The following is a 42,961-nucleotide window of genomic DNA, read 5'->3' on the forward strand; positions in this document are numbered from 1 at the left end:
GTGAATTGAGTGAACTTGAAGAGCCTAATGAGCTGTTAAGGTTTGTGGCAAGTCCTTTATTAGTATTCGAAAGCGGTAAGCCAGCATCGTTTATGCTTTTGTTTTTGATGCCTTCGGTACTTGTATCTAATGTTTGTGGTTGAGCTGTTCTACCGCTTACCTTAGTCTCCGGTGCATCTACCTTTGCTGTAGTCGTTTGTTTTGTTGGTTCAGGTAAAAAAACGATAGCTTCAAGTTTTTTTAAAAAGGAAGCGATGATCTGAACTGGTTCAACTTTGGCGATCACAATGTCAGAAGACAATTTATTTGTGGGAACCTGAGTTTCATTTACTGGCGCCCCAATAACGATTTCGAGTTTGCTCTGTATTGGGGTGAGTAATAAAATAGGTCGCCCTTGCTGAAAGGTTATTTTTGCTAAGAATTCTCCTTGATTCAGCTGAGGTCCAGAATCTTGTGCTACAACAGTGCCATTAGCAAATTGAAACTCTTTGTTAATAATTGTGACGTTCGGTAATGGGTAACCTTGAGTTCGAGCCGCAAGAGCCGAAAGCTGTGCCTGAGATATGCCATTTTGTTGCGCCAAATTGATAACAGCCTCTGGAACTTTCAACGCAATAGGCGTGGCTAGAGCAAGCAGTTGGTTGATGGGATTTTGAGTCGCTGCGGTTGTTGGTTGCGTGTTTTGCGTAATAGGCGTGACTAGAAAAGTATTCGCTGTCAATAATATTTGCCGCTGCTGAGCGTTAACAAGCTTTAAATTATATTCTGTACCGTTTAGAATAATACTATCTCCTTCAGGCGAGGTTTGCACCTGAGCTGGAATAGGGCGCGGAGAAGCATTGAGAGCATCAGCTTGAGCCATCGCAGTATGTAACTGCGGGGTTCGACTGTTAACAAGTGGAATCGACTCCATTTATAGACCTTATATAGTTTATTCGGCGATACATTCGTTTTGTAAAATTAACAATTGACCAATTTTTTTTGCCAAGTATGCTTATGCGCCTTGTGACAACGGAACTGTCATACTGGATAGTATGCCACTAAGACGAATTATCTTTATATCGTCATTTTTGTATTGTCACTTTAGCGAAAACTTGCTGCCTAAGCTGTACATTTATATTAAGAGAGCGATATGAAGTTAAAATGGATGGGATTATCTTTGGGGTTATTGCTGTTGCCTAAAGTGCAAGCGGCTGAAGTACCCGCATCAGATACCATTCCGCAGGAAACCCCTGCTAAGGTACAAATCACCTATGATGATCCCCGCGACCCGTTCGAAGGCTTTAACCGTGCGATGTGGGATTTTAACTATCTCTATTTAGATAGATATTTATATCGTCCTGTTGCCCATGGTTACAACGATTACGTTCCTATGCCTGCTAAAACGGGCATCAATAATTTTGTACAGAATTTAGAAGAACCGAGCAGCTTAGTAAACAACGTGCTGCAGGGAAAGTGGGGCTGGGCGGCGAATGCGGGTGGACGCTTTACGATTAACACAACTGTTGGTCTATTAGGTGTCATTGACGTCGCAGATATGATGGGCATGAGCCGTAAGCAAGATGAGTTTAACGAAGTGCTTGGTTATTATGGCGTACCCAATGGACCTTATTTCATGGCACCGTTTGCGGGTCCTTATGTCGTGCGAGAACTCGCGTCTGATTGGGTTGATGGTCTATACTTTCCCTTGTCTGAGCTAACAATGTGGCAAACCATTGTTAAATGGGGACTTAAAAATCTTCACTCCAGAGCATCTGCGATCGATCAAGAGCGACTCGTTGATAATGCACTCGATCCCTATGCCTTTGTCAAAGATGCGTATTTACAACACATGGACTATAAAGTCTATGATGGGAATGTTCCTCAAAAACAAGATGATGATGAGTTACTCGAACAGTATATGCAGGAGCTAGAGTAACCAATAGGCCGTACTTGACAGCATTTGTCTTTAGTATGCAAGTGTTCGCCTTATCGAATAACGTTATCGGTATGTTCACTTGAGTAATGGCAATGCGATGAATTCTATTCAGGAACTTTTATGGCGTTAAATGGTGTTGCGGTTCTTTTAGTTGAAGATGATCCTGTGTTTAGGCAGATTGTTGCAAGCTTTCTTGATAGTAGAGGCGCGCAAGTTACACAAGCCTGTGATGGTGAAGAAGGATTATCATTTTTCAAATCGCAGCACTTTGATGTTGTTCTTGCAGATTTAAGCATGCCTAAGCTTGGTGGGCTCGATATGCTTAAGGAAATGACAAGGTTAGCGCCACTGGTTCCTTCAGTTGTGATCTCAGGTAATAATGTCATGGCTGACGTTGTTGAAGCCCTAAGGATTGGCGCCAGTGATTATCTCGTTAAGCCAGTATCCGATTTATTCATCATCGAACAAGCCATTAAGCAAAGCCTGCATAATTCCTACATTGATGATACCCAAGCCGCGGATTTTGAAGCCCTATCCCATCAAGAGTTAAGTGATAACCTCGCTTTACTTGAGCAAAGTGTTGCCGCGGCCAAGCAAGTGCAGCAACAATTATTCCCCGCTTCAAACATCAGTTACCCTGCCGCCAAAGTTGACTACAGTTTGTATAAAAACAGTGACATTAGCAGTTACTTTATTGATTCAACAATGGTCGGCACTGATCACTTGATCATGTATATGGCGCATTTATATCCCGAAGATAATCGAGCCGCTTTTGCCTGTGTTCTGCTGAGAAGTTTTGTTAATCAGAAGCTTAAAGATTTTCGAAATGGCCAAAGCCAAAGCATTATTGAACCATTCAATATGATGAGCTATTTGAACGAGCGTCTAGTTAAATCGGGACTCGATATCAAAGCGGATATGATTTATGTCTCCATTGAGCTAACTAAGTACCGTGCTGCTATCGCACAGGCTGGGAAGGGACTGCGTTGTTATCTGCGTAATGACGAGGGATTAAGCCCGCTAGCGCTTTCAGAGAGCCTACAGCTGGGCGTATTAGATTGGGGTAAGCCGAGCATTCAGTTCCGCAGTATTTTACCGCAAGAGCAGTTGTGTATTGCGACCAGTGAGCCTGAACATAAACAGGCTTTGCTTGATAATAAATTTAAGGGGTTGGTTTACGATGCCGCAATGCCGGAAGGTGGCTTCCTACAGTTGAGCCTCTAGTTCGTCTTAAATGAAATCAGTATTCAGTCCAAATTCGACATAAAAAAAACGCCTTACTAATGCTAGTAAGGCGTTTTTGTTTTTACAGTCGCAGAGCTTATTAGCGTTTTATTGCTTCATGCTCAGCGGTAACGGCTATTTCGTCTTCTAAGGCTTCAGCTTCAGTATGATGCTTAGTCTCAGCGCCATGCATCCAATCCACTAACTTATCAGCCATAAAATACAGGATAATGCCTGAGAGAGCTGCTGTGATGGCAATACCAGAGAAAATCGCCATTGCATTGGCTAGTTGTTCTTCTTTTTCTCCGCCATGGCCGATGAATGATCCGACAACACCACCAATCTTGTTGGCGGCTGCAACGAATAGGAACCAAGCACCCATCATCAAAGAGGCAATACGCAGTGGAGCCAGTTTAGTCACCATAGACAGACCGATAGGTGATAAACACAGTTCACCCATAGTATGGAAGAAATAAGCGCCCACTAACCACCACATGCTCGATTTAACTGATGCATCACCGCCCATTTGCATTACAGCGCCTATCATAAATAGGAAACCGATCGCGAGTAAAAACAGACCAAGGGCAAATTTCACTGGCGAGTTAGGCTCATTCTTACCTAAGCGGATCCAGATAGAAGCAATCACAGGGGCAAATAATACGATAAAGATAGCGTTTAATGATTGGAACCAAGTTGTCGGAACTTCAAAGGTACCGACCATACGATCGGTGAACTCGTTTGTAAACAAGTTCATTAAACCGCCCGCTTGTTCAAAACCAGCCCAGAAGATAATAGTAAATAAACCCATTACCATGATGACCTTAATACGGTCACGCTCGACTTTTGTGAGTGGTTCTTTACGTATTTCGCCTTTTTCTTCCGCTTTTTGTTTTTCAAGCTTAGCGGCTGGCACTCTGCCTATATCGCCTAAATACTTCTGTGCAAACAAGAATTGGATAATTAGAGAGAAGATCATACCAACACCAGCACAGAAGAAACCTGCTTGCCAGTTGTTAACAAATACTTCTTGTCCGTTAACGATAGCCGCGTGTCCGAAGCTAGTGTAAGCCCAAGCTACAATAAAGCCTGAAAGTGCAGCACCTAAGTTGATGCCCATGTAGAAAATTGTAAATGCGCCATCACGACGGTGGTCGCCTTCTTCGTATAGATCACCCACCATAGTGGAGATGTTTGGCTTAAATAAACCGTTACCTAAGATAAGAGTGCCTAGGCCGATATAGAACACCGTTGTTTCTAAACCTGGGATCCAGCTATGCGGCGCGGCAAGTAAGAATTGGCCGGCAGCCATTAAAGCACCACCCAAATAAATGGCTTTACGTTGGCCCAAAATGTTATCGGCTAACCAACCGCCGATAAGTGGCGTTAAGTAAACTAAACCTGTGAAGGTACCATAAAGTGATAATGCTTCAGCCTGAGTCCAACCTAGACCATGCCCGCCGTCACTCTGTACTTTATCAACTAAATACAGCACCAAAATGGCGCGCATTGCATAATAACTAAAACGTTCCCAAAGTTCTGTTGTAAACAGCAGGAACAATCCCTTAGGATGCCCAAGCATCGTTCCTTGTGGTTTTGCTACGCTCATGAAGTCTTCCACCTTAAGCTCGTGATTGCCTGTGGGCCCCTGAAACAGGATGATGTCACCACAGAAAAATGGTTGTTGCTCGTCCCCATATCGCCTGCAGGTTTAATCAGCAATCAATTCATACTAATGCATTCATTAATTGTTGAATAACCGCTAGTTACGTATGGGTTATTGTTACGTTTTTATAATAAAAGTAATATTTTTAGCTGTGAAATGAGTATTTTCGCTAAAATCCCACCTTATATACCCCTTAAAAGCAACCAAAGTCAATTTTGGTAAACCAAGTGGTGACATTATCAGCAATATAGTATTACCGTGCTTTTAGATGTGAATTCGCTAATCTAAGTGCGCATTGTATGTATACCGAGCGAGATGTCAGAGAACGGCGAAAAACTGCTTCCATCGACTTAAGCATCTTTGCTATGATTGCCGCCCGTGAATGGACGTCACTTAAAATAGGGTAGTGAGATTAGCGTATGAAGGCATGGTACCTTTTGTATTGTAAGCCTCGTAGTGAAGCGAGAGCACAACAGAACTTAGCACTTCAAAATTTAGAGACGTATTTACCTATGGTCTCTGAAGAGAAATCTCAACGCGGGCGGAAACAAGTCTGTCGTGTACCATTATTCCCTAATTATTTATTCATCAATTTCGACCCAAGCCAAACAAGTGTTAGGCAGGTCCACTCTACTCGTGGTGTGAATCGAATCGTTAATTGTCAAGAAAAAATGACGCCCATTGACGACAGAATTATCCATGCCATTCGCATGAAAGAATTAACGCCTTCCCAAACGGTATTAGCCGAAGTACCAGAGCTAAAAACTGGGGAAAAAATTCGTTTTACTGATGGACCATTTGTTGATTTAGAAGGTATTTTCCAAGAAAAATGCCCGAACAAGCGTTGTCATGTTCTATTCAACATAATGGGACAAATAAAGACAGTTACAGTGCCAGAACAAACTGTTGAGCGGGTTAGTATTTAGTGAGTTGGATCACACTTCATTGTCAGACTTAAGATGAAGTTTTTGTAGGACATTAGCTATTTTAGTGATTATTGCTTTTTGCCTACAATAAATAAAAATCATTGAAAAATCTATAAATCAATGAGTTACAGATTCTCTGAAATAGTTGGTTGGTTTGGTAATAAATTGTTGTTTAAAATTCGAACAAATGCCTTGTGTTTGCTTGTTAATTAACCAGCTAAAACTGAAAGTTTACAGTAGACTTGTAAAACTCAATGTTGTGATAATGTTTTAATAATCTGGTCGCCCATCGTGGAGGCTAGCTAAGTGTTAAATGTGGATATTGAGGCAAAGACGACAATTAGCCTAGTTAAGCTATTTGTTTTTGCTTACCCAAAGTAGAAATTGCTCGGCGTGTTTTCTCACAAGTTTGATGATGTTACTCGCTAGGAATACTAAAGGATTAGAGCCTTGCCATTCTTTATATCAAAGAATGTTATAGCTTTATTGCTTGAAAAATATGAATTTTCGCGACGCGAAGGGCAATATAGAAGCCGCAATCTATGGGCGGTAGCGTGCCTGAAAGGTGAGAAACCGAAGGTTGAGCCCTCGAACGAGAGGTACGGATACCGAACTGGCAGTTATATAGGGATATATTTATCGAATGAATAGTTTCATTCGTTAAGCGAACGCCGAAGGCCTCTGGCCGCCACGCGGATCGGTAGCGTGCCAGAAAGGCATTATGTATTTCAGTTTATGTAAAGACTTCAAGCTGTTTACTGCTCAAACGTAGAACGAATTGTGCTACATCTAAATTCTAAAAAATAAGTTTTGCCCCCCATTTTTATAAACGGAGATATCTGGTGCTACGACAAGTCAATAAAATCATCATACTAGGCATAAGTGCCGCGATTTTGATGGGCGCGCAGGCTAATGCCATTACGCCATCTCCGCAGATGATCGAGCAGTTCAAAGCATTACCTAAGTCTGAACAAGAAAGATTAGCACGCCAATATGGTGTTGACCCTTCAATGATAACTGGGGCCGGTGCTACAGCGACAGTTGTTGAAAATCCTACAGTAGTGACTCCGCGCGCGGCGAAAAATAATGTGGTTGATCAATCGGAGAGCGACCAGTTAAATCAAGCGACTAAATCAGAATCTACGGTTGAGGCAATTGAAGACAAGAAAGAAAATCAACTCAAACGTTTTGGCTACGACCTCTTTGCGGGTTCACCAAGTACATTTGCGCCAGTTAGCGATGTACCTGTACCTGCTGAGTATATGATTGGTCCTGGTGATAGTCTGAATGTTCAGTTGTTCGGTAAAGAAAATAACCAATACACATTAACAGTGGGCCGTGATGGTGCCATTCAGTTTCCTAATTTAGGGCCTATATCGCTGGTTGGTTTGAGTTTTGCTGAGGTGCGCGAATTATTACAGCAAAAGATTAGCCAAAGCATGATCGGCATTGAATCAAATATCACTATGGGCGAATTACGCTCAATCCGCATTTTCGTTGCAGGTGATGCTTTCCAACCAGGCTCTTACACAGTTTCAAGTTTATCGACTATTACTCAAGCCCTATTTATCTCTGGTGGCGTGAACCAAATTGGTAGTTTACGCAACATTCAAATTAAGCGTGCCGGTAAAACAGTAGGCCACTTAGACTTATATGATCTTTTGCTTCGCGGGGATGCCTCTGGGGATATTCGTTTACAATCTGGTGATGTCGTGTTCATTCCATCTTCTGGTGGTTCAGTGAGTGTGATGGGGGAGGTTCGTCGTCCTGCTATTTATGAACTCAAAAATAATGAAACAATGGCCGATGTTATTCGCATGGCGAGTGGTCTAAACCCAGGCGCTTATCCTAAAGCAAGTACGGTTGAGCGTTTCAGTAACGAATCAGTTAAAACCGTAATCAGTGTTGATTTAACCGAAAATGCGGGTTTAAACACCTTAGTTAAAAATGGTGATCTTTTAAATGTAAGATCGGCTTCAAGCCGCATCGATAATGCGATTACTGTCGCTGGTGCTGTCGTTCGACCTGGTAAGTATCAATGGACGAAAGGTCTGACAGTTGCGGATTTACTTCCTTCAATTTGGGGGGATCTCACTATTTCAGCTGATTTAGATTATGCCTTACTAGTACGTGAGATAAATCAGCGCGGCGATATTCAAGTTGAGCGTATTGCCCTCGGACGCGCAATAGGTGACCCTAAATCACACTACAATCCTCAATTGAATCCGCGTGATTCAATCATAGTGTTTGATTATGCAGACCGCGAAGCGTTACTAAAGCCAATAATTCAAAAGCTGAGAGAGCAAAGCCGTTTTGGCGACGCTGCTAAGTTGGTCAGTATTAATGGAAATGTACGTTTTCCTGGCCAATATCCCATCACGATTAATGCTGATGTTAAAGAGCTACTTATCGCTGCCGGTGGTTTAGAGGAAGGCGCTTATACCCTTGCAGCGGAATTAACTCGGCAACAAGTATCAGAGCAAAATGGGGTGTCAGTTGAGCATGTGCAGCTGAGCTTAGACCGCGTAATGCAAAATGATCCATCTGCAAATATTAAGCTACAAAGCCGCGATATTCTAACGGTTCGCACCCTTCCAGATTGGCAAGAGACTCGTTGGGTAACCATTAAAGGGGAAGTCAAGTTCCCCGGTACCTATAGCATTCAACGCGGTGAAAGCTTAAAGGATGTTCTTGCTCGTGCTGGCGGTTTGACGAGCGATGCGGCTCCTCGCAGTGCGGTATTTTTACGTAAATCGGTAAAGGATAAAGAGCAGCTTGAATTATCAAAACTTGCAGATGAATTACGCCGAGAGATAGCTGCGAAAGCGTTGACCAAAGATACCCCAACTATTGGTTATAACGATTCACAGCAGATGCTCAATGAGCTTGAGAATGTCAAAACGGTGGGTCGATTAGTTGTTGATATTAATGCCATAGAATTAGGGATTGATAGCGCAAACCTTATGCTTGAGGATGCCGATGCCTTGTACATTCCACCGACCAATCAAACGATTTCTGTCATGGGCCAAGTGCAACACCCAAGTACACACAGATACAAGCAAGGTATGACTTTCGATCAATATCTGGCTTTATCCGGCGGAGCGCGTAAACGTGCCGATGAATCACGCTCTTATGTACTGAAAGCTGATGGCTCAGTCCAAATGCCTGAATCATCTTTTTGGTTTAATGGCGGTAGTGCGATGGAACCAGGCGATACCATAGTTGTACCACTAGATACTGAATATAAAGATAACCTAACCTTATGGTCACAGATAACGGGCATTATTTATAATACTGCAATTGCTGTATCGGTAATCTCTGGGCTGTAGAACTAAGGAGCTAGGAACGCCGCGTTGCGACTACAGAACGTCACTACGTGACTCACGGATAACGGAATGGGCTGCGCCCTTACGGTAAGCGAATTTCTTGTTGCTTATACCGTTATCTGTAAGCGAAGCGTTCTGTCAACAGTCAACGTTTCCGGTTCCGTCAACCGTGATTGGTTTCAAATTTTTCCAAGGAGAGGATATGAAGTTTCAAAAGCTAGAAGTCTGGCAACTTAGTTACGAATTATCATCTTCTATTTATATAGCAACAAAAGACCTCCGAGATTGGGGCTTCAGAGATCAAATTACTCGGTCAGGACTTTCAGTTCCGTCAAATATTGCGGAGGGGATGGAGCGGTATGGTGCAAAAGAGCAAATACATTTTTTATATATTGCAAAAGCTTCGCTAGCTGAATTGATTACCCAAGCAATGATTGGTAAAGATATTGGTTATTTAGAGCCAAATTATGTTGATGAATTACTAATAAAAACTGAAAGATTATCTGCAATGTTAGCTGGGCTAATCAAATCGATTAAAGATCGAAATTCAGAAAATAAATAAGCGCACGCCGCTTTGCGGCTACAGAACGTCACTACGTGACTCACGGATGTTACTAAGATAACGGAACGTCACTACGTGACTTACGGATAACGGAACGGGCTTCGCCCTTTACGGAAAACAAATTATTTGTTGCTTTTACCGTTATCTGTGAGCGAAGCGTTCCGTCAACGTTCTTAGCTTTGCTTTTACCGTTATCTGTAAGCGAAGCGTTCTGTCAACCGTCAACGGTAACCCGTCAACCGTATTCGAGAACTCACACAACGAGATAAGTTTTAAATGTCCAATGAAATAAACAAGTATAGGCAAGATGCACAGTTTTCAACTATCCAGCGACCCGCAGACGACGAAATTGATCTTCGAGAGCTATTTGCCGTTATCTGGCAAGGCAAATGGCTCATCATAGCCATCACTGCAGTATTTACCATTGGCGCGGTGGTATTTGCCATTAAACAACCTAATATCTACAAATCTGAAGCTTTGCTTGCACCAGCATCCGAAGAGCAAGGTGGTGGACTAAGTGCCTTGGCATCTCAATTTGGCGGCTTAGCTAGCCTTGCAGGAGTTAACCTCCGTGGTAAAGGGGGCGTTGATAAAACCCAAATGGCGATTGAGGTATTAAAATCCCGTCAATTTGCCAGTGATTTTATTAAAAAGCATAATATTCTTGCCGATTTAATGGCGGCAAAAAAGTGGGACCGTGAGAACAATCGCGTTATCTACGATGAAGATGATTATGATGTGAACAATCAAACATGGGTAAGGGATGTCAAGCCACCACGCCAACCTGAGCCTTCCATGCAAGAAGCCTTTAAGGTATTCGAAAAAATATTGGTGGTGACTAAAGATAAAGAGACAAGCTTAGTCACTATTGCAGTTGAACATCGTTCTCCTTTTGTTGCTCAGCAGTGGGTGACATGGCTCGTTCAAGACATTAATAAAGCGATGAAAGAGCGTGATGTAGCAGAAGCCAATCGGAGTAGTGAGTTTTTAAATAAGCAAATCGCCTTAACCAATGTCGCCGATATTAAATCGATTCTTTATAAGTTGGTGGAAGAACAAGCTAAAACGATTATGTTTGCCGAAGTGCGCGATGAATACGTATTTAAAACGCTTGATCCTGCATTAGCGCCAGAAGAAAAGGCTAAACCGAAGCGTGCATTGATTTGCGTATTAGGCACTATGCTCGGCGGTATGTTAGGTGTGATGTTCGTATTGGTAAGATATTTTATGAGAAAAGAGCCTATTGGGACAGTTTTTAGAAAAACAGCTGAAGAACAGTAAAACCTAGGCTTTACAAGTGATGGTGCTTACTTAGAAATAAGAGCAGCTGTCTCAAAATGGATGAAAAGTGTCTTAGCTTGGTTTGGAAGGCTGAGATAAAATGTGTAGTATTTCAATTTCTTTTTTAGAAATTGTTCTAAATAAGGTCTGAAGTAATGACGAAAAAGAAAGTTCTTACGGTTTTTGGTACACGTCCAGAAGCAATAAAAATGGCTCCATTGGTTCATACATTAGCTTCAGATGATCGTTTCGAAGCAAAAGTCTGTGTAACGGCCCAGCATCGTGAAATGTTAGATCAAGTTTTGTCATTATTTGATATCACTCCAGATTATGATTTAAATCTGATGAAGGCTGGGCAGACATTAAATGATATTACAGCTCGTATTTTGCTAGAGCTAAAACCAGTTCTGCAAGAATTTAAACCCGATGTTGTGTTAGTTCATGGTGATACAGCGACTACATTTGCAGCAAGCTTAGCTGCATATTACGAGCAAATTGATGTCGGACATGTTGAAGCAGGTCTGCGAACTGGCAACATATATTCACCATGGCCTGAAGAAGCAAATCGCAAGCTCACTGGTACCTTAACCAAATACCACTTCGCACCTACCGAAACATCTAAACAAAATTTACTTCAAGAAAATTATACTGAAGTAAATATTTTTGTTACTGGTAATACAGTAATTGATGCACTTCTAATGGTAAAAGCCAAGATTGAACAAAATAGCGAACTAAAAAATACTTTAGCTGCACTGTTTCCATTTTTAGATGAAAATAAAAAATTGATTTTAGTCACGGGCCATCGACGTGAAAGTTTTGGTGGTGGTTTTGAACGAATTTGTGAAGCTTTAGCTATCACTGCTAAAGCCAATCCTGATGTTCAAATTCTTTATCCAATGCACCTTAACCCCAATGTCCGTGAGCCAGTCAACCGCATTTTAGGCGGTATCGAAAATATCATTTTGATTGAGCCTCAAGAGTATCTGCCGTTTATTTATCTGATGATGCGCAGCCATATTATTTTAACGGATTCTGGCGGCATTCAAGAAGAAGCACCTTCTTTAGGTAAACCTGTATTAGTTATGCGTGATACTACAGAGCGACCCGAAGCTATAGCTGCTGGGACTGTTAAATTAGTGGGCACAGATGTTGATAAAATCGTATCTGGCCTTTCGGTATTACTCAATGATATCGACGCATATACCGAAATGAGCTTTGCACATAATCCCTATGGTGATGGTCAAGCTTGTCAAAGAATTTTACATAAATTAATTAAATAAATGTTGGAATTAACATGTCTTTCAAAACAATTTCAGTAATTGGTCTTGGTTATATTGGCTTACCTACGGCGGCAATGTTTGCCTCGCGCAAGGTCAACGTAATTGGTGTGGATGTTAATAAACATGCAGTAGATACCATCAACCAAGGAAGAATTCATATCGTTGAACCAGAGCTTGATATGTTGGTGCATGCAGCCGTGACAGAAGGCTATCTCAGAGCTGTTATGATACCGGAGCCTGCCGATGCCTTTTTAATCGCCGTACCAACACCTTTTTTACCTTGCGCCGAAGGCGAAATTCCTGCCCCTGATTTAACCTATATTGAATCTGCTTGCCGTGGTATTGCCCCCGTGCTCAAAAAAGGCGATTTAGTGATTTTAGAATCCACTTCCCCTGTTGGTGCTACAGAGCAAGTAGCCGAGTGGCTTGCGGCTGCTCGACCAGATTTATCTTTCCCACAAACTGTGGCAGATGCTGCGGATATAAATGTAGCTCACTGCCCTGAGCGTGTATTGCCAGGTCATGTAGTGCGTGAACTAGTGCAGAATGATCGTGTAATTGGTGGTATTTCTGCAACCTGCTCTAATCGCTCGGTTGAGCTTTACAAAATATTCGTAGAGGGTGATTGCATTATCACTAACGCCCGCACTGCTGAAATGGCCAAATTGACTGAAAACAGCTCTCGAGATGTCCAAATTGCCTTCGCCAATGAGTTATCAATGATCTGCGATAAACTGGATATCAATGTGTGGGAATTGATTAGTCTTGCTAATCGCCACCCACGTGTAAATATCCTACAGCCTGGGCCTGGTGTAGGCGGTCACTGTATTGCGGTTGATCCTTGGTTTATCGTATCTAAAACACCTGCTGAAGCTCGTCTAACCCACATGGCTCGTGTCGTGAATGATAGCAAACCTGATTGGGTGATAGAAAAGGTAAAAATAGCTATTGCAGACTTTTTACAAGCCAACCCTGAGAAGACTACGAAAGACATTACGATTGCCTGTTATGGTCTTGCATTCAAACCTGATATTGATGACTTAAGAGAAAGTCCTGCCTTACATATTGCTAAACGAATATCCCAAATCCACAACGGAACTGTCATTACTGTCGAACCCAATATTAGTGTACTACCTGAATTCCTTTGTAATTTAGAGTTAGTATCAACTGAGTCAGCTCTTAAATGTGCTGACATACATCTTATGCTGGTGGATCATGCAGAATTTAAAACATTAAATGTTAGTTCAGGCATAATTGTTGATACTAAAGGTATTTGGTAAGTCTTCATTGCTGGAGTAATTCTTGAAGTTTAGATCTGATATTAACGCCCTTAGAGCAATCGCGGTTATTGGTGTATTATGGTTCCACTTTTCACCAATGACATTGTCTGGTGGATTTGTTGGTGTAGATGTCTTTTTTGTAATTTCCGGATATTTAATGACGGCTATTATTATAAAAGGATTAAAAGATAAAAATTTTAGAACATTAAATTTTTACAAAGCCCGATTCAAAAGAATAACTCCAGCACTTTCATTTATGTGCTTGGCATTGATGATTTTTGGTGCTTTAACTCTGCCACCGGTAGATTTAATTACATTATCTAATCACGTTTTGGCAAGTGTTACATTCCTATCTAACCTAATTTATTACCGCGAAGCTGGATATTTTGATGCTGCTTCGCATGATAAATGGCTATTACATACGTGGTCGCTATCAGTAGAGTGGCAATTCTATATTGTTTATCCTTTAGTTCTAAGTTTTCTTTATAAAATATTTAAAGACAAAGGAATTAAGTTTGCCTTGTTTGTAGGCACTCTTTCAAGCTTTATAATAAGTCTCTACGCCTCGTATCATTTGCCTAATGCAGCTTACTACATGCTTCCAACTAGAGCGTGGCAGATGACTATCGGAGGGATTGCGTGTGTTTTTCCTCTAGTATTTAATACTACCTGGAGTCGATATTTACAATCGGTTGGCGTCATGATTATCCTGTTTTCATACGTTTTTATCGATAACTCAATGGCTTGGCCTGGCAGCTATTCTTTGCTTCCCATCATTGGCACATATTTAGTATTAATCTCCAATGTCAATAATAGCTATTTTACAAACAACTTCTTATTTCGTAATATTGGTAAGTGGTCTTACTCTATCTATTTGTGGCATTGGCCGATAGTCGTGTTTGGTTATTATCATTCGTATGAAAGTTGGTGGATAGTCGGTGTTCCGTTATCAATTCTTTGTGGTATAGCTAGCTACTACCTGATTGAGTGCAATGCGGTTAAAACAATTGGACGGTTTTGGGTTTTAATTACTAAGCCGCTTGTGTTATTAGCCCTTGTGCTTATAGTGTCTGCATTTGCTATTCTATCTGATGGATTACCATCTCGGTATCCAGATGCTTTTAATCAAGTAAATAATACATCTATTTCAAGCCCTTATAGAGAAACTTGTCATATAAGCTCATATAAACTCCCTAGCGAATCTTGCGAATATTTTAGTACGAATGTTCGATGGGCAACACTTGGGGATAGTCATGCGGTTGAACTGTCTTATGAACTGGCTAAAAAATTAGAAAAAATCGATGAAGGTGTGAAACATTTCAGTTTCTCTGGATGTTTACCTTCATATGAGAAAAAGGAAACATTTAGTACCTGTACTAAATGGTTAAATGAGTCAGTACAAACAATTTTAGATGATGATAGAATTGAAAATGTTGTTATTATCTTTAGATATTCAGGAGCATTTTTTGGGGATAATATAAATTCATATCCATTAATAGAAGACTATGTTGTATCAGAACGTGTGTTAAATATGGCAGAGTCTATTGATTCAATGATAAGTATTTTGGCCAAAAATAAAAAGCGAGTATTTGTTTTCTACCCAGTCCCTGAATTAGGTATGCCCATTAAAAAAATCGTCAGTAAAGCTTTCTTAAAAATTCAAAAAGTTGATAATATTAATGGAGTAAGTCGTGAATACTATAATTCACGTAATCAGTTTATAATGAGGCGTTTTAATAATGGCAGCTATTTAAGTAATGTGCACTTTTTGAAACCAAGCGCTGTGTTATGTGACGAAGACAATTGTTTTGCTGTAAAAAATTCCAAATCAATGTATTTTGATGCAAATCATTTATCTACTTATGGAGCGCAGGAGTTAGTAAAACTAATAGAAATAATCGAATAAGATTATTTTATTGATAGTTTTAGTTTGAAGTGTTAATAAAAGTAGTATTTATTCTTAATAAATGAACTTACTAATCTTATTTGTACATGAAAATATTTTGCTATTATATAATGAATTCTCAGAGTGTTATTTTTGTACGGTTATTACATTAAACAAAACTGACTTGAAATATGTGCTTAATGAAATAACTAAGATAGCTACTTCAGATATAAGTTGTTAAAAAATGTACCTGAAAATGAATGGCAGTTGACTACAACGGTACTGGGACTCGGTGGTAATAATAAATGGAGATAATCATAAGAAAACTTCGAGCTAATAATTTCGGATTTGTTGAAATTATTAGTCGTATGATCAACTGGGGATGTTTACCTATTGTTGCATTATTTGCCGAACCAGAAATATTTGGCCAAATCGTATTAGTTTACAGTTCTATTATTATAGTGACTACGCTAGGTGGTTTTGGCCAACAGCGTGCAATTTTGATGTATGCTCATTGTGATCATACAGCGTTTTTTTATGCTAACATCCTATCAATAATCGCAGCTATCATAATAGGTTTGTCAACGGTTTTGCTTTTTGATTTAAGTCCAATTATTATGCTTATTGTTTTATTGAATGTACAAATTAATAATCTAGTAAGTAATGCGCGATCAACAAATGATTTCTTCATTTTTTCCGTTCTCAGAGTAGGAATTACATTATCCCGTTTTGTTCTTGTAATGGTCTTCTTATCAATAAAGTTATCAATAACAGTTTATCTTTATGCTGAGTTTTTTTCTGCACTATTGGTGATAGTGATATGGTTCATTGTTAAACCTCTTCCCTTGAATAGAGCATCTTTTAAAACAGATTTTAATAAGATATTTTCACTCTTTAGTTTTGGTTTACCATTGTTTCTACAGAGTGGTGTAGCGCAAATAACTCAATTAGGCGATCGATTTATTGTTTCTTCCAACTTAGGTGAATCTGTATTAGCTAGCTACTTCTTTATATCCATTTTTTGTTCTTCTGTTGCGTTCATTTTTTCTTTTAATGCACAAAAGTATGAGGTAAGAATTTATCGGGCAACTGATATGATTGAAGCGAAAAAAAATACAACAGAGTTTTGTGTTACGTCACTCAAGCTTACTGTAATATTTTACTTTATCAGCCTGTCGTTCTATTTTTTCATTACGTATTTTGGAGGTAAATATGAGTTTGATTTTTTATTGATGACATCACTTTTTATTAACTCATCTTTGTTTGTATTTAGTATTGCTATGAATTATTATTTTTCATACTTAGGTAAAAATAAGTATATAATTTTATTATCGTCCGGTACTGCGATACTTTTTATTGCAATTGTTTATTTTTTAATAAGCAAATTAGGGTTGTACTCTATTGCTATAGCAGGTTTTACTATTAGCTTGATTTACTTTTTGTTATATCTTTTCAGTGTGATAAGATTAAAAGGACTTTTTGATGCATGATAATATTTAAACTTGAAGTGCTTTAAGATGTCAGTTAGTTAGGATTTTATTGTCAGAGGTGATATTCCTCAAACGAGTTTAACTTTGTAATGTATTCAAATGGAAATTTAAGAGCTGGTAGATGATGAAAATAGCAGGTAATCCTATAGTATTGTTTTTCAGCTATTGTTGGGTATTAATTTTAGTGTCTATAATACGTTGCCAGACATTAATACCATATGATTTCGGTTTCGTTTTTATCGCAATTATTCTTCAGTCATTTGTTTTTGTTTCGTTCTCTAGAGGTTTTTTTAATCAGTCATACTGGGTGTTCTCATTGCTTTTTTTTGGAATGGTGCCAATAATTGAGATTGAGTTTAATGTCAGAAGTTATGTCGGAATGCCAGCTTTGACTGATTCAGACATAATGTATGCAGGGATATTTATTTTTGGTTTGAATTTACTTTACGCAATCTCATATGAGGTTTTTAAAAAAAGAGGGCATGTTAACATTATACCAGAGCAAGTATTGGAATTAAAAAAAAATACTGAATACAAAAATAATGTTTTTTTTATATTCAGTATTATTATAGGAGCTATATGTTTTATTGTCGTTTTTGAAGATATGAATAATAATATAGTATCACTGTTCTTTCGTGGCGGCGATTTCCAAGATACCAACGAGGAATGGGGGCCACAAAAACTTATCATACAAAGGTTTATTAGGCCTATACCGATGATTTTGTTTTTAAGCTTTGTGTTATTGTATGGTTATAAGTCTAAAATTAAATTGTTGTTATTATTTGTGGTTGCAGTTGTTGTTGCATTCCCTACTTCTCTACCGCGATTTGTTGCAGCATCTCTGTATATACCAATAATTTTTGTTTTTGTGCCGCGGTTAAAAAAAGGTTTATCATATTTCTATTTTTTGATTCTATCATTGCTTTTCATATTTCCATTACTCAATTCATTTCGTCGTTATAACAGTGATGACGGATTTATATTAATTACAGCAGGTGATTTAAAGTTTTTTGTTGAAGGGCACTTTGACTCCTTTCAGACCTTTGCTCAAGTAATAGCACATGAAATTATAACTTACGGAGAACAGCTTGTTATGGTTTTTTTGTTTTGGGTTCCAAGGAGTATCTGGGGACAAAAACCAGTAAGCTCTGGAGTCGAAATCGGGCAAAGGCTCGGTGCATATTTTACCAATATGAGCGCTAACATATATGCGGAAGGTTGGATAAATTTTGGTTTTTTGGGGGCGGTTTTATTTGCAATTTTATTGGGTTTTATTTCAAGTAAAATTGATTCATATTTTTACCTTCTTTTAAAGTTTAATATCCTTGCGCTCAAGGCCAAGTTAAAATTGCAAATTTTAGCTTATTTTATTTTAAGCGCACTTTTTTTTATTACTCTGCGTGGAGACTTAGTAACAGGAGTCTCAAATACTTTGGGGGTTATTTTTGCATGGTCTTTAGTTTTTTTACTTTCTAGGATTGTAGATAAAAAATTATTCTCAAGCTAACTCTTTTAGCTTATAAATATGTTTTAACTTTTATTTAGTTTGAATCTTCAGGGTTTCGTAGGTTGAGAAGTTATGAAAAAAGTTGTACTATTTTATGTTGAGTTGTCGCATTACAGGTTGCCAATTTTAGATAGACTGGCAAAACACTGTGACTTGACAATTGTATATAGTAAAGGTGCTTTGCCAGACCGTAACTATTCTTTCAAAACAGTTCAAGTTCCGCTTGTGGAAATAGGACCATTCTTTTTATTTAAAATAAAAGGTTTTTTCTGTTTTTTAAAAAGCTTTGATGTTGTTATTGGATTAATGGATCTTCGACTGTTGCAGTTTATGCTTCTTTGTTTTATTAAAAAAAAATACAAATTAGCATTGTGGGGTATTGGTGTTTCAGGTTCATATACTAAAAAATTTAATGCTGAAAATACCCCTTCAAAGTTGAGAACATATATAGCCTCACATGCAGACGCCTTAATTTTTTACTCTTCTGTGCCAGTGGAAAAGTTTTTAGCAAAGAAATTTAATCCCCAAAAAATGTATATAGCACACAATACAATTGATAATATAGTCCCTATGAATTTAGTAAGTAAAAGAGATATAATATTATTCGTTGGTACTTTATATAAGGCAAAAGGTGTTGAGGATTTAATTGAATCCTACTTTCATGCCTACAGAATAAATCCATTAGATTTGCCAAAGCTTGTTATAGTCGGTGGTGGGGAATTATTTCAAGACTTGAAGTCTTATGTGGTAGACATTGGCTTGGAGAATAATATCGAATTGACAGGTCCTATTTATGACGGTGATAAGCTTAAAGCTTATTTTGAACGTGCAATTTTTGCAGTTTCACCACAACAAGCAGGTTTAAGTGTTTTGACTAGCATGAGTTACGGTGTACCGTTTGTAACCTGTAAAGATGCCAACACAGGTGGTGAAATATTAAATATAATAAATGGTTTTAACGGCTATTTGCTAGATAGTACGGATGATTTTGTAGAATTGTTTTCAGAAGCATCATCTAAGCTTGAAGTATTTAAGGCGATGGGTGTGCAGGCATTTGACTATTATAGAGAAAAGAGAAGCCCAGACGTTATGGCGGGCGCATTAATAAAATGTATAGAAGATTTTTAGAATTTATTTGTTTGCATTTTATCAATTTTTAGAATCTTTTTAAGAAGATATAGAACTCCTAATCTCGTTAACATGTTTATTTATATAAATACGTTATCTTTAGTTTTGTGCATTCTAGCTAAGAGCTTCAGAAAAGTCCAACTATCGACTTCTATGTCACTTTCTGTAATTTCTACAATTGTGAGCTTGTTTTTAGTCGGTTAATATTTGGATAGTGGCTGGAAAGTAGTTTATTTTTAGTTTTAAACTACCTATTCCACTGCATGGTTTCTTATTAATAGCTGTCTTGCCTGTATTCCTACTCATGTTAAATGCATCTATGATTTTTAGCGAAGTCAAAAGAGAACAATAACATGAGTAGATACGAGCAAGCATTTCATGTGTTCTGGCGATATCAATTTTATTTATTTTGGACTCCTAGTTATCTGTTTTGGTTATTGAATGGAAATGTCTAAGCAGAGGTTTATAGGTGTAATCAGGTTTATTGCCATCGAATCAGGAGCAAAGTAATAGGGTCAAATGTTTAAGTTAACCACTGATATGTAGTGGTTAATGTCCTTTCCAAGAAATCAATGTTCGAATTTTATGTGGCGTAGAAATTTTTAACCGCCCTGTGAGTTTTCAATAAGTTTCCTTATCTATGAAAAATAAATTTTAGTGAGAACATTTTACAGAGAGTCAACTTTGCCGATTCAATTGGAATTGACGAATAAATCATTCGAAGGCATGCAATACAACAAGATACTTCGGAAGGCAAGAACAAGGTCAGCTAACTCTTAAATATAGGCTCTCTTTTAGGGAGGGCAAAAAGCAATTTTCTTCAGGATGTTGATTTTTACTCGCTAATGGTAGTGTATGAGCAGGTTTTTATAAAAAGTTTTATTTGGCTAATGGTTTATTTTTATTTTTGTTAGTTAACAGTAGACATTGTAAGTTATTTTTTTTAGTATTTATATTTTTTATCTTTTTATTTTATTCAGCTCAACTATGTTTGAGCTGCTTTCAACATATAGTTTTTTTGAGCAGATCTTTTTTATGGCTCCTTGTATGATTTTTAAACAAAGGTTGTTGTAAATTACATGTGTTTTTTCTATGTTATTCCTTTTTTGTTGTTTTTTCCTCACGTGCTGTTCATAAGGCATTGTTTTATTACTTAAATTAAAATTAATATGAAAATTATTCAAATAAACTCAGTTTGTGGCATTGGAAGCACAGGCCGTATTGCAACGGATATCCATGTGGCGATGCAAGCTAAAGGCATTAAAAGTTGCATTATTTATGGCCGTGGTGAGGCAAGATCTTGCGATAGTGCTATAAAAGTCAGCAGTAAACTAGATTTTTACAGTCACGCATTGCAAACACGGATATTTGATAACCACGGTTTTTGCTCCATCAAAGCGACGAAACTAGCAATTAAAAAAATTGATGATTTGCAGCCTGATATTGTACATTTGCATAACATTCACGGTTACTATCTTAATGTTGAGCAACTGTTTGTTTATCTAAAACGGAACCCTCAAATTAAAGTGTTCTGGACGCTACACGATTGCTGGGCGTTTACTGGTCACTGCGCATATTTTGATTTTTGTGGTTGCGAAAAATGGAAAACGGAATGCTTTAGTTGCCCACAAAAAAATTCTTACCCTGTCAGCAATGTGTTAGATAATTCCCAAAATAATTATCAGCGTAAGAAAGTTGCATTTACTGGTGTCAAGGATTTAACCATAGTTACACCATCGCGTTGGTTGGCAGATTTGGTGAAGCAATCTTATTTAAAAGACTATCCTGTACAAGTGGTAAATAATGGTATTGATTTAGCTGTGTTTCACCCTCGCCAGAGCGACTTTAGAGTTATACATAATTTGGTTGATAAATTCCTGATTATAGGCGCTGCTTCAGTGTGGTCGCCGCGTAAAGGGTTTGATGATTTTATTTCCCTCGCTAAAATGCTACCGGTTAACTATCGGTTGGTAATGGTAGGGTTAACGCCAGATAAAATTAAAACACTGCCTAGTAATATCATCGGGATTCACCGCACCGACAACCCCATCGAATTGGCCGAACTTTATTCTGCGGCTGATGTTTTTTTTAATCCAACTTACGAGGATAACTACCCAACTGTTAACCTGGAGGCTATCGCCTGCGGCACGCCCGTGATTACTTATGACACCGGTGGCAGCACTGAATCTGTGAGCGCTGAGCATGGATTTGTGGTTGCTAAAGGTGATGTGGAGGCAGTGTTCGAGGTGGTAAAAAATTTGTCGCTGCAACCATTCGCCATGGGTAAGTTACCTGTAAGTTTCGATAAAGATAACTTTGTAGACGAAATGCTTGCTCTTTATCATCTGTAAATTTCATTAAGGTCTTTTTATGTTTAACGATAAAATTTTGCTTATTACCGGCGGTACAGGTTCTTTTGGTAACGCTGTATTGAATCGTTTCCTCGATACTGATATTGCTGAAATTCGTATTTTCAGTCGGGATGAAAAAAAGCAAGATGATATGCGCAAAAAATACAATCATCCTAAGCTTAAATTTTATATCGGTGATGTGCGAGATTATAACAGTATATTAAATGCTACTCGTGGCGTGGATTTTATTTATCATGCTGCGGCGTTAAAGCAGGTGCCGAGTTGTGAGTTTTACCCAATGGAAGCGGTTAAAACCAATGTGCTTGGCACCGAAAATGTTTTAGAGGCCGCTATTGCTAACCAAGTTAAGCGAGTGGTGTGTTTAAGTACCGATAAAGCGGTTTATCCAATTAATGCCATGGGTATTTCTAAGGCTATGATGGAAAAGGTGATAGTGGCTAAATCTCGTAATGTTGATCCTGCAAAAACAGTGATCAGTGCAACGCGTTACGGTAACGTCATGGCATCACGTGGTTCTGTTATTCCGTTGTTCTTACGTCAAATCATTAATGATCAAGCTATCACAGTCACGGATCCCAATATGACTCGCTTTATGATGACGTTGAATGATGCTGTTGATCTCGTTTTACATGCCTTTGAACATGGTTCGAATGGTGATATTTTTGTGCAAAAAGCCCCCGCTGCTACGATTGATGTTCTTGTAAAAGCATTGCTAAAAATCACTGATAAACCTAATCATCAAGTTAATATCATTGGTACCCGTCATGGTGAGAAGCTCTATGAAGCTTTATGTAGCCGTGAAGAAATGTTTGTCGCTGAAGACCAAGGCGGTTATTACCGAATTCCGTCTGACAATCGCGACCTCAATTACTCTAAGTACAATGAGGAAGGCGAAAAAGATTTGTCTGTTATTGAAGATTACAATTCACACAATACTGAGCGTTTAGATGTGGATGGCATGGTCAAGCTGCTTCATAAGCTGGATTTCATCGCAGATATTGAGGCCGGCAGCCTAGTAGTTCCCGAGGGTGTGTAAATGAAAATTGTTGTCACTGGTGCAAAAGGTTTTATTGGTAAAAACCTCTGTGTCATGCTGCGTGAGCATGGCCATCAAGACATTGTGGAAGTCGATCGTGAAACATCTCGAGAAGAGCTTGCACAGTTTCTCAGCGAAGCTGACTTTGTTTATCATTTAGCTGGTATCAATCGCCCAAAAGATGAAACAGAGTTTCAACAAGGGAATGCAGACTTAACATGCTTTATTACTGAGCAACTGAAACAGTTTGATAAACCAGTGCCCTTGGTTATTAGCTCTTCTACGCAAGCCGAACGTGATAACGCTTATGGGCAAAGTAAGCGTTTAGCAGAGCAAGCGGTTGAACAATATGGTATAAATACAGACGTCTCTTATTATATTTACCGATTTCCGAATGTTTTTGGTAAATGGTGTCGTCCAAACTACAATTCTTTTGTGGCCACTTTTTGTTACAACACGCTTAATGATTTAGATATCAGTATTAATGATCCCTCGGCTCCAGTAACTTTGGTTTACATTGACGATGTTTGTCATAGTTTAGTTTCGCTTCTCGACGGTTCCTCAGGTAGCGGTTTTAAGCGTGTATTGCCAGAGTATCTAACCACAGTGGGTGAGGTTGCCGATCTATTAGGTGCGTTTAAAGATAGTCGTGATAGTTTGATCACTGAAAATGTGGGTTCTGGTTTGTGTAGAGCACTTTATTCCACTTACCTTAGCTATATGTCACCAGCACAATTTAGTTATGCCATTCCTAGCTATGGTGATGAGCGTGGTGTTTTTAGTGAAATGCTAAAAACTAAAGATGCTGGACAATTTTCGTTCTTTACTGCTCACCCTGGTATTACTCGTGGCGGTCATTACCATCATACAAAAAACGAGAAGTTTCTTGTAGTTAAGGGAAAAGCACTCTTCAAATTTGAACATATTGCGACTGGTGAGCGTTATGAGTTGCAAACTGAGAGTCGCTCTCCTCGAATAGTTGAAACGGTTCCTGGTTGGTCACATGACATAACTAATATTGGTGATGAAGAAATGATCGTAATGCTGTGGGCTAATGAGATCTTTGATCGTGAGGCTCCCGATACGTTTGCCAAGCCATTATAATTATTCTAGAGAAAGCAAAATGAAAAAATTAAAAGTCATGTCTGTCGTTGGTACGCGCCCTGAAATTATCCGTTTGTCCCGTGTATTAGCAAAATTGGATGAGCACTGTGAACACATTTTGGTTCATACGGGGCAAAACTACGATTTTGAGCTCAATCAAGTGTTTTTTGACGATTTAGGCGTACGAAAACCGGATTATTTCTTGAATGCGGCAGGTAAGAATGCTGCAGAAACCATCGGGCAAGTGATAATTAAAGTTGATCAAGTTCTTGAAGAGGTGCAACCAGAAGCGATGCTTGTGCTTGGTGATACTAACTCTTGTCTCTCTGCTATTCCTGCAAAACGTCGTAAGGTGCCGATTTTCCATATGGAAGCAGGTAATCGATGCTTTGACCAACGAGTACCTGAAGAGACCAATCGTCGTATTGTCGACCACACGTCCGATATTAATCTTACGTACAGCACTATTGCCCGTGACTATTTGTTAGCTGAAGGTTTACCTGCAGATCGTGTCATTAAAACCGGTAGTCCTATGTTTGAGGTGTTAAATCACTATATGACTCAAATAGATGGATCTGATGTTCTTGCTCGTTTAGGTTTACAGAAAGGTCAATTCTTTGTCGTTAGCGCGCATCGTGAAGAGAATGTCGATTCTCCTAAACAACTAACTAAGTTAGCAGAAACGTTAAATCGGGTTGCTGAGCATTACAATCTGCCTGTCATTGTCTCAACACACCCACGTACTCGTAATCGAATTGAGGTACAAGGGTTAGAGTTTCACCCAAACATTCAATTATTGAAACCACTTGGTTTCCATGATTACAATCACCTGCAAAAAAATGCAAAAGCTGTGCTTTCTGATAGCGGCACTATTAACGAAGAATCTTCAATCATGAATTTCCCTGCGTTAAATTTACGCGAGGCGCATGAGCGACCAGAGGGTATGGAAGAAGCATCGGTTATGATGGTCGGTCTTGCGGTTGAGCGTGTTATGCAAGCTTTGAATATTTTAGAGTCTCAACCTAGTGGTGATGAAAGATTGCTAAGAAGAGTTCAAGATTACAGCATGCCAAATGTTTCAGACAAAGTTGTGCGAATAATTCATTCTTATACCGATTATATTAACCGTGTTGTTTGGAAGATGTATTAATGCGGATTCTGTTTATCAGCCAGTTGTTTGACCCTGAGTACTCAATTAAAGGTTTGGAACTGATGAAACATTGGGTTAATCAGGGGCATGAAGTCGAAGTATTAACAACTTTCCCTAATTACCCTACTGGCAGAGTATTTGATGGTTATAGTGTTAAGTTTAAAAGTACTGAACTGTCCGGTGGCGTTAAGATTACTCGCCTTTGGTCGCATATTTCTCACTCAAAATCAAAACTGTCCAGAGCGACAAGTTATTTAAGCTTTACTTTTATGGCGTTATTCGCTGCTTTGCTTGGTAAAAAAGCAGATCTAGTTTATACCTATCACCCACAGTCTACGACAGGTTTAATTGGTATTGCGATGCGGGTAATACGTGGGACACCTTATATTACTGATGTGCAAGACTTATGGCCTGATGCATTGATTGCAACAGGGATGAATAAGAAAAGCTTTATTGTAAAATTAATTGGTAAGTGGTGCGATGTTATTTACCGGAGTGCATCGCAGGTGATTGTTTTATCTCAAGGTTATAAAGCTGCCTTAATAGATAGGGGCGTTAGACCTGATAAGGTGACTGTCGTTTACAACTGGTGCCCTGAAGAGAAGTTAATTGACAAAGTATTAGTGCAACAATGCCAAATTAATCACTTGACGACAAAGCCCGCCCATATATTTTATGCCGGAAATATGGGAGCCGCTCAGTCATTAAAGACATTGATAGATGCTGTTTCTACTTTTAATCGAGATGACGTTCAGTTGACTTTGATTGGTGGTGGCGTTGAAAAGCATGACCTTCAAAAATATATTCTTGAGCTTAACATTGCCAATGTTGATATTAAAGATTATGTACCTCCTAACAAGATTTTTGCAGTACTGTCAGAAGCAGATATTTTAGTAGTTCATTTACGTGATGCACCATTATTCAAAATAACGATACCGTCTAAAACTCAATCATCCTTAGCGATGGGAAAACCTATATTAATGGCAGTTGGTGGTGAAACTAACGCATTATTAGAGTCTGCAAATGCTGGGGTGACTGCTGAACCAGGCGATGTTAACTCTATCATATTAGCGATCAAAAAGCTGTTATTAAAACGTGAGCAGTGGGGTGATATGGGGAATAATGCGCGTGATTTCTATTTAAAGAATATGTCGATGTCAATTAATTACGCGAAGCTCGATAGTGTGTTAAATATGGCTGTAGAAAAAAAATGATCATAAGAGATGCAACGCAAGAAGATATATCAAAAATAGTGGAAGTTCATATAAATGCCTTCCAAGGTTTTTTCTTGACAACTCTAGGCCGTGGATTTTTAACAAGGCTATATGAAGGTTTTCTATTTAAAAATGATGGGATATTGAGGGTTGCAATTGCTGATGGAGAAGTTATTGGTTTTTCTGCTGGTACTACAACTCCAGAAACTTTTTTTGCTGAGCTTCGGCGTGATAAATGGCTCAGTTTTTTGAGAGCTGCGATACCTGGGCTTATGCTCAATCCTGCTGTAGTTATAAAGAAACTTTATCATGCGCTTTTTTATAAAGGGGATCCTATCGAGTCGCTGGAATCTGCTGCATTGTTAAGCAGTATTGCTGTTGATCCGAGTTGTACTGGAAAATCGATAGGTAAAGTTTTACTAGAAGATTACGAATTCCAAGTTAGCCAAAGAAGTAAGCTTGAATATGTTTACTTAATAACTGATAAGTTTGGCAATGAGAGAGTCGTTAATTTTTATAAGAAGTTACAATATATCCAAGACTCTGAATTCTGCCAGTCAGGCAATAGAGTTATGCTCCGTTTTATTAAGAAAATAATTTAAGAGGCTGTAATGTCTAGAAATTTTTTACCCTTTGCGCTGCCTGAAATAGGTGAAGAAGAAATTAATGAAGTTATTGATTCACTTCGTTCTGGTTGGGTGACTACTGGTCCAAAGGCCAAGCGTTTCGAAGAAGAGTTTACTGATTTTTTGGGGTTAAAAGGGCTTGAATCAATAGCTGTAAACTCTGCTACATCTGGACTTCATCTTGCTCTCGAAGCTGTCGGTGTTGGCACTGGTGATGAAGTAATTGTTCCTACTTATACTTTTACTGCGACTGCAGAAATTGTGCGTTATTTAGGGGCGACACCTATCATGGTTGATGTAGACCCTACGACCTTTAACATGACAAGTAAAAGTTTTGAACAAGCAATCACTGAACGCACAAAAGCTGTTATTCCTGTGCATTTTGCTGGCTTAGCCTGTGATATGGATCCAATTATATCCGTCGCGAAAGAATACGGTATTAAGGTTATTGAGGATGCTGCTCATGCATTACCGACACTCTATAACGGTAAATTGATAGGCACCTTAAGCAGTGATGTTACAGTCTTTAGCTTCTATGCTAATAAAACCATGACAACTGGTGAAGGTGGTATGGTTGTAACTGCAGATCCAGCAATTGCTAAGCGATGCAAGATAATGCGATTACATGGTATTAGTCGTGATGCATTCGATCGCTATACTTCAACGAAGCCAGCATGGTCTTACGAAATTGTTGCGCCTGGTTATAAGTATAATATGCCGGATATTGCAGCGTCTATTGGCATTCATCAACTTAAGAAATTGCCAGCTTTTCAAATTAAGCGTCAAGAAATGGCTAATTTCTATAATGATGCACTTAAAGATTTACCAATTGAATTGCCGGCGTTGCCTTCTGAAAGATGTTCACATGCATGGCATTTATATCCCATTAGATTGAAAGCTGAAGCGAATATTTCACGGGATCTTTTTATTGAAAAAATGTCTGAGAATGGAATAGGCTGTTCAGTACATTTTATACCCTTACATTTACATCCGTATTGGCGTGATACTTATAACTTAACTCCTGAAATGTTCCCTGTAGCACAAGGTATTTTTGAATCTGAGGTTAGTTTACCATTGTACACAAAGATGACTGATGACGATCTAGTACGCGTTGTTTCTGCTGTTAAATTGGTGCTTTCAAATGGCTAAAAGATTGTTTGACGTTGTATGTGCATCACTTGGGATATTTGTACTTATCCCGTTATTTTTGATTATTGCAGTATGGATAAAACTGGACTCTAATGGGCCCGTTTTTTTTCGTCAAGTTAGAGTTGGCCTAAATGGCGTCCCGTTCCGTATTCATAAGTTTCGTACTATGGGGCTAAATTCAGAGTCTGTCGGGCGATTAACCGTCGGTAGCGATCCAAGAGTGACCCGCTCGGGTCAATTTTTACGTAAGTCTAAAATAGATGAATTGCCACAACTTATTGATGTCTTTGTGGGGAATATGAGTTTGGTAGGCCCTAGACCGGAAGTACAAGAGTTTATTGACTGTTACCCAAGTGAGCTTAAACGTGAAGTTCTATCGGTGAGGCCTGGAATTACAGATCTTGCTTCAATCGAAATGGTTGATGAAAATGAAATTTTAGCGAAATATAGTGATTCTAGAAAGGCTTACATTGAACAAATTCTTCCTATTAAACAACAGTATTATGTTAATTATGTGAGAAATAATAGCGTATTAAAAGACATCAAGATTATCTTCAAAACAATTTTCAAAATTGTTCATCGGAAGTGAGTGCAAGCGCTCAAACTCAATTTGAGTTGATGCAAGCTAGAAGTTATAGTAATTTTGCATGTTTTTGGAGATTAAAGTAGGCCTATATGGCCTCTTTATTCTGAAACTAACGCTAGATATTTACCGTTTCCTCGCTACTTTATCTGATTTGGATAACTGCCTCAGGGGGATTTTATTTAGGCAAGTGAAACATGAGTATTCAAAGACATTTTCCCCCGCAGATGATCTCAGTTGATGAAAGAGCCTACTTACTAGTCTTGTAGATTGCAGAGTTCTCGCAGCAGTATCGAATTGCATTGGGCGCATGAGGTTAATGCTATCGCAGGATTGTTTGATTTTGCTTGGTCTAATCGCGTGTTTTACTCTGCCGGTGGGGAACGGTGCTTCTAGATAGCTATGTTTTATCCCACTTGTTAACACTAAGTTTGAATTTTTTTAAAGTTAATGCCGTGAAATGTTGTATCCCTTCTAGATTACGTGCTGTTTTGCATTTTAAATCCATACTGGGTGCTATAATGGGGTCCTGATATATCGGGTAGTGTCGAGTCAACGACATTGTAGTTGGTTAAATTATGAATAACATGTCATTGGAGCAAAAGATGGAATTTTTGCAGTTTTTATTTTCGTTAAAACGGTCGCAAAAGCGTGTTGTCAGTGTAGCAATTGACTCTGTTTTTCTGCTGTTTGCCTTTTGGTTTGCCTTGGTGGTTCGTGTTGATCACTTGGCAGTACTAGTCAATATCCAATACTGGGGGCTTATTGCTTTAACAATTCCAGTGAGTATTGCGGCGTTTGTATGGTTAGGGTTGTATCGCGCTGTACTTCGTTATATTGGCTCGCAAGCGTTTACTGCAATTGTTGCGGGTGTTGGTATTTCAACTGTAGCTCTTGTTTTACTTGCCTATTATGGCGGTGTTGATTTACCTCGTACAGTTCCCTTTATTTATGCTGCTTTTGCGTTAGTGTTTGTTGGCGGGGCGCGCTCGCTTATGCGGTCTTTAGTTGGGGCGGGAATGAATCGTCGCGGTGAGCCCGTGGTGATTTATGGTGCAGGCGTTAGCGGCCGCCAAACGGCAATTGCCCTTGCGCAAAGCCATGAGTATCATCCTATTGCCTTTGTTGATGATGATGAAACCTTACAAGGTACTGCTATACAAGGCTTGCATGTACATGCACCGCAGGAACTACGTAAGTTAATTAAGCAAAAAGCCACTGCACGTGTTTTGCTAGCTATGCCTAGTGCTTCGCGTTCACGTAGACAAGAGATTATCAATCTGCTTGAACCACTTACGGTAAAAGTGATGACCTTACCCGCTATGGCAGATCTTGTTAGTGGGGATAAGTTATTTAGTGACGTAAAAGAAGTTGAGATTGAAGATTTGCTGGGGCGTGATTCGGTAACTCCGAGGCAAAATCTGTTGACTGCCAATATTAAAAATAAAGTGGTGATGGTGACTGGAGCAGGGGGGTCAATTGGCTCTGAATTATGCCGGCAGATTTTAAAGCAGTCACCTAAAAAGCTAGTGCTATTTGAGTTATCAGAATTTGCACTTTACTCAATTGAAAGAGAACTTATCGCTACAGCCCAAGAACTTAATTTAAATGTAGAAATTCTACCTATTATGGGGTCTGTACAGCGTGAAAATCGTGTACAAGCGGTAATGCAAGCCTTTAATGTGCAAACTGTTTATCACGCTGCGGCATACAAACATGTGCCTTTAGTTGAGCACAATGTGGTTGAAGGTGTCCGCAATAACGTTTTTGGAACCTTGTATACTGCTAGAGCTGCAATTGCCGCAAAAGTTGAAACCTTTGTGTTGGTATCTACCGATAAAGCCGTGCGGCCCACAAATGTGATGGGTACCACTAAACGTATGGCTGAACTGGCTTTGCAAGCATTATCCAAAGAAGAACACCAAACGCGTTTTTGTATGGTGCGTTTTGGTAATGTACTGGGTTCTTCTGGCTCTGTTGTACCATTATTTCGCAAACAGATTGCCAATGGCGGTCCGGTTACTGTTACTCACCCAGAAATCACCCGTTTTTTTATGACTATTCCAGAAGCATCCCAACTGGTTATTCAAGCGGGGGCTATGGGTAAAGGTGGTGATGTATTTGTGCTGGATATGGGCAAGTCTGTCAAAATTGTCGATTTAGCTGAAAAAATGATTCGTCTCAGTGGTTTTGATGTGAAAGATGAAGTTCATCCAAATGGTGACATAGCAATCGAGTTTAGTGGTCTGCGCCCTGGTGAAAAACTCTACGAAGAATTACTTATTGGTGATGATGTAACAGGGACAGATCATGAGCGTATTATGACTGCTAATGAGATATTCCTGCCTTGGGTCCAATTAGAGCAAATTCTTAATCGCTTGGATAAAGCTTGTCATGAGTTTAACCACGAGGCAATTCGTGAGATTTTGCTCACTGCACCTACGGGGTTTGCACCAACAGATGGTATTTGTGATCTAGTGTGGCAGCAAAAGAAATCATCAAAAATTACTGATGTTAAAGCTAAAGTAGTCACTTTGGTTTCTTAGTTTAAGTTTTTTAAAAAGCCAAATCAGTTCTGATTTGGCTTTTTTCGTTTATTGCTATTTTTAAGGATGAAGTATGTCTAGGAAGTATTTTGGAACTGACGGTGTGCGTGGCAAAGTTGGTACTTTCCCTATTACCCCGGATTTCGCGATGAAGTTAGGTTGGGCTGCTGGCACTGTGCTTGCGTCCACGGGCACTAAAGAAGTGCTTATTGGTAAAGATACCCGTAGTAGTGGTTATATGCTTGAGTCGGCTATGGAAGCGGGGTTTTCTGCTGCGGGCGTGAATGTTGCGCTCATTGGCCCTATGCCGACACCCGCGGTGGCTTATTTAGCCTCTACATTTCGTGCTGACGCAGGGGTAGTGATCAGCGCATCGCACAATCCATTTTATGATAATGGCATTAAGTTCTTTTCTAATTCCGGCACTAAGTTAAATGATACCCAAGAACTTGAAATCGAAGCCTTGTTAGAAAAGGCGCTTAACCAGAATGCTATGCAGTGTGTTGCCTCGGAAAAGCTGGGTAAAGTGCGCCGTATCGATGATGCTGCTGGTCGTTATATTGAGTTCTGCAAAGGCACTTTTCCAAATCATTTGTCTCTAGCGGGATTGAAGATTGTTGTCGATAGTGCCCATGGTGCTGCATACCATATCGTGCCTAATGTTTTCCGTGAACTTGGTGCTGAAGTGATTAGCATCAATGATAAGCCTAACGGCGTGAATATTAATGATCACTGCGGCGCGACACATTTAGATAGTTTGCAAACTGCGGTTATGGTGCATGAAGCTGATTTAGGGATTGCGCTCGATGGTGATGCTGACCGTGTTATGTTTGTCGATCATAATGGCCATGTGGTTGATGGTGATGAGATTTTATTTATTCTTGCCCAGGCAGCCCACAGCAAAGGTGAAATGACAGGTGGCGTGGTTGGTACCTTAATGTCAAATCTTGGCTTAGAGCTTGCGCTTAAGCAGATGGAAATTCCTTTTGTTCGTGCCAAAGTAGGCGACCGCTACGTAGTTGAACAGCTTAAAGCGACTGGCTGGCAATTGGGCGGTGAGGGTTCAGGACATATATTGAGTTTGCAGCATGCTTCAACGGGTGATGGTATTGTTGCATCCTTACAGGTACTTAAAGCCATTTTAGAGTCAGGTAAACGTTTAGCCGAACTTAAAGCGGGGATGACTAAATTGCCGCAGGTACTTATTAATGTGCGTTTAACCTCTGGCAGTGCCGACAGCATTTTGGCTTTAGAGAGTGTTAAGCAGGCCGTGATTACTGCAGAGGAAGTATTAGGTAACCAAGGTCGAGTGTTGTTGCGCAAATCCGGAACAGAGCCCTTAATCCGAGTGATGGTGGAGTCAACCGATAATCTGATGACACAGACTCAAGCCGAGTTTATCGCAGATGCAGTAAGAGCGGCATAAAGCGGGCGCTTCGCGCGAGAATCTAGGGCGTTGCTCGATAACTGCTCCTGCTTTATTCTACCTCCTGCATCCATGCAGTCGTACGCAACTGCTAGGACGCAGCAAAAAGCGCTGCTGCTAGGAGGCCTTCGGCCCTAGGACGCTCGCAAACTCGCTCTAGCTTCTACGAACGCCGCTTTGCGACAACCGCAGGGTGAAACAAGATGAAACCCATATCCTACGGATATTCCACACGCGATTACGCTTGCCTAGTCAGTGTTAATAGTTTGATTTAATTAAAAAAAACCCTATGAGCTCCTCAGGGCTTGTTTAAGCGGCTTTAGGCTAGAGTGATTCAATAACGCATTCTTGGACAAAATTTTATCACTTCAATAAATTGCTCAAAATCCTCAAGATGATGCTGTACAACATGCACAACGATATCGAGGTTGAGTTCTTGGTAGTCATGTATTGCGATGTTTCTTAGGCTAACCATCTTTTTTTAAATTGTCTGCAAGCTGCTGATTAATAATTTCATTTTGTGAAAGTAATGTAAAGCTATCACGGCTACTTTGGGGGATACCCAGTTGTTGTTGGCGGTTAATATGGTTTGCTATGTCGATACTGGCTTCGCAGCAGCGTTGTAAATTGAGGATAAATTTTCTTGCTTCAATTCTCGCTAAACCAAGTACTGTTCTTTTTTGAGTATCGGGATAACGATTTCTTGTGAAAGGCGGTTCCTAGCACATTTTTAAGAACGTGCAATTTCGTTCAGCGGTGATTTAACGCTGTTTAAATGTTTTTTTTGTATTTTTGTGATGCATTTCCGCCCAATTTGCGTCATTGCGCTATGCTTCAGTGATATCGCAGCCCCTGAGTAAGGAGCAATAATGCAATACCCAGCGTGGAAACATCGCGCGTTAGCGGCGCTCGAACGGCAAGAGCAAATTGAGCAAAATAGTGGCTATGACGTTCGAGAGTCACTGATTGCCGTGTCGACCATACAGCAATGGGTTATCGAAAATAGCTGCGAAGAGCAAGCCGAGTTTTTAACGCAATTGGATGCCTATTTTCATCGTGTGCGGCAGAATTGGCCGTTTCCGGGTGAATACAATGGCGGAACCGCCACCTTGGGCAGTTGCCGCAGTGCGATTGAGCTAGCTGTGCTTAATCAAAACTTAGCGCCTCATCGCACAGTGGAACCCTATCGCCAAATTCAACCGCAGGTTATGCGGGTGGCGTCATCGCCCATTCGCCGCTGGTTTAAACAATACTATCCACATTGGTTTATGCGCTGGGGACGACCATGCCTTAAAGTTGAGATAAAATCTTTCGCGATTGGATTGTTAATATCGTCGGTAATCTTTTTGCTAATCTATGCCGGCATGTATAACAGTTAGTGGGAGGTAAAAAGAAGATGGCCGCGTGTGACCTTTTCCCGGAATAAATGCCAATGTGGCCAGTTTTTAACAGATTGCCTGTTTTAAAGTGCGCCTATTTAAATTTTTTACTGATGTTGGAAATTGACTTTACAATATAAAAACATGGCGGTGTCAGGCATTTAGGTTGATGAGACATCGCTACCTTAAACGTATGTATTAATACGAAAAGCCATTATCATTTGTTGATACCTGACTTCAAACACCTTACGCTAGGCGTTACTAAAGGTTCTGCATACAAAAATGCCAAAGAAGCAGCTACAGCCAATGGTAATATTAACAATAAAGTATCCCTCGAATCTTGTGACTTTTCATAACTAGACGTTGATCCTCAAGTACAAGCTCACAAAGCATGGGAATGCACAGTATCATGGAAAGCGAACAAAAGAGGCGAAAATTTAACCAGTTAAAGTACTAGATACCTCGGTTGCTATGAACAAAAATACCTAGCCTGCAAAAGGGCTAGATAAATCCTACAGTACAACTTCAGTACAAAGGGAACCATGCCAAAATTTCAGTTAAATTTTTTTATAAGCAGCTGTATCTTCAAAGTTTTGTTGCCAATAACATTAGCCTTAATAGGTTGTAGCAATGTCACGCCCAGCCAAAAAACATCAACGCTTTTTGATTTGAGCCAAATCCAAGATAGGCAAGCATTAGGCGAGTTTCTGAATCTGGCATGTGAATCGGGCTGGCCGGATGTAAACCTTGTGATGATGCTCACCCCACCGCACGAGCTTCTGAGTGAAGAGATGATTCCTTGTAGCGATAATAATAACAACAACAAATCCTCTCAACCTTATAGCTATTTGAGCCCTCAAGATGAAGCTTGGTTGTTCGAAGCACACAGAATAATCCAGAAAGATTACTTTAACTACATGAGCCAGTGGCTGCGGCCTGAGCAGCCGCAAGAAATGAGTTTTTTACACCGCGCATTTGCCACACGACCCTATCTGACTGCTCGGATGATGGCGTCGGCGCGTGGCCCCCATATTGGTGATGCTTGGCGCCTGTTAGCCACGCATATGGATCGCATTTTATTGGTATCTAATCACGATGAAGATCGCCGTCTACTGGCGTATGCTATGGCGCGGGACAGCCGCGAACATGCAGCACTGGATATTATTGCCGAACAACTGCAAAAAGGTGATGCGTTAGCTCTTCAGGTATTGCCTTATGTGGCACTGGATATGCCTGAACCAATAGATGACGAAATGGCTGATATGTCAGAACCTGAGCTAGGCTATCGCGTGGTTCCTATGTTGGAATCCTATATTATTCAACAAAACTACCCTACATCATTCTGCCATTGGGCAGCACAATTAAAACAAGGGCCACTGAAGTATTACGCAAATATGGTCGTAAATAATTTTGATGAAAACTTGGCTTGCTCGAAAGAGCCCGACTAACAGGGTTCAGAGTGGTTTTTCTCATTTGCGGATGACAATGACACGTTCATGTCATTTTGATAATAGAGGTCAAGGTCTATTTCAAACTACACTGACACCCATTGTTGCCGTTTTAAAAACACAGTGTAACTCATTGCCTTGCCATCAATAGTTGTAACATTGTCTCTTTATTGGCTCGCTCATAAGATGAAACTTTTTTCTGCTCAATGGGGGTGACGTTATCGTAGCTCTTATCGCAGACTGACCGTCTGGTTAACTTATCCCAATACACGGACACGATCAGATATTTGACCTCGGTATTGTCTGGGTGAGGTATGTATGTACCAAGCTTTGAGTTAATTATGCTTTTCATATAATCTAATTAATAAGGTATAATCACGAAAGCTTGGACGATTTGTTCCCAAAGCCTTGTTGTTATCTTTATCTACATAATTCAAACTATTATATATACCTGAAAATCCATAAAGTGTACCGAGAAGGTACATTTGATTATAAGGATTAGAAACATCTTCTTCAGTCAAATCCATTTTTGCGATAAGCGCGCCACCACTGGCTCCACTATAAGTTACAGTTTTTGGAACAATACTGTCTCCTCTTGTTAAGTCTTCCACTTCTACTCTTTTGACATCAATAGAGTCATCGTAGGTAAGAACTTTTCCACCTTCACCTCTATAAGAGTCTGCGTTAAAGCCAGCAGAGATAATTTGAGTTGGATATTGTGTAAGAATCAATTCCTTTGGAGAAAATTCCATTTCTGTTTCTAAAAGTAGTGGCTTAATTTTTGAAAAAGGAATTATAGAATCAATTTCAAGCAGCATTAGATCTGTTTTAAAATCGAAATCTAGAATTTTTACATTTTTTGTTATTGTCTGACCTCTGACAGTTGTTGCCCACGTTATAATTGCAATATCTTTTTTCTTTGGTTTATCTATTTTTTCCTTAATATTGGCGTATTCGTTTATACAGTGTGCGGCTGAGCCAAGTTTATTTGAAGAAGCTCCAGGAGTTCCAGATACCAGGGATGCAGAACAATGAGATACATGCCCTTTTTTTGTCTTAATAGTAAGTCTTCCTACAGCATCTAGGTATGAAGGCGAAGAAGCAGTTTTGACTTTTCTTTTATCAAATTTTTTGAACTCATTAAAGTCAGTTGTATAGGCCTCAGCCTCTTCATCTGACATAGCATCATCAACTTGATATACCAATCGGATATTATGATCAATCGAATCATGGAGTGAAACTGCAGGGGTTGCACAGTCATAGACTTTGGCGAATGTAAAAGAATTAGGTAGTATTAAAAAAATGACCAACAAATATAACTTTGATTTTTTCAAAATATCTCAACCTATGCTGGTTTCGTACTGAGGAATCCCCTGATGATTTACAAATAAATCATTAAATTAGGGTGGAAGCGCATCTTGTTGCATGATCAAATGGTTTCGCCAAAAACTAAACTTGGACAACAAGATGCGCGAAGCCAATATCCTACAACATTCTTTACACCAATTCTGCCCAGAACTTCACCTATAACGATTAAACAGCTTGATGCTGGCCTCTAAGGCACGTCTTGAAAGCAAGACGCTGACCTTGACTGAGTTAGGTCGAAACTTACCAACCACTGCCCGAACCGAACCGATGTTTTTCAAGATAGTTGTCACTCTTTGTTTTAATAGGTTATGTGATTGATAATACCCAGGCTGCCAACAACTCTTTCTCCGTGATTTAATAATCCGGCCGTCTGAGAACTTCCAACCCCAAGCGAATCGTTGAGAGTACCGTACGATGCCCAATGGTATTGGCCTGAAAATGCCTATCCCAGCCCTGTTGCTGTGCATGCAACCCAACTAGCCACAACAGCGCATAGTAATACTGTGCACAGGTTTGATTTGCAGGAAGGGAACGGAACGTGTCAACCTCACTTGAGCCAGTTCGGTAATCATTAAGTTACTTTTCGATCGCCGCTGCAGGGGCGGGAAGTTGACCCTTTATCCACAGTGGCTTGATCTGCATCCTCGAGTATCGGATTAATGTAGACCTCAGCTAGCGGCATCGAGGAGCGTTCCGTCAACCGTCAACCGTCAACAGCGTCTTTGCTTTTCCTCCTATTTTAATTGTGTGGCTATTTTTGCGTTTTGCAGGTGTCATTAATTGCGAGGTTTCTTAATTATTGAGTGTTACAGGTTGCATTAATTGGCTATTCTGTCTATTTTTGAGTGCTATAGCGTTCATTAATTGTCGTCTGCTTTTAGGGGTTAGGTAATGCAAATTTTAACGGTGCAGATGAACATTGCCGGAGAATGGCGTGATGTTGCTATGGTGGGGTTTTATGCGCCAGAGAAGGGCACTGGCGGGCCATGTGTATTAAATTATGAGATCGAACATGTCACGTCTTACTTCCATCAATTTGCGCAAACTGCAGTGAGTGTATCGTTACCCGTTGATAATATCCCGTTGCGAAGCCCTCACTGGCATCGTGTTTTAGAAGATATTATGCCGGCAGGCTCCAGCCGGGATTATTGGGTTAAGCGGCTTGGATTGCAGGATATGCCTAATTTGGAACGGGATTTCCAATTGTTGAAATATGGAACTATCGCGCCAATTGGCAACTTACGTATAAAAGAATCGGTGCCTGAAAAGGCTAAAAGATCATTACCTGTTACCTTTAGTATCGCTGATGTCAGTGAGTTGCAGATTGATTTTATTGAGTATGCACAGTCTCGCGGTGCTGCTGCAGGTGGCGCCTCCGGTGCAGGCGGGGCTGCACCTAAGTTATTAGTGCGATTAAATGCGCATCAAGATGTTTGGATTGATACCTTTCAAGATGATCCACGTAATCTCGATCAGCCTTATTTAGTTAAGTTTCCAAGGGGTAAAACCACTCTGGATAGCGATATTTTGCGAGCAGAGTATCATTTTTATCATGAGCTTACACAATTGGGCTTTGAGACTATTTCCGTTGAGTCGATGAAGCTTATTGAAGCTGAGCGTGGCCCTTCTTTATGGTTGCCACGCTTTGATTACGGTGTTGAGGCGGGAGCAATGGTGAGTTATGGCATGGAGTCGGTTTATGCCATTTTAGGTGAGCCGACAGCAAAGCCTTTGCTGCATGCTGATGTGATTAGACGGCTTTTGGCCGCGTTTAATAAAAAAGAAAACTACGGTAATACCAGGACGTTACTTGACGTTGGGGCTGAGCTTGAAGGCAAGAGTGGCATTGAGGCGTTTGTGGTTGAATGGGTGCGAAGAGATTTATTAAATATTGCCTTTGGAAATTCAGATAATCATGGCCGAAATACCTCTTTCATCAAGTATGGAAACCGCGTCCAGCTGGCACCCATTTATGATTTTGCGCCCATGAAAGCAGATTATGAGATGATCACTCGGACCTTTACCTGGGGCGAGGAGATGGAGTTAGGTGGCGTGTATAACTTTCCTGCAATTGCAGAACATTTATCCGATTTATTGTCGCCTAATGAGTTAATGAGCGCTTTGAATGAAACTGCCGTGCGTTTGCTTGGTTTGGAGCAGCGTTTACGTCAGCGGGGTGTGCCTGAATCGATTCTTGCGCATTCGGGAATTGGTTTTGCCACGTTAGAAGCGAGAATGCAGCAGTGGGGGCTATTATGACGGTTTCATCTAATGTCGCAACGGATTCGGCTGAAATAAAAGGCAGAGGTGGTCGAAAAAAAATTTCGGTTAATCGAAAGCCTTTGACCCTTAAAGATAGGGAAGATTTACTATTAGCCGCTACATTGGATCTCTTTTCGGGGAAAAAGACTCAAGGTCAAGTACTTAAATGGCTGCGAGTTGAGTTGTTATCACTGAGCCAGGATCAATATGCCAAAATGGTTGGCGTTAGCCGTAAAGCCTTGTCTGATATAGAAAGCGATAAAGGTAAAAACGGTGTTGAGTTGATTAATCGAGTTTTTAGCGGAGTCGGGTTTCGTATTGCATTAATGCCAAAGGATAGTGTCGTGCTAAAAATGGCGGTAGAGGCGATTTAGAAGCTAAAATTTAGAACGCCACTACGTGGCGCTATGGTTCATTTGCCAACGTCTTAAGCGACTTTGGTGAGTTTTTACATTTTTGGTAACTTGGGTTTGTAAACATTTCATCAGAAGAAAATATTTATGGCTTCCCGTGCTATGGGCTTTATGCAAGCACTTGGCGGTTATCTAAGAGCAGCGGTATCATTCGACAACAGATACAGTCTGCACGAACCAACACCAGACCAAATGGCGCAGTGTACCACGAAGTGTCGCCGACACGATTAATTGTTTCTGAAAATCATATTGGTGATATTTCTAAGGTATTCCAAAGCCATAATGGAACTCTTAATTTATTAAACAAGAATTTTTGGCAACATGTTCTGCCACATCGTCACATTTATGACGCAGCAAAAGCACCAAGTCCTAAAGCAAACATGCGAAAAGCTTTTGAGAATGCGGGAGCTGAAAAAACAACAGCCTGGCCGTGGGAGTAATATTATGAAACTTAATGACTTATTTATTGCTGATGGGATTATTGAGCATTACAGCTTTGAAAATAACATCTTATTGCTTTTGTTTAAAGACTTTAGGGGTTCTACTTACACTTTGAAATTCAACGGCTGTACCAGCATTGAAGAAAGTGGCAGTGTTGGCTTTAGCTTATGCAAAGCGAGTAGTAGCAATAACGAATGGACTGTTTATGATGATGACGGTCAAGTTTTAGCTGTGTCGTTTTCTTCAGTTGAAATTACCAAGAAAAGTTAAGCTATATATCAATCGTGAATTGATTGTATTTGTCGGGCACTATTTTGATTTTGCTAGAGACAACAAAGCCCACACTCATGGGCTTTATTTCTGACCTAGGCTTCCAGCTCGCTCAGCCTATTGTTCTGCGAGGTACTCACTGACGATGGCCTTGTGTTTATTGATTTTGGCTGGTCGATGAGTAATCGTATGACGGCTCAGCTGGCTTGTGACGCGCTGATAATGGCGCTGTTCCGCCGTAGATTCCCGAAAAACGTGATTGTTCATAGCGACCGAGGCAGCCAATATTGTTCACATGCTTATTTAAATCTGATTTAAAAACATAAACTTATCCAAAGAGTGAGCCGCAAAGCCTGCTGCTGGGACAATGCCTGTGCAGAAAGCTTCTTCCATTCACTGAAGGTTGAGGCCATTCAATACGAGCCAATCATGGACCGAGAAACCATGAGAAAAACCGTGTTTGAGTATATAGAAGTTGATTACAACAAAACCAGAAGGCATAGTTCACTTGGCTATTTAAGCCCTGAGAATTTTGAACTGAAGAATAGTGCTTAGTTAAGTGTCCAAAGTTAGCGGATCAGATCAGGGTTGACCAGTACACTTTGATTTGGTATCTAACATCATATATTATTACTGTGTTAACTATTCACACAAATAGGTGTAAACATGTCAAGGACAACCAGTGTTACTATCGGATCACAGTTAGATGAGTTTGTCGGTCAGCTTATTTCGTCAGGTCGCTACGGCTCGACAAGCGAAGTTGTTCGTTCTGCCTTACGACTATTAGAAAGACAAGAAAACCAGACCATAGCTTTGAAAATGGCGATTGAAGCTGGTGAGCAAAGTGGTGAATGCACATTATCACTTCATGACATCGCTGCAATGGTGAAACAAAAGCACAATGTATAAACTTTCCAACCTTGCTGCCGAAGACTTTGAGCGAATTTTTGAATACACCTTATTGAACTTTGGTGTTAAGCAAGCGGATGACTATACAGTAAGTATGCATAAGGCTTTGTTGGCAATCACTGAGCAGCCTCTAATGGGGCATGAGTGCCCTGAAATTGCTAAAGAACTTCGACGTTATAATCATCATAAACATGCGATTTTCTATAAAAAACAGCCTTATGGGATCTACATCCTTCGCATCCTTCATCAACAAATGGAACCATTACGGCATTTTTATCCAGATATTGACTAAAGCCCAACGCGCCAAAAATGTAAAGTTAGCTTTTACATAGCTCAACTCTTTGCGAGCTTGTTGGATCATGGCTGTTTAATGGCAGTTAATGTGAGTCCGCCAAAATGAATGCAAGCCCGTTGTTAGTTAATCTGCGCCCATTGGCAATTAATTTGAGTTGGCGGATTTGCTTATCGAGTTACCGCCGTTGACTCCAGCGGTCGAAAAGTAGAAAAAACTGGTATAGATCCAGATGAAATCATAAAAGAAGTAAAACAAAACGCATTATTAATAATGAAAACTGTTTAACGACGAGAGATAGGCATAACACTTTTGCAATCAGCTCCATTTCCTGGGGCTTTTTCTTGTCTAAAACTGGGCAATTTGTCCAGCAGCCTGGGTAGTCGTGACCAGTAGAAGTGTTCAGTCTCTAACAGCCGTGTGCGCGATTCGGTGCAGCGCCACTATGTGGCGGCACTGGAGAAAAGTAAGCGTCTGGGCAACTACACCTATCTTTTAAAATTCCAAGGTAACAGGCTGTCGATATCCGGTGCTGGTTGGCACAGTTCATTAAGACAAACCATGATGTAATCAAATGGCACTAAGCCATTAACCTTTGCGGTTTCGACAATGCTGTAAAGCGTGGCGCTGGCATTAGCCCCATTAGCTGTCTGACTGAATAACCAATTTTTTCGGCCAATCACAAACGGTTTTACTGCTCGCTCAGCACGATTATTATAAATACTCAATCTGCCATCATCAACATAACGAATGAGTTTGTGCCATTGATTGGCCAGGTAATTAGCTGCCTCTATCAGTTTGGTATTACGCAAACGGTGGGCTGAAAAGAATTTAGCTCAAATCTAATCTGACGGAGTCGCCAGAAAAACGGGTAATTGTCAGAGCAGATCTGAGCGTGTACACCGTTATCAACCAGTATTTGATAAGACAACAGCCGCTCAACAACCCTGCGACAGCACAATAATGAGGGCAGGGAAGTGTCTCAAATGGCCATTTTTAGCCAAGTAAATGTCTCAGCGCTAAAGTGATTTATGCTTAAGATTCTGAATTTTATTTGAAAAAACCTATAGTGTTCTGGTCTAATCCCATCGGACACTTAATTTTGAGACAGTATGGTCAATAAATTAAGAGGTCTATATGAGTCTGAAGAAATCACATAAGAGTTATCCCCAGGCATTTAAAGATGAAGCTGTCTTGATGGTGCTAGAACAAGGTTATAGCGTTGCCGATGCGGCAAAGTCTCTTGGAGTTAGCACGAGCCTGCTTTACAACTGGAAGGAAAAACACCAAGCCCTGAAACAAGGTGTCACCTTAGAAGAGTCTGAGCGTGATGAGCTAAAACGATTACGTAAAGAAAACAAAGAATTACGAATGGAGAAAGAAATTCTAAAAAAGGCCAGCGCCTTCTTTGCGAAAGAAATGAAGTAAAATTTCGTTTCATCAAACGGCAATCCAACCTGTTTCCCGTAGCACTGTTATGTCGAGTAATGAGTGTAAGTAAAT

At 39.9% G+C, this 42,961-nt stretch carries 32 protein-coding genes and 8 pseudogenes; 34 read left to right on the forward strand and 6 right to left on the reverse strand.

Going from position 1 to position 42,961, the window contains the following annotated elements:
• Positions 1–913 (reverse strand): annotated as a pseudogene (locus tag Q4Q52_RS20305) (flagellar hook-length control protein FliK); the annotation flags it as partial.
• Between the two features lie 219 nt (positions 914–1,132).
• Here Q4Q52_RS20305 and Q4Q52_RS20310 point away from each other — a divergent pair.
• Together Q4Q52_RS20310 and Q4Q52_RS20315 are read left to right on the forward strand one after the other, a co-directional pair.
• On the forward strand, positions 1,133–1,918 hold the full coding sequence (locus Q4Q52_RS20310; protein ID WP_311898028.1) for a VacJ family lipoprotein: 786 nt from the start codon (positions 1,133–1,135) through the stop codon (positions 1,916–1,918).
• Between the two features lie 120 nt (positions 1,919–2,038).
• Entirely contained in the window at positions 2,039–3,142 is a 1,104-nt protein-coding gene (locus Q4Q52_RS20315) for a response regulator (RefSeq protein ID WP_311991493.1), read from the forward strand.
• A gap of 100 nt (positions 3,143–3,242) precedes the next feature.
• Here Q4Q52_RS20315 and Q4Q52_RS20320 read toward each other — a convergent pair whose 3' ends face one another.
• On the reverse strand, positions 3,243–4,748 hold the full coding sequence (locus tag Q4Q52_RS20320) for a peptide MFS transporter (protein ID WP_311989318.1): 1,506 nt from the start codon (positions 4,746–4,748) through the stop codon (positions 3,243–3,245).
• A 476-nt stretch (positions 4,749–5,224) separates the two neighbouring features.
• Between Q4Q52_RS20320 and rfaH the strand changes: the two genes are divergently transcribed.
• The 21 genes and pseudogenes from rfaH (at position 5,225) to glmM (ending at position 32,676) form a co-directional block, all read left to right on the forward strand.
• Positions 5,225–5,731 carry a transcription/translation regulatory transformer protein RfaH gene (gene rfaH / locus Q4Q52_RS20325; RefSeq protein ID WP_115334226.1) on the forward strand — a complete coding sequence of 169 codons (507 nt, stop codon included), beginning with the start codon at positions 5,225–5,227 and terminating at the stop codon, positions 5,729–5,731.
• 842 nt (positions 5,732–6,573) lie between these two features.
• Positions 6,574–9,060: an SLBB domain-containing protein gene (locus tag Q4Q52_RS20330; protein WP_311991494.1), complete on the forward strand. Its 2,487-nt coding sequence runs from the start codon at positions 6,574–6,576 to the stop codon at positions 9,058–9,060.
• Positions 9,061–9,259: 199 nt separating this feature from the next.
• Positions 9,260–9,619 (forward strand): four helix bundle protein, encoded by a 360-nt coding sequence (locus Q4Q52_RS20335; RefSeq protein WP_311991495.1) that lies wholly within the window; start codon positions 9,260–9,262, stop codon positions 9,617–9,619.
• Between the two features lie 276 nt (positions 9,620–9,895).
• Positions 9,896–10,900, forward strand: a complete 1,005-nt coding sequence (locus Q4Q52_RS20340; protein WP_311991496.1) for a Wzz/FepE/Etk N-terminal domain-containing protein — start codon at positions 9,896–9,898, stop codon at positions 10,898–10,900.
• 155 nt (positions 10,901–11,055) lie between these two features.
• Entirely contained in the window at positions 11,056–12,180 is a 1,125-nt protein-coding gene (wecB, locus tag Q4Q52_RS20345) for a non-hydrolyzing UDP-N-acetylglucosamine 2-epimerase (RefSeq protein WP_311991497.1), read from the forward strand.
• A gap of 14 nt (positions 12,181–12,194) precedes the next feature.
• Entirely contained in the window at positions 12,195–13,460 is a 1,266-nt protein-coding gene (wecC, locus tag Q4Q52_RS20350) for a UDP-N-acetyl-D-mannosamine dehydrogenase (RefSeq protein ID WP_311991498.1), read from the forward strand.
• Between the two features lie 22 nt (positions 13,461–13,482).
• Complete coding sequence (locus Q4Q52_RS20355; protein ID WP_311991499.1) at positions 13,483–15,366, forward strand: acyltransferase family protein; 1,884 nt, start codon at positions 13,483–13,485, stop codon at positions 15,364–15,366.
• 284 nt (positions 15,367–15,650) lie between these two features.
• Positions 15,651–16,835, forward strand: coding sequence for a hypothetical protein (locus Q4Q52_RS20360; protein WP_311991500.1), 1,185 nt, complete (start codon positions 15,651–15,653; stop codon positions 16,833–16,835).
• 121 nt (positions 16,836–16,956) lie between these two features.
• Entirely contained in the window at positions 16,957–18,342 is a 1,386-nt protein-coding gene (locus Q4Q52_RS20365) for an O-antigen polymerase (protein ID WP_311991501.1), read from the forward strand.
• A gap of 72 nt (positions 18,343–18,414) precedes the next feature.
• Positions 18,415–19,470, forward strand: a complete 1,056-nt coding sequence (locus Q4Q52_RS20370) for a glycosyltransferase family 4 protein (protein ID WP_311991502.1) — start codon at positions 18,415–18,417, stop codon at positions 19,468–19,470.
• A gap of 353 nt (positions 19,471–19,823) precedes the next feature.
• A pseudogene (locus Q4Q52_RS20375) lies at positions 19,824–20,302 on the forward strand (IS200/IS605 family transposase).
• Positions 20,303–20,639: 337 nt separating this feature from the next.
• The gene (locus Q4Q52_RS20380) at positions 20,640–21,821 is read left to right on the forward strand and encodes a glycosyltransferase (protein ID WP_311991503.1); all 1,182 of its coding nucleotides are present in this window, start codon (positions 20,640–20,642) and stop codon (positions 21,819–21,821) included.
• Positions 21,822–21,840: 19 nt separating this feature from the next.
• Complete coding sequence (locus Q4Q52_RS20385; RefSeq protein ID WP_311991504.1) at positions 21,841–22,878, forward strand: polysaccharide biosynthesis protein; 1,038 nt, start codon at positions 21,841–21,843, stop codon at positions 22,876–22,878.
• Positions 22,879–23,982: a UDP-2-acetamido-2,6-beta-L-arabino-hexul-4-ose reductase gene (wbjC, locus tag Q4Q52_RS20390; RefSeq protein ID WP_311991505.1), complete on the forward strand. Its 1,104-nt coding sequence runs from the start codon at positions 22,879–22,881 to the stop codon at positions 23,980–23,982.
• A 19-nt stretch (positions 23,983–24,001) separates the two neighbouring features.
• On the forward strand, positions 24,002–25,132 hold the full coding sequence (gene wecB / locus Q4Q52_RS20395) for a non-hydrolyzing UDP-N-acetylglucosamine 2-epimerase (RefSeq protein ID WP_311991506.1): 1,131 nt from the start codon (positions 24,002–24,004) through the stop codon (positions 25,130–25,132).
• The gene (locus Q4Q52_RS20400) at positions 25,132–26,346 is read left to right on the forward strand and encodes a glycosyltransferase family 4 protein (RefSeq protein WP_311991507.1); all 1,215 of its coding nucleotides are present in this window, start codon (positions 25,132–25,134) and stop codon (positions 26,344–26,346) included. The genes wecB (Q4Q52_RS20395) and Q4Q52_RS20400 overlap by 1 nt, the downstream gene beginning before the upstream one ends.
• Complete coding sequence (locus Q4Q52_RS20405; protein WP_311991508.1) at positions 26,343–26,948, forward strand: GNAT family N-acetyltransferase; 606 nt, start codon at positions 26,343–26,345, stop codon at positions 26,946–26,948. Before Q4Q52_RS20400 ends, Q4Q52_RS20405 begins: the two co-directional genes overlap by 4 nt.
• Positions 26,949–26,957: 9 nt before the next feature.
• A complete protein-coding gene (locus Q4Q52_RS20410; protein WP_311991509.1) occupies positions 26,958–28,121 on the forward strand; it encodes a DegT/DnrJ/EryC1/StrS family aminotransferase in 1,164 nt (387 codons plus the stop codon).
• Positions 28,114–28,710 (forward strand): sugar transferase, encoded by a 597-nt coding sequence (locus Q4Q52_RS20415; RefSeq protein WP_115334241.1) that lies wholly within the window; start codon positions 28,114–28,116, stop codon positions 28,708–28,710. Before Q4Q52_RS20410 ends, Q4Q52_RS20415 begins: the two co-directional genes overlap by 8 nt.
• 599 nt (positions 28,711–29,309) lie before the next feature.
• Positions 29,310–31,250: a nucleoside-diphosphate sugar epimerase/dehydratase gene (locus tag Q4Q52_RS20420; protein ID WP_311991510.1), complete on the forward strand. Its 1,941-nt coding sequence runs from the start codon at positions 29,310–29,312 to the stop codon at positions 31,248–31,250.
• A gap of 73 nt (positions 31,251–31,323) precedes the next feature.
• Positions 31,324–32,676 carry a phosphoglucosamine mutase gene (gene glmM / locus Q4Q52_RS20425; RefSeq protein WP_311991511.1) on the forward strand — a complete coding sequence of 451 codons (1,353 nt, stop codon included), beginning with the start codon at positions 31,324–31,326 and terminating at the stop codon, positions 32,674–32,676.
• 334 nt (positions 32,677–33,010) lie between these two features.
• Here glmM and hepT read toward each other — a convergent pair.
• A pseudogene (gene hepT, locus Q4Q52_RS20430) lies at positions 33,011–33,311 on the reverse strand (type VII toxin-antitoxin system HepT family RNase toxin); the annotation flags it as partial.
• A 234-nt stretch (positions 33,312–33,545) separates the two neighbouring features.
• Here hepT and Q4Q52_RS20435 point away from each other — a divergent pair.
• Both Q4Q52_RS20435 and Q4Q52_RS20440 read left to right on the forward strand, forming a co-directional pair.
• Positions 33,546–34,055, forward strand: a complete 510-nt coding sequence (locus tag Q4Q52_RS20435; RefSeq protein WP_311991512.1) for a hypothetical protein — start codon at positions 33,546–33,548, stop codon at positions 34,053–34,055.
• Between the two features lie 668 nt (positions 34,056–34,723).
• Complete coding sequence (locus Q4Q52_RS20440; protein ID WP_311991513.1) at positions 34,724–35,503, forward strand: hypothetical protein; 780 nt, start codon at positions 34,724–34,726, stop codon at positions 35,501–35,503.
• Positions 35,504–35,838: 335 nt separating this feature from the next.
• Here Q4Q52_RS20440 and Q4Q52_RS20445 read toward each other — a convergent pair whose 3' ends face one another.
• The gene (locus Q4Q52_RS20445; protein WP_311991514.1) at positions 35,839–36,837 is read right to left on the reverse strand and encodes a hypothetical protein; all 999 of its coding nucleotides are present in this window, start codon (positions 36,835–36,837) and stop codon (positions 35,839–35,841) included.
• Positions 36,838–36,970: 133 nt separating this feature from the next.
• On the opposite strand from Q4Q52_RS20445, the pseudogene Q4Q52_RS20450 reads away from it, so the two are divergent.
• A pseudogene (locus Q4Q52_RS20450) lies at positions 36,971–37,135 on the forward strand (IS4 family transposase); the annotation flags it as partial.
• A gap of 93 nt (positions 37,136–37,228) precedes the next feature.
• Here the strand turns inward: Q4Q52_RS20450 and Q4Q52_RS20455 are convergent.
• Positions 37,229–37,354: pseudogene (locus Q4Q52_RS20455) on the reverse strand (IS4 family transposase); the annotation flags it as partial.
• 408 nt (positions 37,355–37,762) lie between these two features.
• On the opposite strand from Q4Q52_RS20455, the gene Q4Q52_RS20460 reads away from it, so the two are divergent.
• From Q4Q52_RS20460 to Q4Q52_RS20490, 7 genes and pseudogenes are all read left to right on the forward strand, one after another.
• Positions 37,763–39,130, forward strand: a complete 1,368-nt coding sequence (locus Q4Q52_RS20460; RefSeq protein WP_311991515.1) for a HipA domain-containing protein — start codon at positions 37,763–37,765, stop codon at positions 39,128–39,130.
• The gene (locus Q4Q52_RS20465) at positions 39,127–39,507 is read left to right on the forward strand and encodes a helix-turn-helix transcriptional regulator (RefSeq protein WP_311991516.1); all 381 of its coding nucleotides are present in this window, start codon (positions 39,127–39,129) and stop codon (positions 39,505–39,507) included. The genes Q4Q52_RS20460 and Q4Q52_RS20465 overlap by 4 nt, the downstream gene beginning before the upstream one ends.
• A gap of 239 nt (positions 39,508–39,746) precedes the next feature.
• Positions 39,747–39,986, forward strand: coding sequence for a hypothetical protein (locus Q4Q52_RS20470; RefSeq protein WP_311991517.1), 240 nt, complete (start codon positions 39,747–39,749; stop codon positions 39,984–39,986).
• A gap of 4 nt (positions 39,987–39,990) precedes the next feature.
• A complete protein-coding gene (locus Q4Q52_RS20475) occupies positions 39,991–40,257 on the forward strand; it encodes a hypothetical protein (protein ID WP_311991518.1) in 267 nt (88 codons plus the stop codon).
• Between the two features lie 168 nt (positions 40,258–40,425).
• Positions 40,426–40,812, forward strand: a pseudogene (locus Q4Q52_RS20480) (IS3 family transposase); the annotation flags it as partial.
• Between the two features lie 111 nt (positions 40,813–40,923).
• Positions 40,924–41,166: a type II toxin-antitoxin system ParD family antitoxin gene (locus tag Q4Q52_RS20485; RefSeq protein WP_311991519.1), complete on the forward strand. Its 243-nt coding sequence runs from the start codon at positions 40,924–40,926 to the stop codon at positions 41,164–41,166.
• Positions 41,159–41,458: a type II toxin-antitoxin system RelE/ParE family toxin gene (locus tag Q4Q52_RS20490; RefSeq protein ID WP_311991520.1), complete on the forward strand. Its 300-nt coding sequence runs from the start codon at positions 41,159–41,161 to the stop codon at positions 41,456–41,458. Before Q4Q52_RS20485 ends, Q4Q52_RS20490 begins: the two co-directional genes overlap by 8 nt.
• A 488-nt stretch (positions 41,459–41,946) precedes the next feature.
• Here the strand turns inward: Q4Q52_RS20490 and Q4Q52_RS20495 are convergent.
• Positions 41,947–42,264: pseudogene (locus tag Q4Q52_RS20495) on the reverse strand (transposase); the annotation flags it as partial.
• A 331-nt stretch (positions 42,265–42,595) separates the two neighbouring features.
• On the opposite strand from Q4Q52_RS20495, the pseudogene Q4Q52_RS20500 reads away from it, so the two are divergent.
• A pseudogene (locus Q4Q52_RS20500) lies at positions 42,596–42,961 on the forward strand (transposase); the annotation flags it as partial.

The organism is Shewanella sp. SP1S2-4 (genome assembly GCF_031932075.1).
GTDB classification, from domain to species: domain Bacteria; phylum Pseudomonadota; class Gammaproteobacteria; order Enterobacterales; family Shewanellaceae; genus Shewanella; species Shewanella baltica.

Coding starts and splice junctions, on each gene's coding strand:
- Q4Q52_RS20405 (WP_311991508.1), top strand. CDS start 26,343: ATGATCATAAGAGATGCAACGCAAGAAGATATATCAAAAATAGTGGAA.
- Q4Q52_RS20485 (WP_311991519.1), top strand. CDS start 40,924: ATGTCAAGGACAACCAGTGTTACTATCGGATCACAGTTAGATGAGTTT.
- Q4Q52_RS20335 (WP_311991495.1), top strand. CDS start 9,260: ATGAAGTTTCAAAAGCTAGAAGTCTGGCAACTTAGTTACGAATTATCA.
- Q4Q52_RS20365 (WP_311991501.1), top strand. CDS start 16,957: ATGATGAAAATAGCAGGTAATCCTATAGTATTGTTTTTCAGCTATTGT.
- Q4Q52_RS20460 (WP_311991515.1), top strand. CDS start 37,763: ATGCAAATTTTAACGGTGCAGATGAACATTGCCGGAGAATGGCGTGAT.
- wbjC (WP_311991505.1), top strand. CDS start 22,879: ATGAAAATTGTTGTCACTGGTGCAAAAGGTTTTATTGGTAAAAACCTC.
- Q4Q52_RS20310 (WP_311898028.1), top strand. CDS start 1,133: ATGAAGTTAAAATGGATGGGATTATCTTTGGGGTTATTGCTGTTGCCT.
- Q4Q52_RS20420 (WP_311991510.1), top strand. CDS start 29,310: ATGGAATTTTTGCAGTTTTTATTTTCGTTAAAACGGTCGCAAAAGCGT.
- Q4Q52_RS20320 (WP_311989318.1), bottom strand. CDS start 4,748: ATGAGCGTAGCAAAACCACAAGGAACGATGCTTGGGCATCCTAAGGGA.
- Q4Q52_RS20340 (WP_311991496.1), top strand. CDS start 9,896: ATGTCCAATGAAATAAACAAGTATAGGCAAGATGCACAGTTTTCAACT.
- Q4Q52_RS20410 (WP_311991509.1), top strand. CDS start 26,958: ATGTCTAGAAATTTTTTACCCTTTGCGCTGCCTGAAATAGGTGAAGAA.
- Q4Q52_RS20385 (WP_311991504.1), top strand. CDS start 21,841: ATGTTTAACGATAAAATTTTGCTTATTACCGGCGGTACAGGTTCTTTT.
- Q4Q52_RS20435 (WP_311991512.1), top strand. CDS start 33,546: ATGCAATACCCAGCGTGGAAACATCGCGCGTTAGCGGCGCTCGAACGG.
- wecB (WP_311991497.1), top strand. CDS start 11,056: ATGACGAAAAAGAAAGTTCTTACGGTTTTTGGTACACGTCCAGAAGCA.
- wecC (WP_311991498.1), top strand. CDS start 12,195: ATGTCTTTCAAAACAATTTCAGTAATTGGTCTTGGTTATATTGGCTTA.
- Q4Q52_RS20465 (WP_311991516.1), top strand. CDS start 39,127: ATGACGGTTTCATCTAATGTCGCAACGGATTCGGCTGAAATAAAAGGC.
- Q4Q52_RS20315 (WP_311991493.1), top strand. CDS start 2,039: ATGGCGTTAAATGGTGTTGCGGTTCTTTTAGTTGAAGATGATCCTGTG.
- Q4Q52_RS20380 (WP_311991503.1), top strand. CDS start 20,640: ATGAAAATTATTCAAATAAACTCAGTTTGTGGCATTGGAAGCACAGGC.
- Q4Q52_RS20370 (WP_311991502.1), top strand. CDS start 18,415: ATGAAAAAAGTTGTACTATTTTATGTTGAGTTGTCGCATTACAGGTTG.
- Q4Q52_RS20360 (WP_311991500.1), top strand. CDS start 15,651: ATGGAGATAATCATAAGAAAACTTCGAGCTAATAATTTCGGATTTGTT.
- Q4Q52_RS20490 (WP_311991520.1), top strand. CDS start 41,159: ATGTATAAACTTTCCAACCTTGCTGCCGAAGACTTTGAGCGAATTTTT.
- rfaH (WP_115334226.1), top strand. CDS start 5,225: ATGAAGGCATGGTACCTTTTGTATTGTAAGCCTCGTAGTGAAGCGAGA.
- glmM (WP_311991511.1), top strand. CDS start 31,324: ATGTCTAGGAAGTATTTTGGAACTGACGGTGTGCGTGGCAAAGTTGGT.
- Q4Q52_RS20400 (WP_311991507.1), top strand. CDS start 25,132: ATGCGGATTCTGTTTATCAGCCAGTTGTTTGACCCTGAGTACTCAATT.
- Q4Q52_RS20415 (WP_115334241.1), top strand. CDS start 28,114: ATGGCTAAAAGATTGTTTGACGTTGTATGTGCATCACTTGGGATATTT.
- wecB (WP_311991506.1), top strand. CDS start 24,002: ATGAAAAAATTAAAAGTCATGTCTGTCGTTGGTACGCGCCCTGAAATT.
- Q4Q52_RS20475 (WP_311991518.1), top strand. CDS start 39,991: ATGAAACTTAATGACTTATTTATTGCTGATGGGATTATTGAGCATTAC.